This window comes from Curtobacterium oceanosedimentum, from assembly GCF_040545555.1.
GTDB lineage: Bacteria > Actinomycetota > Actinomycetes > Actinomycetales > Microbacteriaceae > Curtobacterium.
Genome location: NZ_JBEPMD010000001.1, coordinates 170061 through 227731, shown reverse-complemented (window position 1 = coordinate 227731; position 57671 = coordinate 170061). Strand labels below are relative to the sequence as shown.

Annotated in this window: 50 protein-coding genes and 1 pseudogene (2 of these 51 cut by a window edge); 5 read left to right on the top strand and 46 right to left on the bottom strand. The window is 71.9% G+C overall.

The annotated features are described in order from the left end of the window. Positions 1-636: the 3' portion of a peptidylprolyl isomerase gene (locus tag ABIC52_RS01060; RefSeq protein WP_209677268.1), read on the top strand. The gene continues 177 nt to the left of window position 1, outside the view; only the last 636 of its 813 coding nucleotides appear in the window; its start codon lies beyond the left edge, outside the window; the stop codon is at positions 634-636. A 149-nt stretch (positions 637-785) separates the two neighbouring features. Continuing rightward, the gene (locus ABIC52_RS01055; RefSeq protein ID WP_354026402.1) at positions 786-2018 is read left to right on the top strand and encodes a DUF349 domain-containing protein; all 1233 of its coding nucleotides are present in this window, start codon (positions 786-788) and stop codon (positions 2016-2018) included. 202 nt (positions 2019-2220) lie between these two features. Here the strand turns inward: ABIC52_RS01055 and ABIC52_RS01050 are convergent, their stop codons facing one another. The 5 genes from ABIC52_RS01050 to ABIC52_RS01030 all read right to left on the bottom strand — a co-directional run bounded on the left by ABIC52_RS01050 (position 2221) and on the right by ABIC52_RS01030 (position 5565). Continuing rightward, positions 2221-3183 carry a bifunctional riboflavin kinase/FAD synthetase gene (locus ABIC52_RS01050; protein ID WP_126892042.1) on the bottom strand — a complete coding sequence of 321 codons (963 nt, stop codon included), beginning with the start codon at positions 3181-3183 and terminating at the stop codon, positions 2221-2223. A gap of 8 nt (positions 3184-3191) precedes the next feature. Next, positions 3192-3632: a hypothetical protein gene (locus tag ABIC52_RS01045; protein ID WP_126892041.1), complete on the bottom strand. Its 441-nt coding sequence runs from the start codon at positions 3630-3632 to the stop codon at positions 3192-3194. A 111-nt stretch (positions 3633-3743) separates the two neighbouring features. Further along, positions 3744-4109 carry a hypothetical protein gene (locus ABIC52_RS01040; RefSeq protein ID WP_126892040.1) on the bottom strand — a complete coding sequence of 122 codons (366 nt, stop codon included), beginning with the start codon at positions 4107-4109 and terminating at the stop codon, positions 3744-3746. After that, positions 4106-5068, bottom strand: coding sequence for a tRNA pseudouridine(55) synthase TruB (gene truB / locus ABIC52_RS01035; protein ID WP_126892039.1), 963 nt, complete (start codon positions 5066-5068; stop codon positions 4106-4108). The genes ABIC52_RS01040 and truB overlap by 4 nt, the downstream gene beginning before the upstream one ends. 50 nt (positions 5069-5118) lie before the next feature. Further along, complete coding sequence (locus tag ABIC52_RS01030) at positions 5119-5565, bottom strand: hypothetical protein (RefSeq protein ID WP_126892038.1); 447 nt, start codon at positions 5563-5565, stop codon at positions 5119-5121. Between the two features lie 85 nt (positions 5566-5650). On the opposite strand from ABIC52_RS01030, the gene ABIC52_RS01025 reads away from it, so the two are divergent. Further along, entirely contained in the window at positions 5651-6517 is an 867-nt protein-coding gene (locus ABIC52_RS01025) for an HhH-GPD family protein (RefSeq protein ID WP_435526054.1), read from the top strand. Between the two features lie 91 nt (positions 6518-6608). Here ABIC52_RS01025 and rbfA read toward each other — a convergent pair whose 3' ends face one another. The 12 genes from rbfA to ABIC52_RS00965 form a co-directional block, all read right to left on the bottom strand. Continuing rightward, entirely contained in the window at positions 6609-7058 is a 450-nt protein-coding gene (gene rbfA / locus ABIC52_RS01020; RefSeq protein ID WP_126892037.1) for a 30S ribosome-binding factor RbfA, read from the bottom strand. An 88-nt stretch (positions 7059-7146) separates the two neighbouring features. Next, positions 7147-10008 (bottom strand): translation initiation factor IF-2, encoded by a 2862-nt coding sequence (infB, locus tag ABIC52_RS01015; protein ID WP_209677270.1) that lies wholly within the window; start codon positions 10006-10008, stop codon positions 7147-7149. A 75-nt stretch (positions 10009-10083) separates the two neighbouring features. Then, positions 10084-10401, bottom strand: a complete 318-nt coding sequence (locus ABIC52_RS01010; RefSeq protein ID WP_082687788.1) for a YlxR family protein — start codon at positions 10399-10401, stop codon at positions 10084-10086. 100 nt (positions 10402-10501) lie between these two features. After that, positions 10502-11497, bottom strand: coding sequence for a transcription termination factor NusA (gene nusA / locus ABIC52_RS01005; protein WP_209677272.1), 996 nt, complete (start codon positions 11495-11497; stop codon positions 10502-10504). Positions 11498-11698: 201 nt separating this feature from the next. Continuing rightward, positions 11699-13453: a proline--tRNA ligase gene (locus ABIC52_RS01000; protein WP_354026401.1), complete on the bottom strand. Its 1755-nt coding sequence runs from the start codon at positions 13451-13453 to the stop codon at positions 11699-11701. A gap of 44 nt (positions 13454-13497) precedes the next feature. Continuing rightward, the gene (gene ispG, locus ABIC52_RS00995; protein WP_126892096.1) at positions 13498-14631 is read right to left on the bottom strand and encodes a flavodoxin-dependent (E)-4-hydroxy-3-methylbut-2-enyl-diphosphate synthase; all 1134 of its coding nucleotides are present in this window, start codon (positions 14629-14631) and stop codon (positions 13498-13500) included. 50 nt (positions 14632-14681) lie between these two features. Next, positions 14682-15257 (bottom strand): cysteine hydrolase family protein, encoded by a 576-nt coding sequence (locus ABIC52_RS00990; protein ID WP_126892092.1) that lies wholly within the window; start codon positions 15255-15257, stop codon positions 14682-14684. Then, a complete protein-coding gene (locus tag ABIC52_RS00985) occupies positions 15254-16702 on the bottom strand; it encodes a purine-cytosine permease family protein (protein ID WP_126892091.1) in 1449 nt (482 codons plus the stop codon). The genes ABIC52_RS00990 and ABIC52_RS00985 overlap by 4 nt, the downstream gene beginning before the upstream one ends. A gap of 47 nt (positions 16703-16749) precedes the next feature. Next, complete coding sequence (locus ABIC52_RS00980) at positions 16750-18084, bottom strand: M50 family metallopeptidase (protein ID WP_238638216.1); 1335 nt, start codon at positions 18082-18084, stop codon at positions 16750-16752. A 145-nt stretch (positions 18085-18229) separates the two neighbouring features. After that, the gene (gene dxr / locus ABIC52_RS00975; protein ID WP_209677276.1) at positions 18230-19315 is read right to left on the bottom strand and encodes a 1-deoxy-D-xylulose-5-phosphate reductoisomerase; all 1086 of its coding nucleotides are present in this window, start codon (positions 19313-19315) and stop codon (positions 18230-18232) included. A 42-nt stretch (positions 19316-19357) separates the two neighbouring features. Further along, positions 19358-20329, bottom strand: a complete 972-nt coding sequence (locus tag ABIC52_RS00970; RefSeq protein ID WP_126892089.1) for an FKBP-type peptidyl-prolyl cis-trans isomerase — start codon at positions 20327-20329, stop codon at positions 19358-19360. Positions 20330-20335: 6 nt separating this feature from the next. Then, positions 20336-20812 (bottom strand): OsmC family protein, encoded by a 477-nt coding sequence (locus ABIC52_RS00965; protein ID WP_238638215.1) that lies wholly within the window; start codon positions 20810-20812, stop codon positions 20336-20338. Positions 20813-20893: 81 nt separating this feature from the next. Between ABIC52_RS00965 and ABIC52_RS00960 the strand changes: the two genes are divergently transcribed. Continuing rightward, positions 20894-21886, top strand: a complete 993-nt coding sequence (locus ABIC52_RS00960) for an asparaginase (protein WP_354026400.1) — start codon at positions 20894-20896, stop codon at positions 21884-21886. A 69-nt stretch (positions 21887-21955) separates the two neighbouring features. Here ABIC52_RS00960 and ABIC52_RS00955 read toward each other — a convergent pair whose 3' ends face one another. The 23 genes and pseudogenes from ABIC52_RS00955 to ABIC52_RS00845 form a co-directional block, all read right to left on the bottom strand. Continuing rightward, positions 21956-22747, bottom strand: coding sequence for a hypothetical protein (locus tag ABIC52_RS00955; RefSeq protein WP_354026399.1), 792 nt, complete (start codon positions 22745-22747; stop codon positions 21956-21958). Positions 22748-22853: 106 nt separating this feature from the next. Then, entirely contained in the window at positions 22854-24254 is a 1401-nt protein-coding gene (locus ABIC52_RS00950; RefSeq protein ID WP_354026471.1) for an FHA domain-containing protein, read from the bottom strand. Positions 24255-24620: 366 nt separating this feature from the next. Further along, a pseudogene (locus tag ABIC52_RS00945) lies at positions 24621-24689 on the bottom strand (zinc-ribbon domain-containing protein); the annotation flags it as partial. After that, positions 24686-27103: a transglutaminaseTgpA domain-containing protein gene (locus ABIC52_RS00940; protein ID WP_354026398.1), complete on the bottom strand. Its 2418-nt coding sequence runs from the start codon at positions 27101-27103 to the stop codon at positions 24686-24688. The pseudogene ABIC52_RS00945 and the gene ABIC52_RS00940, both read right to left, overlap by 4 nt. Positions 27104-27183: 80 nt before the next feature. Next, a complete protein-coding gene (locus tag ABIC52_RS00935; RefSeq protein WP_354026397.1) occupies positions 27184-28596 on the bottom strand; it encodes a DUF58 domain-containing protein in 1413 nt (470 codons plus the stop codon). Further along, a complete protein-coding gene (locus tag ABIC52_RS00930; RefSeq protein ID WP_354026396.1) occupies positions 28593-29564 on the bottom strand; it encodes an AAA family ATPase in 972 nt (323 codons plus the stop codon). The genes ABIC52_RS00935 and ABIC52_RS00930 overlap by 4 nt, the downstream gene beginning before the upstream one ends. 54 nt (positions 29565-29618) lie before the next feature. Then, positions 29619-35480 (bottom strand): Ig-like domain-containing protein, encoded by a 5862-nt coding sequence (locus tag ABIC52_RS00925; RefSeq protein WP_354026395.1) that lies wholly within the window; start codon positions 35478-35480, stop codon positions 29619-29621. Then, the gene (locus tag ABIC52_RS00920; RefSeq protein WP_126891413.1) at positions 35477-36886 is read right to left on the bottom strand and encodes a serine/threonine-protein kinase; all 1410 of its coding nucleotides are present in this window, start codon (positions 36884-36886) and stop codon (positions 35477-35479) included. Before ABIC52_RS00920 ends, ABIC52_RS00925 begins: the two co-directional genes overlap by 4 nt. Positions 36887-37045: 159 nt before the next feature. Further along, positions 37046-37867: a PP2C family protein-serine/threonine phosphatase gene (locus ABIC52_RS00915; protein WP_238638150.1), complete on the bottom strand. Its 822-nt coding sequence runs from the start codon at positions 37865-37867 to the stop codon at positions 37046-37048. Positions 37868-37919: 52 nt separating this feature from the next. Next, a complete protein-coding gene (locus ABIC52_RS00910; RefSeq protein WP_209677298.1) occupies positions 37920-38621 on the bottom strand; it encodes an FHA domain-containing protein in 702 nt (233 codons plus the stop codon). A gap of 2 nt (positions 38622-38623) precedes the next feature. After that, positions 38624-39232: a hypothetical protein gene (locus ABIC52_RS00905; RefSeq protein ID WP_161972625.1), complete on the bottom strand. Its 609-nt coding sequence runs from the start codon at positions 39230-39232 to the stop codon at positions 38624-38626. A gap of 121 nt (positions 39233-39353) precedes the next feature. Beyond that, complete coding sequence (locus tag ABIC52_RS00900) at positions 39354-40115, bottom strand: YaaA family protein (protein WP_126891411.1); 762 nt, start codon at positions 40113-40115, stop codon at positions 39354-39356. 5 nt (positions 40116-40120) lie between these two features. After that, on the bottom strand, positions 40121-40384 hold the full coding sequence (locus tag ABIC52_RS00895; RefSeq protein ID WP_058729238.1) for a F0F1 ATP synthase subunit epsilon: 264 nt from the start codon (positions 40382-40384) through the stop codon (positions 40121-40123). Between the two features lies 1 nt (position 40385). Next, a complete protein-coding gene (gene atpD / locus ABIC52_RS00890; protein WP_126891410.1) occupies positions 40386-41840 on the bottom strand; it encodes a F0F1 ATP synthase subunit beta in 1455 nt (484 codons plus the stop codon). Between the two features lie 48 nt (positions 41841-41888). Continuing rightward, on the bottom strand, positions 41889-42791 hold the full coding sequence (locus ABIC52_RS00885) for a F0F1 ATP synthase subunit gamma (RefSeq protein ID WP_126891409.1): 903 nt from the start codon (positions 42789-42791) through the stop codon (positions 41889-41891). Next, complete coding sequence (gene atpA / locus ABIC52_RS00880) at positions 42792-44420, bottom strand: F0F1 ATP synthase subunit alpha (RefSeq protein ID WP_126891408.1); 1629 nt, start codon at positions 44418-44420, stop codon at positions 42792-42794. A 110-nt stretch (positions 44421-44530) separates the two neighbouring features. Continuing rightward, entirely contained in the window at positions 44531-45325 is a 795-nt protein-coding gene (locus tag ABIC52_RS00875; RefSeq protein ID WP_126891407.1) for a F0F1 ATP synthase subunit delta, read from the bottom strand. A gap of 2 nt (positions 45326-45327) precedes the next feature. Further along, positions 45328-45882 carry a F0F1 ATP synthase subunit B gene (locus tag ABIC52_RS00870; protein ID WP_209677305.1) on the bottom strand — a complete coding sequence of 185 codons (555 nt, stop codon included), beginning with the start codon at positions 45880-45882 and terminating at the stop codon, positions 45328-45330. 9 nt (positions 45883-45891) lie between these two features. Then, positions 45892-46128: an ATP synthase F0 subunit C gene (gene atpE / locus ABIC52_RS00865; RefSeq protein WP_027465781.1), complete on the bottom strand. Its 237-nt coding sequence runs from the start codon at positions 46126-46128 to the stop codon at positions 45892-45894. Between the two features lie 56 nt (positions 46129-46184). Beyond that, positions 46185-46970 carry a F0F1 ATP synthase subunit A gene (atpB, locus tag ABIC52_RS00860; RefSeq protein WP_111226179.1) on the bottom strand — a complete coding sequence of 262 codons (786 nt, stop codon included), beginning with the start codon at positions 46968-46970 and terminating at the stop codon, positions 46185-46187. A gap of 179 nt (positions 46971-47149) precedes the next feature. Continuing rightward, positions 47150-47653, bottom strand: a complete 504-nt coding sequence (locus ABIC52_RS00855; protein WP_354026394.1) for a Cg1360 family ATP-synthase-associated protein — start codon at positions 47651-47653, stop codon at positions 47150-47152. Next, complete coding sequence (locus ABIC52_RS00850) at positions 47650-48876, bottom strand: MraY family glycosyltransferase (protein ID WP_126891404.1); 1227 nt, start codon at positions 48874-48876, stop codon at positions 47650-47652. Before ABIC52_RS00850 ends, ABIC52_RS00855 begins: the two co-directional genes overlap by 4 nt. Continuing rightward, positions 48873-49547, bottom strand: a complete 675-nt coding sequence (locus tag ABIC52_RS00845; protein WP_354026393.1) for an L-threonylcarbamoyladenylate synthase — start codon at positions 49545-49547, stop codon at positions 48873-48875. Before ABIC52_RS00845 ends, ABIC52_RS00850 begins: the two co-directional genes overlap by 4 nt. Before the next feature lie 25 nt (positions 49548-49572). Here ABIC52_RS00845 and ABIC52_RS00840 point away from each other — a divergent pair, with 25 nt between their 5' ends. Then, entirely contained in the window at positions 49573-50232 is a 660-nt protein-coding gene (locus ABIC52_RS00840; protein ID WP_354026392.1) for an HAD family hydrolase, read from the top strand. A 37-nt stretch (positions 50233-50269) separates the two neighbouring features. Here ABIC52_RS00840 and prmC read toward each other — a convergent pair whose 3' ends face one another. From prmC to ABIC52_RS00810, 6 genes are all read right to left on the bottom strand, one after another. Further along, entirely contained in the window at positions 50270-51172 is a 903-nt protein-coding gene (prmC, locus tag ABIC52_RS00835; RefSeq protein WP_435526048.1) for a peptide chain release factor N(5)-glutamine methyltransferase, read from the bottom strand. Continuing rightward, positions 51169-52251 (bottom strand): peptide chain release factor 1, encoded by a 1083-nt coding sequence (gene prfA, locus ABIC52_RS00830; RefSeq protein WP_126891401.1) that lies wholly within the window; start codon positions 52249-52251, stop codon positions 51169-51171. Before prfA ends, prmC begins: the two co-directional genes overlap by 4 nt. A 3-nt stretch (positions 52252-52254) precedes the next feature. Then, a complete protein-coding gene (gene rho, locus ABIC52_RS00825) occupies positions 52255-54474 on the bottom strand; it encodes a transcription termination factor Rho (protein WP_354026391.1) in 2220 nt (739 codons plus the stop codon). 177 nt (positions 54475-54651) lie between these two features. Beyond that, the gene (gene thrB / locus ABIC52_RS00820; RefSeq protein ID WP_126892273.1) at positions 54652-55608 is read right to left on the bottom strand and encodes a homoserine kinase; all 957 of its coding nucleotides are present in this window, start codon (positions 55606-55608) and stop codon (positions 54652-54654) included. A 32-nt stretch (positions 55609-55640) separates the two neighbouring features. Continuing rightward, positions 55641-56720: a threonine synthase gene (gene thrC / locus ABIC52_RS00815; RefSeq protein WP_058749850.1), complete on the bottom strand. Its 1080-nt coding sequence runs from the start codon at positions 56718-56720 to the stop codon at positions 55641-55643. A gap of 49 nt (positions 56721-56769) precedes the next feature. Then, positions 56770-57671, bottom strand: partial view of a homoserine dehydrogenase gene (locus tag ABIC52_RS00810; protein WP_354026390.1) — the 3' portion only. It continues 418 nt past the right edge of the window; 902 of the gene's 1320 nt are visible here — the last part of the coding sequence; its start codon lies beyond the right edge, outside the window — the gene reads right to left on this strand; its stop codon occupies positions 56770-56772.

The window sequence follows — 57671 nt, the reverse complement described above, 5'->3', positions numbered from 1 at the left end:
GCGGGGTCGCAGGCCGGGGACACGCCGGACGCGAGCGCGAGTGCGACGTCCACCCCGACCCCTTCGGCGAGTGCGACGGCCGGCAACACCGGCACGGTGCCGAGCAAGGGCATCGCGGACGGGGCGACCTGGACCGGCTCGCTGACGCTGAACAAGAGCGTCGAGCTCGGCATCGAGCTCGACGGCGAGGACGCTCCGCAGGCGGCGAGCGTCGAGATCGACCTCATCCGCAAGCAGTTCTACGAGGGCACCACCTGCCACCGCCTGGCCGACAGCGCCGACTTCCGCTTCCTGCAGTGCGGGTCCGCGAACGGCGACGGGACGGGCGACGCCGGGTTCCAGTACGGCCCGCTCGAGAACGTCCCGAGCGACGGCAGGTACGCCGAGGGCACCCTCGCGATCGCGCGTGGTGCGTCGCCGTACTCGCAGTCGACGCAGTTCTTCATCGTCTACGGCGACACGACCCTGGACGGCTCGACGGGCGGGTACACCGTCGTCGGCAAGGTCACGAGCGGGCTCGACGACCTGGAGCGCGAGATCACCTCGAAGGGCATCGCGTCGGCGGGCTCGGACGGCACCGGTGCGCCGAAGGTCGCGACGACGATCACCGGCGCGACCATCCGCAAGGCCGACTGACCGGACGGGTCGGCCCCGGCACCGAGTACCCGGTCGTCCACAGCCCGGACGTCGGACTGGCCCCCGGGACCCTCCGGTGCAATAGGCTGACGACCTGACCGTGCCGACGGCGACGTCGGTGATGCACGACCACGATCGAGGCGAGACCTGTGGGACCTGACGAAGCAACGACCTGGGGCCGGGTCGACGAAAACGGGACGGTGTACGTCCGGTACGACGACGGCGAGAAGGCCGTCGGCGAGTACCCGGACGCCACCCCGGACGAGGCCCTCGCGTACTTCGCGCGCAAGTACGCCGACCTCGAGGGGCAGGTGAAGATCGCCGAGCAGCGCGTCCAGCGCGGCGCCTCGGCGACCGACGTCGCCCGGACCGTCGAGCACCTGCGCACGCAGGTCGCCGAGGCCCGTGTGGTCGGCGACCTGAAGTCGCTCGAGAACCGCGTCGCGAGCCTGTCCGAGCAGGTGGGCTCGCTCACCAAGGAGCAGCAGGCACAGGCACAGCAGGCACTCACCGACGCGCTGGCGTACCGCACCTCCCTGGTCGAGGAAGCCGAGTCACTCGCCGCCGTCGACCCGGCGCGCGCGCAGTGGAAGCAGATCACCGCGCAGCTCGACGACGTCTTCGCCCGCTGGCAGCAGCACCAGCACGACGGCCCCCGCCTGCCGAAGAACGAGGCCAACGAGCTCTGGAAGCGCTTCCGAGCCGCCCGTTCGACGGTCGACCAGCACCGCCGCGCCTTCTACTCCGAGCTCGACGCACAGCACCGCGACGCGCGGAACCGCAAGCAGGAGCTCGTGCAGCAGGCCGAGGCGCTCGCGACCCGCGGGTCGGACGGCATCCCCGCGTACCGCGAGCTGCTCGACGACTGGAAGCGTGCCGGTCGCGCCGGGAAGCGCCACGACGACGCGCTCTGGGCACGGTTCAAGGCCGCCGGCGACGTGCTCTTCGAGCAGCGCCACGCCGAGACCGCGGTGGAGAACGAGGAGTTCTCCGCGAACCTCGTCGCGAAGCAGGCCCTGCTGACCGAGGCCGAGCCGCTCCTGCAGCAGACCGACCGTGTCGCCGCCCGCCGCACCCTGACGGACATCCAGCGCCGGTGGGACGAGATCGGCAAGGTCCCGCGTGGCGACGTCCGCCGGATCGAGGACCGACTGCGTGCGGTCGAGGACCACGTGCGGAGCCTCGAGGACCAGCACTGGAAGGCCTCCGACCCCGAGCGCAAGGCACGGCAGACCGGCCTCGCGAGCCAGCTCGAGGACGCCATCGGCAAGCTCCAGGCCGAGCTCGAGGCCGCCCAGGCCTCCGGCGACTCCCGCAAGATCAAGGAGGCGCAGGAGGCCCTGGACGCCCGCAAGATCTGGCTCGACGCACTCGGGAGCTGACGAGCACCACGCAGAGGACGCCCCGCGACCGTCGATCGGTCGCGGGGCGTCGTGCTGCGTGCCGTGTGCTGCGTGCCGTGTGCCGTGTGCCGTGTGCCGTGTGCCCGAGACTCGGGCTGCGCGACGGTCCTCGTGCTCGGACGCGCGAGAGGCGTCGCTCAGGCCGAGACTCGCACGCGGCCGGGCCGCCCCGAGTACGGCGTCAGACCGGTGCGGGCAGCCCGAGCAGCAGACGGATGTCGAGGTCGTCCTGGCGCATCTGGGCCGCGAGCTCGTCCATCGACGAGAACGCGACCATGCCGCGCACGTAGGAGACGAACAGCACCGAGATCGTGTCGCCGTACAGGTCGATGTCGACGTCGAGCAGGTGCGCCTCGATCTGCTTCGCCGGGACGCCCTGGAACGTCGGGTTGTTGCCCACCGACACCGCTGCCGGGTACACGGTGCCCTCGTGCAGCACGCGGGCCGCGTAGACGCCGTCCGCGGGGACGAACCCCTCGCACGCCGGGTCGAGGTTCGCCGTCGGGTACCCCATGGCACGACCACGCTGGTTCCCGTGCACCACGGTGCTCCGGACCGCGTGCTCGCGACCGAGCAGGCGGGCGGCCTCGGCAACGCGACCGTTGCCGAGCAGTTCGCGGATCCAGGTCGAGGAGACGCGGCGTTCGTCGGACGGGCGGACGTCGTCGCGCAGGTCGACGTCGTCGATGAGCTCGACACGGAAGCCGTGCTGCTCCCCCAGTCGACGCAGCAGGTCGACGTCCCCGGCGCCGCGGGCACCGAAGCGGAAGTCGCTGCCGACGAAGACCAGCTCGGCGTGCAGGGTGCCGACCAGGATCTCGGAGACGAACGCCTCGGGCGCCTGCGACTGCAGGTCCTGGTCGAAGCGGAGCAGGAGCATCGCGTCCACCCCGATGTCCTCGAGGAGCTCACGTCGCTGCGCGGTGCTCGTCAGCGCGGGTGGCACGCGGTCGGGGTCGATGACGCTGAGCGGGTGGCGGTCGAAGGTCACCACGGTGGAGACGAGTCCGCGATCGCTGGCGGCACGCTCGAGGTGCGCGATCACCGCGCGGTGTCCGACGTGGACCCCGTCGAACTTGCCGATGGTGACGGCGCTCGGGCCGAAGCCCTGCGCCACGTCCGCGACGTCGTCGTAGTACTGCACGCCGGGCCCTACTCGCCGACCGTCGCGGACGCCGTGGCGGGCTCGGCGACGGCGGTCCGGTGGTGCTTCCGCAGCCACCAGAGTCCGGCGATCGGGAGCACGAGCGGCGCGAAGACGTAGCCGAGGCCGTAGTACGACCACACGGTGTCGTCGGGGAACAGCTGCCGGTCGAGCAGCGACAGGGTGCCGACGATCAGCACACCGGCCATCTCGAAGCCGATGGTCACGCACGCGACGCGGTACCAGGCGCGGCCGGGGGCGATGAGCGCGATCATCGCGACGATGTAGACCACGGCCGCGACGGCACTGAGCGTGTAGGCGAACGGCGCGAACGAGAACTTCTCGATGATCTGGACGACGCTGCGCCCGGTGGCCGCGAGGGCGAGGATGCCGTACACGGCGATGAGGACGCGGCCGACGCCGGTCGCGAGGGAGGATCTGTTCGCCACGGCGACGAGTCTACCGACGACGGGTGACGTGCGCGGACGCCCGGCAGCCGGCACCGGCACCGGCACCGGCACCGGCAGCGCGCAGCAGCCGAGCACGCAGCGCGCCCGAGGTCAGTTCAGCGCGAACCAGATCTGGTACATGCGGTAGACCATCACCGCGACGGTGAAGGCCCCCGCTCCGAGGACGACCGTGCTCCACTTCGTGCGGTCGATCAGCGCCCACAGGATCGCAGCCGGCGGCACGAGCAGCACCGACACGGCGTACACCCCGAACTCGAGCGCGTTGCCCTGCGGCGGACTGCCGACCGCGGGGAGCACGAGCGAGATCACGCCCTGCGCCAGGAGCAGGAGCTCGATCACCGCGAGCGAACCGACCGTGTAGTCGTTCGGCTTCCAGCCGAGGAACCCGACCACCACGGCGAACAGCCCGGCGACGACGGCCAGCGCGAGCTGCACCCACATGAACCACTCGATCACGCGTGCGCTCCGTCCGTCGTGGTGCCGACGGTCGTCGGCGCCGGGAAGTTCGTGATGACCCGCAGGCGACCGCGTCGCACCGACACGAGGCCGACCAGTCGGTCGTCCTCCTGCGCCACCGCGGCGACCGGGCCGTCGTGGTCGGGGTGCTCCAGCGCGACCCGCTTGCCGTCCGTCAGGTCCTTCGCCGCAGCCGCGTCGAGCGTGACGACGTCGAACAGTCGCCGTGCGACGTCCGCCGGACGTGCCAGGGCTGCTGCGACGTCGACGGAGTCGTCCTCGAGGTCCACCGCGTCCGCCACGTCGAACGGTCCGACGGCGGTGCGTCGGAGGGCGGTGAGGTGGGCGCCCGTCCCGAGGGCGGCGCCGACGTCCCGCGCCAGGGCCCGGACGTACGTCCCCGAGGAGCAGTCGACCACGACGTCGACGTCCACCACGGGGACGTCCACGCCGTCGACGGTGACGGTGTGGTCGTCGCGCCCGGTCACGAGGAAGCGGGACACCGTGACCGTGCGGGAGCGCAGGACGACCTCCTCCCCCTTCCGGGCGAGGTCGTAGGCCCGTCGCCCGTCGACCTTGATCGCACTCACCGTCGAGGGCACCTGGTCGATCACCCCGCGCTGGGCGGCGACCGCGTGCTCGATCGCGTCGTCGGAGACGTCCGCGCCGGCGACCCCCACGGCTGACGTCGGCGTGCCGTCCGCGTCGTCCGAGTCCGTCCCGACGCCCAGCCGGATCGTCGCCGTGTAGGTCTTGCCGAGGCCGACCAGGTGTGTCAGGAGCCGCGTGGACGGCCCGGCACCGAGCAGCAGCAGGCCGGTCGCCATCGGGTCGAGGGTGCCCGCGTGGCCGATCTTCTTGAGACCGAGCCGCCGACGTGCGATCGACACCACCCGGTGACTGGAGATGCCCTGCGGCTTGTCGACGAGGAGGATGCCGTCAGGCGGGGTAGCGAGCACCGGACGAGGCTACCAGCGACGTGCGGCTGCCCGACCTCGCACAGCCTCGGTCAGCAGGCGTCGTTCCACTCGCGTCGGGGGTGGTCCGGGTCCGTCACGTCGAGCACGGCCGAGGCGGCGATCTTGACGTCCGCGCGACGCTCGAGTCGGCCGTCCTCCTGCTCCACCCACAGCGACCAGCGCCAGAGGTTCCTGGTGCCCGACGCGAGCAGGCCCTGCCCGTGCACGACGAGCACGCCCTCGCCCGCTCCGGTCGTGCGGAACGGGGTGACGACGTCGGCGCGGAGGACGTCGAGGTCGGTGGAGGGGGCCGCCGCGGCCATCGCGGACACACCGTGCTGCTGGAACGCCGCGACCAGCGCAGCAGCAACCCGCTCGAGGTCGGTGCCGTCCTGACCGTCGATGCCGACGACCGTCCGGTTCGTCCCGACCTGTGCGATCACCTCGCTCGCGATCGCGGCCATCGTGTCGGTCTCCTGCGGTGCCCAGCGTGCCATGCACCCACCGTAGGCTGTCGTGGTGAACGCGAGCGGAGCCTCCCGGCCGTCTGTGGAGAACCCGACGGACCCGAGCCGTCCCGACATCGCCGCCCCGCTCGTGGCCTGGTTCCGCGCCCAGGCGCGCGACCTGCCGTGGCGCCGCCCGGGCTTCCCCGCCTGGGGCACCCTGGTCAGCGAGATCATGCTCCAGCAGACGCAGGTCGCGCGGGTGGTCCCCCGCCTGGAGGCGTGGCTCACCCGGTGGCCGACCCCTGCGGACCTCGCGGCGTCACCGCCCGGCGACGCGGTCCGTGCCTGGGACCGGCTCGGCTACCCGAGACGCGCGCTCGCGCTGCACGCGGCGGCGACCGCGATCGCCGAGCAGCACGACAACGTCGTCCCGCGCGACGTCGACGCGCTCCTCGCCCTGCCCGGCATCGGTGACTACACCGCCAGGGCCGTCGCGGTCTTCGCGTACGGCGACCGGCACCCCGTCGTCGACGTCAACGTCCGGCGTGTGCTCGCCCGGGCGGTCCTCGGCGAGGGCGAGCCCGGTCCCGCGAAGGCGAAGCGGGACCTGCCGCTCATGGAGTCGGTGCTCCCCGAGGACCGCGACGACGCCGCCGCGACGAACGCCGCGGTGATGGAGCTCGGCGCGCTCGTCTGCATCGCCCGCTCCCCCGCGTGCGACGCGTGCCCGATCGCGGACCGCTGTGCCTGGCGGGCGGCCGGCTACCCGGAGCACGACGGGCCGCGGGCGCCGAGGCAGGCACGCTTCGCCGGCAGTGACCGCCAGGTGCGCGGCCTCGTGATGGCCGAGCTGCGGGCGAGCGACGTGCCCGTCAGCCGTGACGAGGTCGACCTGGTCTGGCCGGACGCCGAGCAGCGTGCCCGGGCGCTCGCATCCCTGTTGCGCGACGGGCTCGTGGTCGGCGACGACGCGACCGGGTACCGCCTGCCCGACGCCTGACCGACGCCGAGTGCGACTCCGCCGGGCCGCCCGACGCACGACGACGGCCGCCGGACTCCTCGTCCGACGGCCGTCGTGCTGCTGCAGTGGATCAGGCGCGCTCGTCGCGCTCTTCGTCCTCGTCGTCGTCGTGCTTGTACGGGTCGGCGTCGCCCGCGTACTGCGCTCCGGCCGACGCGGCCCGCACCTGCGCGTCGCGCTGCTGCGCCTGGACGAGCAGGTCCTCCATGTGCGCCGACGTCTCGGGCAGCGCGTCCGCGATGAACTCCAGCGACGGGGTGAGCCGCGCCGTGATGTTCTTGCCGACCTCGCTGCGGAGCATGCCGGTCGCTGCCTTGAGCGCCGCAGCGGAGTCGGCGCGCTCCTCGTCGGTGCCGTACACCGTGTAGAACACCGACGCGTGCTGCAGGTCGCCGGTCACCCTGACGTCGGTGATGGTGACGAAGCCGAGGCGCGGGTCACGCAGCCCCTTGTCGAGCCGCCGAGCGACGACTTCCTTGATGCGGTCCGCCATCTTGCGTGCGCGCTGCGGATCGGCCATGGGTGCCTCCTGGGGCAGGAATCTTCTGGTGGAACGGGACGGACCCCGCCCCTCCCGGAGGAGGAGCGGGGTCCAGGATAGCCAGGCGTCAGTCGCGCGGCTTCTCGACGAGCTCGGTGGTCTCGATCTCGTCACCGATCTGGATGTCGTTGTACTTACCCAGACCGATACCGGCCTCGAAGTCCGTGCGGACCTCGGTGACGTCGTCCTTGAAGCGACGCAGCGACTCGATGGCCAGGCCGTCGGCGAGCACCACACCGTCACGGATGACGCGCGCCTTGGCGTTGCGCGTGATCGTGCCGGAGCGGACGATGACACCGGCGATGTTGCCGAACTTCGAGGAGCGGAACACCTCGCGGATCTCGGCGACACCCGACTGGACCTCTTCGTACTCGGGCTTGAGCATGCCCTTGAGGGACTGCTCGATGTCCTCGAGTGCGTTGTAGATGACCGAGTAGAAGCGCACGTCGATGCCCTCGCGCGCAGCACGCTCGCGGGCCTTGACGTCCGGGCGGACGTTGAAGCCGACGACGATCGCGTTGTCGATCGTGGCCAGGTCGATGTCCGACTCCGTGATCGCACCCACACCGCGGTGCAGGATGCGGAGCTGGACGCTGTCGTCGACCTCGATGTCCAGGAGCGACTGCTCGAGTGCCTCGACGGCACCGGAGACGTCACCCTTGATGATGAGGTTGAGCGAGTCGACCTTGCCCTCCTCGAGAGCACGGGTGAAGTCCTCGAGCGAGATGCGCTTGCGGGCCTTGGCCAGCTGGGCGTTGCGCTCGGCTGCCTCACGCTTCTCGGCGATCTGGCGGGCAGTGCGGTCCTCTTCCGTGACCAGGAAGGTGTCACCGGCGCGCGGCACCGACGACAGACCCTGCACCTGGACCGGGCGGCTCGGCGTCGCGGCCTTGACCGCCACACCGTTCTCGTCGGTCATCGCACGGACGCGGCCGTAGGCCGTCCCCGCGACGATGGCGTCACCGACGTGCAGCGTTCCGGACTGGATGAGCACCGTGGCGACCGAACCGCGACCCTTGTCGAGTCGGGCCTCGATCGCGACACCACGGGCGTCCTTGTCGGGGTTCGCACGCAGGTCGAGACCGGCGTCCGCCGTGAGCAGCACCGCGTCGAGCAGGTCCTGGATGCCGACGTTGTTGCGCGCCGACACGTCGACGAACATGACGTCGCCGCCGTACTCCTCGGCCACCAGGTTGTACTCGGTGAGCTGCTGCCGGACCTTCGCCGGGTTCGCGCCCTCCTTGTCGATCTTGTTCACCGCGACCACGATCGGCACACCGGCCGACTGGGCGTGGTTCAGCGCCTCGATCGTCTGGGGCATGATGCCGTCGTCCGCCGCGACCACGAGGATCGCGATGTCCGTCACCTGCGCACCACGGGCACGCATGGCGGTGAAGGCCTCGTGACCCGGGGTGTCGATGAACGTGATCGGACGCTCGATGCCCTCGTGCTCGGTGACGATCTGGTACGCACCGATGTGCTGCGTGATGCCGCCGGCCTCGCCCTCGACCACCTTCGAGTTGCGGATGGCGTCGAGGAGTCGGGTCTTACCGTGGTCGACGTGACCCATGACGGTGACGACCGGGGGACGCTGCTGCAGGACGGAGTCGTCCTCGTCGGCGTACTCGGCGTCGATGTCGATGTCGAAGCCCTCGAGGAGCTCGCGGTCCTCGTCCTCCGGCGAGACGATCTGGATCTTGTAGCCGAGTTCCTCGCCGAGGACCTCGAACGTCGCCTCGTCCAGCGACTCGGTCGCCGTGGCCATCTCACCGAGGTGGAACAGCACGGTCACCAGGTTGCCGGGCATGGCGTCGATCTTGTCCGCGAAGTCCGAGATGCTCGCACCGCGACGGAGCCGCACGACCGTGTTGCCGTCGCCACGAGGGACCTGCACACCGCCGAGCGACGGCGCCTGCCGCATCTCGTACTCGGCGCGCTTCGTCCGCTTCGACTTGCGGGCACGGCTCTTGCCGCCACCACGACCGAACGCACCTGCGGTACCACCACCGGGGCCACGACCGCGGCCACCGCCACCGGCGGGACGCGGGCCGCTGAAGGCCGGACGGGGGAAGCCGCCACCGGCACCACCGGCACCGCCCGGACGACCACCGGGGCCGCCACGACCGCCACCCTGGCCCGGGCGCTGCCCGAAGCCGGGGGCACGGTTCGCCTGACCGGGGCCACCGGGACGCGGAGCACCCGGGCGCGGCACGCCGGGACGCGGCGGGGCCGGGCGCGGAATGCCGTTGCCGCCACCGGCACCGCCGGCGGGACGCTGACCCATGCCCTGGTTGGACGAGTACGGGTTGTTGCCGGGACGCGGCGGGCGCGAGCCCATGCCCTGGCTCGACGCGTAGGGGTTGTTGCCCGGACGGGCACCCGGCTTGGGGCCACCCGGCTTCGGGCCGGCCGCGGAGCCGGGCTTCGGCGCGCCACCGGGCTTGACGGAGTCGCTCTTCGGAGCGCTCGCGCCGTCATCGGTCTGCTCGCCCGACGCTGCCTTCTCGGCGGCGGCGGCCTTCTCGGCAGCGGCGGCCTTCTGCGCAGCCTCGGCCTCGGCCTGGCGCTGTGCGACGGACTTCGGCGCTGCGGGCGTCGGGGTCTCGTCGACGGGCGCCTGGACCTCGGGCTCGGCCTTCGGCGCGGGAGCCGGACGCGCCGGACCCGGGCGGGGACCGCCGGGCTTCGGGGCGCCGGACCGCGGGGCGGCGGCCTTCGCGGGAGCACTCGGGGTCGCCGAGGCCGCGGGCTTCGACGCCGTCGAGGCGCCGTCCGCCTGCAGCGCAGCACGGAGCTTGCGCGCGACGGGGGGTTCCACACTGGAGCTCGGGCCCTTGACGAACTCGCCGAGTTCCTTGAGCTTCTCCATTGCGGTCTTGCTGTCGACACCGAGTTCGGATGCGATCTCGTGTACGCGTGGTTTTGCCACTGTTCTCCTTCACGGGTCCCACCCCGCGAAGGGGGCAGGACTCACTGGATGACGGGTCTCACTTCGAGCCGCTCATCAGTTGTCCATAAGCCGTTCAGCCTGTTCTGTCGTGTCCCGGTGACGCGCCTGCTCTTCGGCGCTGAGCGCCTCGAGGTAGTCACGTACCGCTGACGTGTCCGGTTCACGGTCGAGCCGGAGCGCGCGGCGGTAGGCCCTGCGCTTGACGGCCTGATCATGTGCTTCGACGGTCGGGGTGAGCCAGGCTCCCCGCCCCGGCATGACTGCCTTCGGGTCCGCCACGACGCGACCGTCGCTCAGGGCGACGACACGGAGGAGGGAGGACCGGGGAGCACGACGACGACTGCCGATGCATGTTCTGACGGGAACCACCATACTCCTTGCCTCCGACCACCGCGATCCGGCGCGCCCGGACGAGCCACGCCACCAGCGAAACGGTGCCGGGCGACAAGGGCCGCCCGACACGATCCGACTCCTACTCGTCGCCGTCCAGGATCGAATCGGGCTGGATGTCGATGCGCGCGCCGGTCAGCTTGGCGGCGAGGCGGGCGTTCTGCCCCTCCTTGCCGATCGCGAGCGACAGCTGGTAGTCCGGCACCAGGGCACGGACGGCCTTCGTCGAGGCGTCGAGCACGAACGCGCTCGTGACCTTCGCCGGCGACAGCGCGCTCGCGACGAACGAGGCCAGGTCGGAGGAGTAGTCGACGATGTCGATCTTCTCGGCACCGAGCTCGGTCGTGACGGCACGGACGCGCGCGCCGAGCTCGCCGATGCAGGCGCCCTTCGCGTTGACGCCCGGCTCGTTCGCCTTCACCGCGAGCTTCGTGCGGTGCCCGGACTCGCGCGCGATCGAGGTGATCTCGACCACGCCCGAGGCGATCTCGGGGACCTCGAGCGCGAAGAGCTTCCGGACCAGGCCCGGGTGCGTGCGCGACACGGTGATCTGCGGGCCCTTCGCGCCGCGGCCGACGCTCGTGACGTACACGCGGATGCGGTTGCCGTGCTTGTACTCCTCGCCCGGCACCTGCTCCTCGGGCGGCAGGATCGCCTCGACGGTGCCGAGGTCGACGTGCACCATCTTCGGGTTCGGACCCTGCTGGATCACGCCCGCGACGATGTCGCCCTCCTTGCCGCGGAACTGGCCGAGGATCTTGTCGTCGCCGATGTCGCGCAGGCGCTGGTTGATGACCTGCTTCGCGGCGAAGGCGGCGATGCGACCGAAGTCGCTCGGCTGGTCGACGGCCTCGCCGACGACGGTGCCGTCCTCGTCGCGCTCCGGCACGTAGACGGAGACCTCGCCGGACTTGCGGTCGAGCTCGACGCGGGACTGCGCGTCGACGGGCTCGTCGTTCTCCGCGCGGTGCTTCTGGTACGCCGTCAGGATGGCGGATTCGATGATGCGGACGAGTTCGTCGAACGGGATCTCCCGCTCGCGCTCCATGAGTCGCAGGACTGCGAGGTCGATCTTCACCGAGGTGCCTCCGTATTCAGCTGAGTCGCTCCCGCGGGTGGATCTGCGCGGAAGTCGGCGACCAGACTACCCCAGGACGAGCGACGGACGGGAGGCACGTGGCGGGCCCGCCACGCCTCCCTCGCAGGCTCGGTCGGCGCGCCCCGCGCAACGCTCCGCGTCGCCGCCGAGCGGGGCGCGCCCGTCCGTGAAGGGTCGCGATCAGATCGCGCGGACCGCCTCGATCAGGTCGGCGACCGGGACGTCCGTGCGCTCGCCCGAACGGCGGTCCCAGAGCTCGACGACACCGTCGGCGGCGTTCCGCCCGGCGACGACGACGACGGGGACACCGAGCAGCTCGGCGTCGCGGAGCTTCACGCCCGGCGAGACCTTCGGACGGTCGTCGTACACGACGTCGTAGCGCTCGCCCTCGAGGGTGTCGACGATCGAGGTCGCCAGGTCGTACGCGACCTGGTCCTTGCCGGTGGCGACGACGTGCACGTCGAACGGCGCGACCTCCTTCGGCCAGGCCAGGCCCTTCTCGTCGTTGTGCGCCTCGGCGAGGATCGCCATGATGCGCGTCACGCCGATGCCGTACGAGCCCATCGTGACCGTGGCGAGCTTGCCGTTCTCGTCCTGCACCTTGAGGCCGAGCGCCTCCGCGTACTTCCGACCGAGCTGGAAGACGTGGCCGATCTCCATGCCGCGCGCGGTCTCGAGCGGGCCGGAGCCGTCCGGGGCGGGGTCACCCGCACGGACGTCCGACACCTCGGCGACGCCGTCGGCGGTGAAGTCGCGGCCCATGACGAGCCCGGAGACGTGGATCCCGCGCTCGTTCGCGCCGGTGATCCAGCTCGTGCCGTCGACCACGCGCGGGTCGACGAGGTAGCGGATGCCCGACGGGCTGTCGGCGCCGAGCACCTGCGGGCCGATGTAGCCCTTCACGAAGACGCCCGGGTGCTTCCGGAAGTCGTCGTCGCCGGCGGCTTCGACCTCGGCCGGCGCGAAGGCGACCTCGGCGCGCTTCAGGTCGACGTCGCGGTCGCCGGGCAGCCCGACGACGACGACCTCGCGGGTGCCGTCGAGGTGCGTCAGTGCCAGGACGACGTTCTTCAGCGTGTCCGCCGCGGTCCACGGGGCGCCGTCACGCGGGGCGACCTCGTTCGCGTGTGTCACCAGCGTGTCGATGGTGGGGGTGTCCGCCGCGGGCAGCAGCACGGGCTCCGGCTGGCCGTCGATCGGCAGGGCGTCGGGGACGGGCGTGACGTACGCCTCGACGTTGGCCGCGTAGCCGCCGGCGCTGCGGACGAAGGTGTCCTCGCCGACGCCGATCGGGTGCAGGAACTCCTCGGACTTCGAGCCGCCCATCGCTCCGGCGTCCGCCGTCACGATCACGTACTCGAGGCCCAGGCGGGCGAAGACCTTCTCGTAGGCGTCGCGCATCACCTGGTAGCTGCGTTCGAGCCCCTCGTCGGTGAGGTCGAACGAGTAGGCGTCCTTCATCGTGAACTCGCGGCCGCGCAGCAGACCCGCGCGCGGACGGGCCTCATCGCGGTACTTGTCCTGGATCTGGAACAGCGTGACGGGGAGGTCCTTGTACGAGCCGTACAGGTCCTTGACGAGGAGCGCGAACATCTCCTCGTGGGTCGGGGCGAGCAGGTAGTCGGCGCCCTTGCGGTCCTGCAGGCGGAACATGCCGTCGCCGTACTCGGTCCAGCGGTTCGTCGCCTCGTAGGGATCACGGGGCAGGAGCGCGGGCAGCAGGACCTCCTGCGCACCGGCGGCCACCATCTCCTCGCGGATGATGTCCTCGATCTTGCGGCGCACCCGCAGCCCGAGCGGCAGCCACGCGAAGATGCCCGGGGACTGGCGACGGACGTACCCTGCGCGCACGAGCAGCTTGTGGCTCGGGACCTCGGCGTCGGAGGGGTCGTCGCGGAGCGTGCGGAGGAAGAGATGGGAGAGCCGTGTGACCACGGACGCAAGCCTAGCGGCGCGCGTCCGGCGGCGACGACGACGGCTCAGGTGGTGGTGACCACCTGCGGGGTGCCGGTGGCGGCGTCCGGACCCATCTCGTCGGCGATGCGGTTCGCCTCCGCGATCAGGGTCTGCACGATCTCGCGCTCCGGCACGGTCTTGACGACCTGCCCCTTCACGAAGATCTGGCCCTTGCCGTTGCCGGAGGCGACGCCGAGGTCCGCCTCACGCGCCTCGCCCGGGCCGTTCACGACGCAGCCCATGACGGCGACGCGCAGGGGCACGGTCATGCCCTCGAGGCCCTTCGTCACGTCGTTCGCCAGCTGGTACACGTCGACCTGGGCACGGCCGCAGCTCGGGCAGGAGACGATCTCGAGCTTGCGTTCGCGGAGGTTGAGCGACTGCAGGATCTGCAGACCCACCTTCACCTCCTGCGCGGGCGGCGCGGAGAGCGAGACGCGGATGGTGTCGCCGATGCCCTCGGCGAGCAGGATGCCGAACGCGGTGGCGCTCTTGATGGTGCCCTGGAACTCCGGCCCGGCCTCGGTGACACCGAGGTGCAGCGGCCAGTCCCCCGCCGCGGCGAGCTGGCGGTAGGCCTTCACCATGACGATCGGGTCGTTGTGCTTGACCGAGATCTTGAAGTCGTGGAAGTCGTGCTCCTCGAACAGCGACGCCTCCCACACCGCCGACTCGACCAGCGCCTCGGGCGTGGCCTTGCCGTACTTCTGCAGCAGGCTGGGCTCGAGCGACCCGGCGTTGACGCCGATGCGGAGCGAGACGCCGGCGTCCTTCGCGGCCCGGGCGATCGCGCCGACCTGGTCGTCGAACTTCCGGATGTTGCCCGGGTTCACGCGGACAGCGGCGCACCCGGCGTCGATGGCCTGGAACACGTACTTCGGCTGGAAGTGGATGTCGGCGATGACCGGGATCTGCGACTTCTTCGCGATGATCGGCAGTGCGTCGGCGTCGTCCTGGCTCGGGACCGCGACGCGGACGATGTCGCAGCCCGACGCCGTGAGCTCGGCGATCTGCTGCAGCGTCGCGTTGATGTTCGTCGTGGGGGTCGTCGTCATCGACTGCACGGAGACCGGGGCGTCGCCGCCCACGAGGACCTTCCCCACCCGGATCTGCCGCGACTTCCGACGCGGGCTCAGGGTTTCGGGGACTTTCGGCAGACCGAGGTTCACTGCTGGCACGGATGCGACTCTACGCGCTCCCCGTGGGCTCACACGTGGTCGACGACCAGGTCGGACCCGCGGTCGACGACCGTGATGAGCGGCCCGTACAGCCGCATGAGCGCGAGGGCACGTTCGTGGTCGTCGTCGCTCGCGCCGGCGCACGCGTCGGCGACCACCGTGACCGTCGCTCCGGCGTCCGCCGCGGCCAGCGCGGTGGACACGACGCAGCAGTCCGTGGAGACCCCGGTGAGGACGAGGTGCGGGTGGTCCCCGACGACGGCCCGGAGGCTCGTCCCCCACTTCCCGAAGGTCGGCTCCGTGATGACGGGGCTCCGTCGCTCCGCCGCCACGGCCGCGAAGGGCGCCGTGAGGTCGTAGAGGGGGTCGGCGTCGGGGACGAGCGCGAACGGCCACTCGCGGTAGTACGGCACCCAGGCACCCTGCGGGTGCTCCGGCGCGACGAACCGCGTGAACACCGTGCGTCCGGCGAACTGCGGCAGCAGCCGTCCCGTCCCGGCGGCGGCATCGGCGTAGCGGGGCGTCGCCCACGGGCTGTCCCCGGTGAAGACCTGCTGCAGGTCGATCGCGACGAGCCAGGCGCCGGCGGGGACCTCGACGCTCACGCGCCGTGCTCCTGGCGGCGGACGGTCCGGCGCGCCGTGAGCAGCGTGCCGGCGAAGCCGACGACCAGCGCGACGAGGACCCCGAGGTTCGCGTACGCCCAGGCACCCTCCCGGCCGCCGAGGCCGAACGGGCCGAGCAGGTACCCCTGCCAGTTCAACCACGCGGGCACACCGTACGTGTTCGTGACGAGCCCCCAGCCGAGCACCGTCCCGAGCACGACGAGTCCGATCGCGGCCCAGCGCACGTCGCCGTAGCGACCGCGCACGTCGTCGAGCTCGGCGTCGGCGTACGCGCGGCGCCGCAGCACCACGTCGGCGACGAACACCCCGGCCCACGCGGCGATCGGGACGCCGAGCGTGACGAGGAACGCCTGGAAGGGCGAGATGAAGTCCTTGGCGAAGAAGACGACGTACACGGCGCCGGCGACCATGAACACGCCGTCGACGCCCGCCGCGACCGGCCGCGGGATCCGTACGCCGGCGCTGAGCAGCGCCAGACCCGACGAGTAGATGTCGAGCACGGCACCGCCGACGAGTCCGAGGATCGCCACGAGGGCGAACGGCACGAGGAACCAGACGGGCAGGATCGTCGTCAGGGCACCGATCGGGTCGGCGCCGATCGCGGCGTTCAGGTCCTTCGACGAGCCGGCGAGCAGGACGCCGACGACGACGAGGACCGCGGGCGCGAGGGCGCCGCCGAAGGTCGTCCACCAGACCACGCCACCCGTCGAGGACGTCCGCGGGAGGTACCGCGAGTAGTCCGCCGCCGCGTTGACCCAGCCGAGGCCGAAGCCCGTCATCACGAGCACCAGGGCACCGATGACGTTCTGCGCGCTGCCCGCCGGCAGGGCACCGAGCGTGCCGAGGTCGATCGACGGCACCGCGAGGACGACGTAGACGACGGTGAGCACGGCGGTGACGACGGTGATGACGGTCTGCAGGCGCATGATCACGTCGAAGCCCGCGATGCCGGCACCGACGACGAGGGCCGCCACGACCACGAGGGCCACGAGCTTCGTCACGACACCGTCGTCCCAGCCGAGCTCGCGGAACACGGTCGAGGTGGCGAGCACGGCGAGCGACGCGAGCGCGGTCTCCCACCCGACCGTCAGCACCCAGCTGAGGAACGACGGCAGCCGGTTCCCCCGCACCCCGAAGGCCGCACGGCTCAGCACCATCGTGGGTGCCGACCCCCGCTTGCCCGCGATCGCGACGATGCCGCACAGCAGGAACGAGAAGGCCACCCCGACGACGGACACGATCGTGGCCTGGGCCAGGGAGATGCCGAAGCCGAGGACGAACGAGCCGTAGCTCAGCCCGAGCACCGACACGTTCGCGGCGAACCACGGCCAGAAGAGCCCGCGCGGGCGCCCCTTGCGGTCGGACTCGGCGATGACGTCGATGCCCTGGCGCTCGACGGCGCGGACCTCTGGCGCGGTGCTCATGCGCTGAGCGTAGTGGGCGCGCGGGCCGGTGCGCGGTACCGGTCGCGCTACCCGAACAGGTTCACGGGTCGCACGATGTCGGCGTAGACGAGCAGGGCGCTCATGCCCGCGAGCAGCACCACGACGACCATCGTCAGCGGCATCGACTTCGCCAGGTCGATCGCGCCGGGGTCCGGCTTGCCGACGAGCACGTACGCGCGGCGCTTCACGGCCTCCCACAGCGCACCGGCGATGTGCCCGCCGTCGAGCGGCAGGAGCGGCACCATGTTCAGCACGAACAGGCCGATGTTGAGCGAGGCGAGCAGCCCGAGGATCGTGTACGCCTTGTCGACCACCGGAACGCCGCTCATCGACGACACCTCACCGATCGCGCGACCGACGCCGACGACCGACACCGGGCTGTCCTGCGACCGCTCCTGCTCGCCGAAGGCCGCGTTCCACACGGCGACCAGACGCTGCGGCAGGTCGATGATCAGGTGCGCGGACGCGGCGATCTGCGCCCCGGTCGCGGGGAGCACGGCGGCGGGCGACTGGCGGACCAGCGACTGCCCGATGCTGACGCCCACGACGCCGACGCGCTGGGTCTTCGTGGAGCCGTCCGCGTTCTTCGCGACCGTGCCCTGTTCGGTGACGACGTCGCGGGTCGCGAGCTGCGGCGTCACCTCGAGCGTCCGGCGCGCACCGTCGCGCTCGACCACGACCGTCACGGCCTCGCCCGCGGAGCGCTGGAACACGCGGGACACCTCGGCGATGGTCGGGTCCTGCCGCCCGTCCACCGCGAGCACGACGTCGCCGTCGCGGATGCCCGCCTGCTTCGCGGGCGACTCGGCGTCCCCGGCGGTGCAGGTCGTCGCGCTGCTCGTCGGCAGCACGCAGTCGACGCTCGACGTGAAGGTCGTCGTCGGCGCGCCGAACCCGCACAGCAGCACGCCGAACAGCACGATGCCGATCACCAGGTTCATCGCGGGACCGGCCACCATCACGATGATCCGCTTCCACGGCGTCAGCCGGTAGAAAGCCCGGGAGTCGTCGCCGCCCGAGTCGGCGATCTGCTCCGCGGACGCCTGGCGGGCGTCCTGCACGAACGCGCCGTACATGCCGGTGTTCGTGATCGCGTTCGGCTTCCCCGACGCACGCGGCTTGAGCATGCCGACCATCGAGATGTACCCGCCGAGCAGGATCGGGCGGATGCCGTACTCGGTCTCCCCCCGTCGGAACGACCAGATCGCCTTGCCGAACCCGAGGGAGTACTGCGTGACCTTCACCCCGAAGAGCTTCGCGAAGGTCAGGTGGCCCAACTCGTGGAGTCCGATCGAGACCAGCAGGCCGACGATGAAGACGACCACGCCGAGGACGAAGAGGAGCACGGATTCGACGGTCACCGGAGAAGGGTACGGGACCCTGCCCATGACGGAGCCGAGCGCGCCCTGAGAGGTCTGCCGTGCCTCCCGGCCGGTCTGGAGGCACGCATCACCGCGGGCGCACCCGTCGCGCGACCGCGTGGCGGGCTCGCGGTGTCCGGCCCGGTCAGCGGGCCAGCAGGCGGTCCGCCGTGGTGCGCGCCCAGCGCTCCGCGGCGAGGACCCCGTCGAGCGACGACTCCCCCGCGGTGTGGTCGTCCACGACGCGGCGGACGGTGTCGACGATGTCGAGGAAGCCGATGGCACCCGCGTGGAACGCGGCGACGGCCTGCTCGTTCGCGGCGTTGAACACCGCCGGGAAGGTCCCGCCGAGCACGCCGACGTGCTTGGCCAGGTCGACCGCGCCGAACGCCTCGGTGTCGAGCGGTTCGAACGTCCAGGTGCTCGCCGTCGTCCAGTCGAGCGGGACACCGACGCCCGGCACGCGGTCCGGCCAGGCGAGGCCCAGCGCGATCGGCAGCCGCATGTCCGGCGGCGACGCCTGGGCGATCGTCGAGCCGTCGACGAACTCGACCATCGAGTGCACGATCGACTGGGCGTGCACGGTGACGTCGATGCGGTCGTAGGGCACGTCGAACAACAGGTGCGCCTCGATGACCTCGAGCCCCTTGTTCACCAACGTGGCGGAGTTCGTCGTCACCACCAGGCCCATGTCCCACGTGGGGTGGGCCAGCGCCTGCGCCGGGGTGACGTCACGCAGGCGCTCCCGCGAGCGTCCGCGGAACGGACCCCCGCTGGCCGTGAGCACCAGGCGGCGGACCTCGGTGTCCGAGCCGGAGCGCAGCGCCTGCGCGATCGCGGAGTGCTCGCTGTCGACGGGCACGATCTGCCCGGGACGCGCGGCGGCCTGCACGAGCGGACCGCCGACGATCAGGCTCTCCTTGTTCGCCAGGGCGAGCGTCGCACCGGTCTCCAGCGCGGCGAGCGTCGGGCCGAGGCCGACGGAGCCGGTGATGCCGTTGAGCACGACGTCAGCGTCGACGTTCCGCACCAACCGCTCGGCGTCCGTCGCGCCGAAGGCGGTGTCGCGGACCCCGAACCGGGCCGCCTGCTCCGCGACGAGGTCACGGTTCGTGCCGGCGGTCAGCCCGACGACCTCGAAGCGGTCGGGGTTCCGCGCGACGACGTCGAGGGCCTGCGTGCCGATCGAGCCCGTGCTGCCGAGGACGACGATGCGACGCCGGGTCGGCACGGTGGCACCGTCGGTCCCTGCTCCCGCGGTCGTCGGCACGGGTCAGCCCTTGGCGAGGACGTCGACGACGAAGACGAGGGAGGCGTCCTTCGGGATGCCCGAGCCCTCCGGCGGGTTCGAGCCGTAGGCGTCCTCGGGTGTGGTCACGATGAGGACCTGGGACCCGACCTTCTGTCCGACGAGTCCGGTCACGAAGCCCTTGATGAGCGAGCCCTCGGAGACGGTGAAGGTGGTCGGCGCGCCCTTCGACCACGAGGAGTCGAACTCCTTGCCGTCCGCCAGGGTCACGCCCTTGTACTGCACGAGCGCGGTGTCACCGTTCTCGATCGTCGCGCCGTCGCCCTGCTTGAGGACCTCGACCTCGGTCTTCGACGGGGCCGTCGCACCGGACGGGATCGTGATCTCCGGCTCGCCGCTCGCCTTGTCCTCGACCGAGGGCAGCGACGGGTCCTGCGTCTGCGGCGCGCCGGTCGCCTTCGTCGGGGTCTGCGCGACGACGTCCGCCACGACGACGATCTCGCCGCCGGTGTTGAAGCCGAGTGCCGACGACTCGCCGACCACCGCGACCCGGTCCCCGACCTTCGTGCAGGCGAGCAGGGCGCCGAAGCCGGTCCCGCCGACGGAGAGCACCTGCGGGTTGCCCTGGTCGAACCCGACCGCGCCGAGCTTCGACGCGTCCGACGCCTTGTACACGGCGTAGGACACCTGGGCGAACTCGCCGTCCTTCAGCGCCTTGCCCGAGCCCTTCACCACCGTGGTGGCCTGCGGTGCTTTCGCGCTGAGGCCCTTGTCGAAGGTGACCTTCGGCGCCTCCGACCCGGCGACCGCGCCGGTGACCTCGATGCTCTTCGACGCCGGACCCGACTCCGGGCACGACGAGATGGGCGTCGCCGTGGCGCTGGACGACGCGCTCGGCGAGGCCGAGGCGTCACCCGAGCCGTTCCCGGAGCAGGCGGCGAGTCCCAGCACGACGGCGGGGACGATGGCGATCGGGAGCAGACGGAGACGCTTCACGGGGACCTATCCTGCCGCACGCACCTTGGTGACCGGCGTGTGGTGGACGGGGAACGCCACCGAACGAGCGATGAAGCACAGCCGGTTCGCCTCGGCGTGGGCGGCCTCGGCATCCGCGACACGGTCGGCCTCGAGCACCGTGACGACGGGGTGGAGGGTGACCTCCGTGACCTCGCCGGTACCGTCGCGGTGCACGTCGAGCGACGCCGTCGCCGTGTCCTCGTAGTCGACCACGGTGAAGCCGCGCTGCACCGCGACGTACAGGTAGCTCATCATGTGGCACTGCGCGAGGGCGCCGAGGAGCATCTCCTCGGGGTTCCACCGGTCGCGGTCACCGCGGAAGGCCGGGTCGGCCGACCCCGCGATGGCGTGCTTGCCCGGCGCGGTGACGTCGTGGTCGCGGCCGTAGTCCCGGTAGCCGCTGGTGCCGGTCCCCCGGTCGCCGGTCCAGCGGACGGAGACCTCGTAGGTGTGGTCGGTCACGGTGCGCTCCTTCGTGCTGGGTGCTCGGTGCGTCGTGCGCCGTGGACGGGGTGCGGCCCGCCCGCTCGCTACGATGACGACATGACGGTGAGCCACGACGTCCGCACAGACCGCCATCCTCTCACCGCCGAGGGCTCCGTCGAGCTCGCGGTGCTCGACCGGAACGGCTTCGACGAGAGCCGCCACGTCGGCGCCGGCGTGGTCGTGGCGGCCGACGGGACCGTGCTCGACGCCGTCGGCGACGTGGGCGCCAGCATCTACCCGCGCTCGACCATGAAACCGTTCCAGGCCCTGGCGATCCGTCGTGCCGGCGCGGTGTTCAGCGACGAGGAACTCGTCCTCACGACGGCCAGCCACGCCGGCACCGCGCCGCACCAGGCCCTGGCGCTGCACATGCTCGAGTCCTTCGACCACGTCGAGTCCGACCTCGGCTGCCCGCCCGACCTGCCCTTCGACCGCGCCACCGCACGCACGATGGACGGGCCGCGTCGCCTCGCGATGAACTGCTCGGGCAAGCACGCCGGGATGCTCGCCGCGTGCCGGGTGAACGGTTGGGACGAGGCGACCTACCTCGACGTGACGCACCCCCTGCAGCAGCGCGTCCGCGAGACGGTCGAGGAGTACACGGGCGAGACCGTCGACGTCGTCGGCACGGACGGCTGCGGGGCGCCCGTCTTCCCGTTGACGCTGCGCGGACTCGCTCGCGGGTTCGCCGGCGTCGTCGCACGGTCGGACGCGGACTCCGCAGCGCTCGTCGACGCGGTGCTCGACCACCCCTGGGCCATCGACGGCGTGGGGCGTGCGAACACCGTGACGATCGAACGGCTGCGGGTGCTCGCGAAGTTCGGGGCCGAGGGCGTCATGGTGATGGGTCTGCCCGGAGGTGCGGCGGTCGCCGTGAAGACGCTCGACGGCTCGCAGCGCGCCGGGACGCTCGCGGCCCTCACGCTGCTGGAGCGGAACGGGCTCGTGGACGCCGCCGGGGTCGAGGACGTGCTGACCGCTACGGGCGAGCAGGTGCTCGGGGGTGGCGTGCCGGTGGGTGCCGTCCGCGCGGGGTCCGGGCTGCGCTGAGGCGAGCCCGCCGCCGACGGGTGCGGCGCCGTCGTCCTGCGACGGGCAGGGCGTCGTCGTCCTCCGCCGTCATCCCGGGATGAGCGCGGCGACGGGGTCCCCGGCCAGCAGCGGCAGGACCGGCTCGACGGGCACAGGGGCTTGGTCGCCGTCCCGCCAGACACGGCAGCCGTGGCGTGTGACCTCGAGCACGTGGTCCCGCCGCCGTGGGAGCATGCGGACCCCGGGTACGAGCACCACCGTCGCCCACACCCGTCCCCGCTCGTCGACGCGCGCTGCGACGGCCGTGCCGGTCGGCGTCGGACGGACGCCGGGAGGCGCACCGGGCGCCGGGCCGTCGTCACCGACGACCCGGACGTCCGAGCCTGCGTCGTGATCCGCACCAGCTGGCCCGGCACTGAGCCCGGTGAGCTGCGCACCGAGCGCGTCGAACACCGCACGCGCGTACGCCCCGGCACCGAGGACGACGACGTGGCAGGGAGCGGACGGCCCGACCTCGACGCGCTCCGGTCGTCCGTCGGGCCGTCGGCCGAGCACCAGGATGCCGCCGGTACCGGTATCCGTCCGGCTGCGCGGGGTCTGCGGAGGGTCGTCGTCCGAGGGCAGCTCGCCAGTCGCGCCTGCCGTCGCGCCGCCCGGGACCCCCGACGTGACGACCGGACCCGTCGGCAGGGTGACGACGACCTGGGGCGGCGCTTGCTTCCCGGGAGCCCGATCCGTCAGCACGTCGAGCACCGCGCACGACGCCGCTGCCGCGAGCAGGACCGCCCTGGCCGGACCGGGGAGGTCGGCGAGGACCCCGACGAGCACGAGCACCACGGCCGACCCGACCAGGCACCAGCGGGCGACGAGCGGAGACATGCCGAGAGCCAAGCAGCCCCTCGCGTCCGGACTCGGACGCGAGGGGCTGCTTGTGGGCACTTCTTGCCGAACGCGTGGTTGTGGAGGAACACGCGCCGGGTGCTCGCTACTGCACGAGGAAGAACTGCTCTCCGATGTCGACCCGCGCGCCGCGCTCCACCCGGTAGCGACGCCCGGGCTCGCAGCGCCGGATGCTCCCGTCGATGTGGCGGATGACCGTCCCGTTGCCCGAGTTCCGGTCGGACACCCAGAGGTCGTCACCGTCACGCCCGAGCTCGAGGTGCGTCTTGGACACCGACTTGCCGGGGTCGTGCACCGTGAGCAGGTCGTCGAAGCGCTCCGCCGGTTGCGGTCGCGGCAGGCGACCGAGCAGGCCCGTGCCGTGCACGGCGGTGCGCTCCCCCGTGCTGAAGTGCAGCACGAAGGGCGCGGTCGACTGGGTCTTCACGACGATGCGCGTCTCCTCGACGTCCTCGTCGGGTTCGGGGTCACCGCTCGACGGCACCTCGGCACCGCCGACCGGTGGGAGGACCGGGCCGGTCGCGCCGGGGATCGGCGGCAGGGGTGCGGCCGTCGGGACCGACGGCAGGTCGGGGGTGGTGGTGGCCTGCGCCGAGGACGGAACGGTCGGGGAGACGGGAGCAGGTGGGATCGCTCCTCGGTCACTCGCCACACCGGATGCGCCGGCGTGGGACGGTGTGGAGCCGACCCGGTCGTCGTCGGCTCGGTCGTCGTCGTCGGCTCGCTCGCCGACGCTGCGGTCGCCGTCGACGCGGCCGTCGTCGGTTCGGTCGTCGTCGGGGGCTGCGGCGGGGAGTTCGTCGTCAGGGTCGGTCTGCACGGCGCCGTCGGCGTCGTCTTCGTTGCCGTCGTCGTCGCCCGAGGGCTCGTCGCCCGGACGGATCTCGTCGTCGGCGGCCCAGTCGGGTCGCGTCATCGGCAGCGGAACGACCGGACCCGTGAAGGCCGCCGTCACGGTCGGCCGGACCGCACCGCACTCCGCGCAGAAGATGTCGTCGGGCTCGAGGGTGTGCCCGCACACCGGGCAGGTCGCCGGTCCGTTGCCCGGTGCGATCAGCGGGGTCGGCGCGGGACGACGGTCGATCAGTGGCTCGACCACCGCGGTGTCACCGGCGCGGGGCTGCTGGTCGGTCGACGGTGCATCGTGCTGGTCGTCGACCGGCGGCTCGGCGGCAGCAGGCCCACGGCCGACCCACCAGGACGGTCGCGACGGGGGCGTCGCCGCCGGCTGCTGCGCGACGGGCGGGGACCACACCGGGGCCGCGGGCGGCTCGGGGGCCACCGGAGGCGTCGCGGCGCTCGGCGCGGTACGGGTGCGTTCGGCGTCGGCGGCGTCGTCACCCGAGGTGGCGTGGTCAGCCGACGTGACGTGCTCGGCCGAGCGGTCCTGGTCAGCCGATGCACTCCGGTCCGGGGACGACGGGTAGGCGTCGGGGTCGAGGGGCGGTTCCGCCTCCGGTGCACCCACACGCAGGTCGGCTGGCACGGACCCCGTCGGCGTGGACCCCGCGGGCCAGGACCCGTGGGTGGCGGTAGCGAGCGGATCACCGGGAGCCGAGGGAGCACCGTGAGCGGACCGGGCACCCGGAGCAGGCTCGGCACCCGGAGCAGGCTGTGCGGCGGGAGCGGGCGGTGCCGCTGGGCGGTCGGACACGGGTCCGGTCGGCCGCTGCCGGTCGTCGCCGGTGAGCCACGCGCGCGTCGCCGGGTCGAGCGTCGCCTCGGGCAGCCAGGCCTCGGCTGCCGGGTCGGGACGCCGACCGTACTGGTCGGGCTGACGGAGCGGCGGCGGCGGAGTGTCGTCCGCGGGCGCCGCCGGGGCGGGCCGGCGGTTCGCGGAGACGTTCACCGACCGCCCGCACTCACCGCAGAAGATCGCGCCGTCGGGCAGCATCGACCCGCAGTGTTCGCATCTGATCACGGTTCGCCTCTGTCCTCACTCGGCCGTCCACGACGCTCGCCGGCCTGCGGACCATCGTAGTCACGGGCCCCGGGACGCCCCTGGCCGTCGCGGTCCCCGACCATCGCGTCCGTCGTGTCGGCAGCGGCCCGCTCCGATCCCGGACGCCCCTTCGGTCGGCGGACACCGGAGCGGAGGGACCGCAACGACACCGCCGCCCGGAGACGCTCACGCCGGGACCGTCCCTCGCCGAGACTCGCGATCGCGTCCTCCGTCGCCGACCACATCCGGTCTGCGGTCCCCGGGTCGACGTCGTCCGGCCCGAAGACGCTGCGGTCCGCCAGCGCCGCCAGTCCGGTCCCGCCGCGACCGGGAGCACCGGCGACCGCCTCGCGACGGGTCGCACCACCGGGCACGGCGTGTCCCCGGTCGAGCAGCGCGTCCCGGTACTCGTCCCAAGCCCCGGTGACCCGGGCGCGCGGGGTCGGGGCCCTGCGTCGGCGTCTCCGCCGCACCCGCTTGCAGAGCAGCACGACCGCGAAGGGCAGGAGCACGAGGGCGACGAAGCCCAGCGTCGCGAGGACCCACGGCAGGGCGGCGAGCAGCAGCTGCAGCCACAGCGGCGGCACCGGCGGTGTCGCGCGGTCGGTCTGGGGCGGCGCCTGCTGGTCCTGGTCCTGCTGTTCGACGGGCGGTGGCGGGACGACCGTCTCCGGACGCGTGACCGGTTGCGGCGTCTGGTCCTGCTCGTCCGGGATCTCCCGGACGACGGGGTTCGGGTTGAGCGTGACCCACCCCCACTGCGCCGTGTCCACCTCGACCCGCGCCGTCACGTCGGACCCGCGCAGGGTCGTCGTCCCGCCGGCGCTCGACGTCGGCCCCGACGATGCGCCGGCGTCGCCGCCCGGTGTGAAGCCCATCACGACGCGGGACGGGAACCCGATCTGCCGCGCCATGAGTGCGGCGGCCACCGCGTACTGCTCCTGGTCGCCGATCATGACCGGCGCGGTGAGGAGCTCCTGGATGCGATCGGCGCCGTGACCGGAGCGGCTGGCACGCTCGTCGCCCACGCCGTGACTGACGTAGCCGGTGCTGGTGAGCCACCGGACGGCGGCGACGAGCTTCGCACCGTCCGTCCGGGCGTCGGCGGTGGTCGACTCGACCCGCTCCCGCACCGCGTCCGGCACCCCGGTTGCCGAGGGGACCTCCGCCGTCCCGGGCCGCGCCGCGGCGAGCTGCTGGTCGTCCGGCTGGTCGGGCAGCACCGCGTCGAGGTCGTAACGGGTCCCCGTCCCGACCCCGCCGACGACCGCACCCGTCGACGTCGCACGGTCGTAGTAGAACGACCGGCGCGCGCGTTCGGCACCGTCGCCGCGGAACGTCACCGACTCCAGGTCGCCGACCGTCGGCAACCAGACGCCGCGGTAGGCGTCGACGTCGACCCCGACCCGGACGTCGCTCCCGTTCACCCCACCGACGTCGACGGTCGTCGGGACCCGTTCGAAGGTGCCGGAGGCCGAGGCCCCGTCGGCACCGCCGACCCGGAAGACCACCCCGTCGTAGGTGTCGAGGGTCGCGATCCGCACGAAGCCGCCCTGTGGGAGGCCGGAGACGCGCAACTGGGCCGTGTCGGCCGCACCGGCCTCCTCGTACGCCCGGAAGGCGCTCAGCGGGCTGACCTCGTCGCGGGGGTCGAACGGCTTCACCACCTCGGTCCGCGCGACGGTGCGGCCGACCGTCGGCGGCGCGACCAGCCCGAGGCCGGTCGCGACGACCGCGGCAGCCAGCACGGTCCCGGTGCCGACGAGCGCGGGACGCGCCACGGAACGCCACACCGGGACGCGGTCGCCGACGGTCGTCGCGACGGCGACGGCCCGGCGGGAGTGGCGGACGACGAGCGCCCAGACGAGGGCGATCCCGCCGAGTGCCACCCCGGTCGCGACCGACACGTCGAGCCGAGCGGGGCCGACGACCACACCGGCCGCGAACAGGACGAGTGCCGGGATGCTCGCGGTCTCCGGCCGGGAGGCACGGGTCGCCACGGTCACGGCCGTCACCGTGGCGACCAGGGTCGTCACGAAGTACGGGACGAGCAGGGACTCGTAGGAGCCGACCGGCAGGCTGACGGTGACCAGCCGCTTCCAGTCGAGCGCGACGCCGGCGAAGAGGTCGACGAGACCCGGCCCGGTCGGCAGCAGCCCCGCGGCCTCTGCGGGCACCGCGACCGGCACCCCGGTCACGGTGAAGACGGCCACGGTCAGGACGCCGACGACCGCCGCCGGCAGCCGTCCGAGGGCGCCGGCCAACGCGACGGCGGTCCCCGCGACGACCGCGGTGACACCGGCGGTGACCATCGAGACGTCACGGTGGACCGGCCACCACGCCGTGCTCGCCATGGCGACGAGGAGCCAGACGACGAGCGTCCCGCCGATCATCCGCGACGGCCCGCGTCGACGTGCTGCCCGACGGGTCGCGCGGCGGCCCCCGGGCCGTCTGACGGGCGGCGTCGCGGCACTCACGCGGCGGCCGCCGATCGGTGCAGGGCCTGGCGGAGGTCCTCGAGGTAGCCGATGGTCAGGACGGTGAGGCCCGCCACGCGCAGCACGCGCGGCTGCGCCTCGGGCTCGCACGTGACGGCCACCACCTCGACCCCGACCGGGAAACGCGTCGCGGCGAGTCGGAGGGCGGGCAGCCCGACCGTCGAGCCCACGACCAGGAAGGCGACCGAGATCCCCGCGGTGTCGTTGCCGACGATCCGCGCGACCTCGGCGACGGGCAGGCAGGCGTCGGACAGTCCCACCGTCGCGAACTCGTCGAGCAGCCTGGTGGGTGTGACGGTGGCGAGTCGGTGCACCGCCCAGACCGGACGCTTCGCGTACTCGGGGGTGCGCTCGGACACCACGACGGAGACGTCGCGGCCGTCCCGGACAGCACGCGCGCCGAGCGAGGCGGCCGCGCTCACGGCGAGCTCGAACTCGTCGTCGTCGGCGAACTCGGCTCGTCGGGTCGCCAGGGCCACCACGAGGTGCGACCGCCGGGTGTCCTCGAACTGGCGGACCATGAGCGCGCCCGACTTCGCGGTCGACTTCCAGTGGATCGTGCGGGGGTCGTCACCGGGGACGTACTCGCGGACGGCGTGGAAGGCGATGTCGGCCGGGGAGAGGTCGGTCGTCGCCTGCCCCTCGAGGTCACGCACGAGCCCGGTGCTCGTCGACGGGATCGCGATCGTGCGCGGGTGCACGATGACCTGCTCCCGTGCGGTCCAGACGACCTCGCGGCGCACGAGCCCGACGGGGTCCGCACGCACGCCCGTGACCGGCCCCACGTCGAGCACGCCGCGCCGGACCGTCGGCACGGGCACCTGCTCCTCGAACACGCCCCCGGGCGCTACGGAGGGCACGGCGACGTCGACCAGACCGGCACCGACCGGCAGCTCGACCGTGGTGGGCACCGACGGCAGTCGCGCCGGGTTCTCGGCGGTCACCACCACGCCGGCGTCGTCGCCGACGGCCACCCGGTGCTGCGGAAGCCCCATGCGGACGACCAGCCGCGTCCGCCCGATGAGTGCGACGGCGGCCACGACGGCGAGCACCGCTCCGGCGAAGCCGACCACGACGACCTCACGCAGCCCGAAGCGGTAGCCCACCACGAAGGCGACGAGCGTGACGGCGGCGACCGTCCATCCGAGGCCGGTGACCACCGAGGCGACCTCGCCCCAGATCCGTCGCACGGTCCTCCAGGCCGTCGCCCAGGCCTTGGCGATCCCGACGACCGCGTCGGCGGCGACGCCCTCGCGGTCACCGACGAGCCGGGTCCGGACGTTCGTGAGCCCGGCGACCGTCGTCGTCCGCTCGGACGCGGCGGAACCGCGACGGGACCGCGTGCTGCCGCGTTGCGTCCTGGTGCTGCCGGGACGGTGGTCGGTCACGACGCCGCTCGGTCGGCGGGCGGCGGGGTCTCGACCAGGAGCTGCGCCACGACGCTCGTGGCGCTGACCCCGTCGAACTCCGCCTCGGCGTCCAGGACGAGTCGGTGCGCCAGCACCGGCACGGCGAGGGCCTTGACGTCGTCCGGGGTGACGTAGTGGCGACCCTGCACGGCGGCGTAGACGCGCGCGGCACGCACCAACCCCATCGCGCCGCGGACACTGACACCGAGTCGGACCTCGCTGGCCGCACGGGTCGCCTCGACGAGGCGCACGACGTAGTCGGCGATCGTCGGGTCGACGTGGACGGTGCGGGCGAGCGCGGCCATCTCGGTGACCGTCGCGGCGGGGACCACGCTCGGCAGCGGCACCGAGGCCGACGGCGCGGACGAGGTCTCGAGGATCCGGACGGTGGCCGCGTGGTCCGGGTAGCCGATCGAGGCCCGGACGAGGAAGCGGTCGAGCTGGGCCTCGGGCAGGCGGTAGGTGCCGGCCTGCTCGACGGGGTTCTGCGTCGCGATCACCATGAACGGTGCCGCCAGGCGGTGGTTCACGCCGTCGACGGTGATCGCCGACTCCTCCATCGCCTCGAGCAGTGCGGACTGCGTCTTCGGGCTGGCCCGGTTGATCTCGTCGGCGAGCACGATGTTGGCGAAGACCGGTCCGCGGTGGAAGTCGAACTCCTGCGTGCGCTGGTCGTAGACGCTGATCCCGGTGATGTCGCCGGGCAGCAGGTCCGGGGTGAACTGGATCCGGTTCGTCGACCCCTGCACGCTCTGCGCCATCGCCCGGGCGAGGCTCGTCTTGCCGGTTCCGGGGACGTCCTCCAGGAGGAGGTGTCCCTCGCTGAGCATGGTCGTCACCGCGAGGCGGATGACGAACGTCTTCCCGAGGAGCACCTGCTCGACGTTGGTCACGATCCGGCCGGCGGCGTCGGCGAACCAGGTGGCCTGCTCGGGGGTCATGCTCATGCGGTGGGGTCCTCGTTCTCAGGGGGGGTGCGGGATCGCTGCCGGGTGGTGACCCTAGCCTGCGGCGGGGTCGCTCGGCTGGGTGCCGGACGGCGGGTCGGTGGTGCCGGTGGCGGGGCTCGTCACGGACCCGCGTGCTCCGGTCGGATCTTGCTCGTCCTTCACGGTCGCCTTCACCCTGATGGACGAGTACCCGCTGGGGACGGCGTCGCGGGTCGTCCACGCAGCGTTGGTGTCCGGGTTGGTGTCCGAGCACCTCTCACCGATACCGAGCGCGCCGGGTCGGCAGTACGAGATCTGGTAGCCACTCGCGGTCAGGCCGCCCGCGTTGTCCGGCTGGTTGATCACCGGACGCTGACCGACGACGGCACTCGTAACGGACGCGCGCGTTGTGAACGGCGTGGACGTTCCGAGGTCGGTCGACGAGCAGTAGTCGTTCGTGTTCGTGGTGCAGGCGAAGAGCACCACGTCACTCGCGACGCCGAAGCCGGCTCCCTGGGTGATCGTCGAGCCGTTCAGCTGGATCGGGGAACCGCCGTTAACCGCGTACGCGTAGTGGTCGACTCCCGGCCTGACGTCAGCGCGCACTGCGACGAGAACGCTCCCGTCCTGGTCGGGACCGACCAACGCGGCGTCGCCCGTCGGAGCCGACGGTGGAGTGAAGCTCGTCACCGGGTTCGAGGCGCCGACGGCGCAGAATCCACCGGCGTTGGCGCTGAACACGACGTACCGGTAGTCGCCAGCGTTGCCGCTCACGCTCCGGTCCGGACTCGACTGCACCGCTTGGAGTCCGCGGGCGTCGCAGGTGGTGGGGACCGCTCCGTTCGTCCGGTACACCGTGTTGGTCAGCTGACCACCCTGTGCGCTGCCTCCGGTCACTGACCAGTCGACGACGGTCTTGCCGTTCTCCGCTCGAGATGACGCGGTGATCTCCGCAGGGGCCGGCTGACCGTAGGCGACGGCATCAGCCGACGTCGATCGGTTCCAGTCGGCATCCGACGCGACGATCGCGCGGTTCTTTGCGTAGACCGTCGCCGAGTACGAGGCGCCTGCCGCCAGCCCGTCGAACGTCGCGGTCGAGGTACCGGCAGCGACGTTCCGCGTCGTCCCCCCACTGCCGTTGAGCACAACGACGTAGCTCGACACGGCACTCCCCGGGCCGGGCTTCGGGACGGGCGTCCACGAGACGACGATCTGGTTCGGGGTGGAGGTGCTTGCTGCGGCCGTCACCGTCTGCGGGGCGCCCGGGATGTAGTCGGCGCTCATGACAGCGCTGGTCGTGGACGGGGAAGAGGTGCCGATCGCGTTCGTCGCCGTGACCCGGAACGTGTACCGCTGTTGAGGATCCAGGTCCGTCAGGGAGCAGACGGTGGCCTGGCCACAGTCGCGGGCGTACGAAGAGCCGCCGTCGCCGCTGCCGGCCACGCGGTAGTTCGTTATCGGAGCGTTGTTCGCCTGCGGCGCCGACCACTGCAGACGGACCACCCCAGGTTCGTACGACCCGGTCTTGGTGGGGGCACCCGGGGCGTCGGGGACGTCCTGCACGGCGATGGTCACGTCGCCCCAGACGTACCGGGACGGGTCGTTCGTCGCGTCGGCGACCTGGTACTGCAGGTGCGCGTCGACGGGCTGAGCACCACCGGCGACGGTGACCTGCAGCCGGGAGCGGTCGGCACTGGGCGTGACGCTCACCCCGGCGGGGAGGCCGCCCGAGAGCCCGCGGATCGCGACCACCCGCAGCCGCTGGTCCGGGAAGGGGTTCGTCGCCTGGTCGTTCGACAGCACGTCGATCGTCGCGCTCGTCCCACGTTCGACGACGGCCCGGTCCGCTCCCGGCTGCACGAGCGGCCTGGTGGAACCGACGATGCCGACCCGGACGACGCCGGCGCGGCCGGGGTTGGCCTCGTCCGACACGCCGATGCCGATGGCCGCCGTCGTGTCCTTCGGCGCGTCCTCGGCCACCGAGACCCGGAGCTGCTGGCCCTGCACGGTCGCGGTGGTGCCGGAGCCCGGGCGGCTGACGACCGACCAACGGAGCTCGCCGAGGTCGTCCGGGTACGGGTAGTCCGTCAGCTTCGTCAGGTCGAGCGTGCGGGTGTCACCCGGCTGCATGTCGATCGAGGACCCGGTGAACGCGGGTGGCTGGTTCGACCGGGGCGTGACCTTGATGGGGAGCACGAGCGTCGCGACACGGCCCTTGCCGCCGTTCGCACTCGAACCGTCGGTGACCTCGAACGAGATCGACGCGTTGCCGTAGTAGAGCTTCGAGGACGTGAACTGCAGCGTCGACCGGTCGACGACGAGGTCCTGTCCGTCGGCGTGCGTCGCCTTCACGGTGCCGCGGTCGGTGATCTGCGCGGTCCGCCCGTTCGCCGTCACCACGTACCGGTCGAGCGGGATGCGCACCGCCGACTCGCTCTTCACCGTCACGGCACCCGCGCTGCGGTCGACCTGCGGCAGGGCGTCGTCGAACCCGGGGACGTGCACGAAGCCGTAGGCGACCACGTCGGGGTGGTCACTCCGGGCGACCGAGAACGGCACCACCTGCGACGCGTCCGTCAGCCGGATCGTGATGCGACGGTCGGCCGTGACCCGTGCGGTGTCGCCGTAGCCGTCGACCACACCGACCTCGAGCCGCGAGGTCGATCCCTCGGCGAAGAAGACGTTCTGCAGCACGTCGACGGTGACGCTCTCGCGGCGCAGGATGTCCTGCAGGTCGAGCGTCGTGTCCTCGACCTCGGGGCGGAGCGGCGGGGCGTCGCGGTCGACCGTCACGGTCAGGAAGGCGGTGCTCGACCCGCCGCTCGCGTTGGCGACCGTGTAGAGCACCGCGAAGTCCCCCTCGGTCGCCGACCGGGGTGGCGTGACCCGCACCTGGCTGCGCTGGAGCACCTTCGCCGTGACGCCCGCCGCGGTCGGCTCGACGGCGGTGACGGTCAGCTGGCCGCCCTCCGGGTCGGAGTCGTTCTGGAGGACCCGGACGGTGACGGACCCACCGGGCCGGATGGTCACGTGGTCGGCCTCGGCCACCGGGTTCGTGGCCTGCTCCGCACGGGGGCTGATGCCGACCCGGACCGTCCCCGTCGCCCGGGCACCGAGCGCGTCGACGACGGTGTAGGTGAACTCGTCGGTACCGGAGGAGTAGTCCCCCGCGTCGTACGTCAGCGCGTCCGCGGTGACGTCGCTCACCGAGCCCTTCTCGGGGTTGTCGGCGACGCCGACGAGCTGCACCGAGTCACCGTCGGGATCGATGCCGTTCAGCGGCACGGTGATGCGGACCGCCTGACCCGCGACGGCGCGCGCGGTCACGGTCTCGGGGACCGGCGGGTTGTTCGTCGCGGCGTCGCGTTCACGTACGGAGATCGACACGGTCGCGTCGGCGTACTGCCCGTCCGGCCCGCGGACCCGGTAGACCGCCGTGTGGTTGCCGGGCGTCTGCGGCGCCAGGTACCGGAGCCGGTCGCCCGACACGAAGAGCAGGCCGCCGTCACCCGGCACGTTCTGCACGAGCTGCGGGTCGAGCGTCAGCGGCTCGCCCTCGGGCTGGGTGTCGTTCGCCAACACGTCGATCTCGGCGACGTCCCCGACCCGCACGGTGGCGGAGTCCGACTGCGCGACGGGCGGTTGGATCCGGTCGGGCCGAGGGATCTCGACGACGGTGATCGTCCCGCTGGCGCTGGCGAGACCGTTCGACTCCGTGTAGCCGAAGGTCACCGGTCCGTCGAGGGGCGCGGTCAGGGTGACCCGGACGACGTGCTGGTCGAGGATGCTGGCGCGCACGCCGCTGCCGCGTTCGGGTCCGTCGAGCGCGGTGACCATGAGGACACCGCCGGCCGGGTCGGTGTCCGTCGCGGTGACGTCGGTGTCCTTCGTCGAGAGCGTGGTGACGAACACCGTCTTGGGCGTCGTGATCGGAGGCGTGGAGGCGTCCGGCGGCGCGAGCACGGTGACGCGCACGACACCGCTCGCGGTCTTCGTCCCGTCGGTGACCGTGTACTCGAGCTGGTGGTCCCCTGCGCCGGCTCCCTGCACGCGGAACGTGCCCGCGTCGTAGGAGGGGGTGACCGTCAGTCCGTTCGACGAGGAGACGCTGGTGAGCGTGACGGTGCCGTTGCCACCCCGGACGTGGTCGAGCGGTTGCACGGTGAACGCCTTGCCGGCGTAGCCCTGCACCGCGAAGGCGTCGGCGCGCAGCGGCACGTTCCCCTGCGCTGCGACACGGACGGTCATCGACCCGCGCCCGCGGTCGCGGCCGTCGCTCACGACGAGCTGCACGGCTCGGTCACCGGTGCGTCCGCTCGCGTTGCGGAAGTCGAGCATGCCGTCCGGCGTGGTCGACACCCGGTCGCCGTCGGCCGAGGCCGACTCCAGGTAGACCGGGTCGCCGTCGGGGTCGACCCAGTCCGACAGCACGTCCGTCACGACGTGCCCGTTCTGCACGACGTCGGCGGAGGTGCTGCGCACCTGCCGCGGTGGCTCGTTCTCCGACTCGGGGCGCACGGTCACGCGCACGGTCGCGGTGGCGGACCCGCCGTTGCCGTCGGTGATCGTGTACGGGAAGGACAGGGACCCGCTCGCAGCCGCGGTGAGCGTGACCTGGAGCCGTTGCCCGTCGCCGACCACGGCGACGCTGCCCTGTCCGTCGGGGATGCTGCCGACCTCGCTGATGACGAGGGGGTCGCCGTTCGGGTCGTAGTCGTTGAGGAGGACCGGCAGGCTCGTCGTCCGGCCGGGACGTGCGCCGAGGTCGTCGTCCACGGCCACCGGCGGCTTCTGGTCCTTGTCCACCTGGGGGTCGTCGTCCGACACCCGTTCCTGCTGCCGCTCGTCGTCCTGGTCGACCAGGTCGGCCCAGTTGTCGATGAGCTGTCCGCTGCGGCCGATCGCCCAGGACCGCCCGCTGCGCGGGTCGTTCGCCACGACGGTGTCGCCGTTGTGCACGATCTGCAGGTCGTCGGCGTCGGCGGTCTGCGCCAGTCGCTGCAGCCCGCTGCCCCGGCAGGAGTCCATGGCCTGCCCGCCCGCCCACGCGGCGTAGGTGCACGAGCCGACCACCGTCGGACGAGCCGCTCGACCGGAGACCGCGAGCGGCGTCCGGTCCACCTGGCCGGACGCCGACACCCGCACCAGGCCCGACGTGCCGGCGACCACGACCGAGGACGACGAGTCGGACGACCGCTGCAGCGCGGGTGCTCCCCCGACACGGTCCCCGAGGTCGACGGTGTCCCCGTCGACGGAGAGGCGGCCGTCGGTCCGGTCGAGGACGGCGACGTGGTCGCCGAAGGACGCCACCTGGAACTCGTGCGAGCGGTCGAAGCGCACGTCCCAGCGCCGCTCGACGGTCAGGTCGGACCCGACGTCGACGAGGGACGCCCGTCCGGTGCGCGGCGAGTAGACGGCGACCCTGCGGTCGGAGGCGTCGAAGACGGCGTCCGCGCCGAGGGTCAGGTCGGGCTCGGTCGAGGCGTCGAGGTCGGACAGCTCGGCCGCCGGGGTCGCCCAGAGCGCACCGGTCTCACCGTTCCCGACCACGGCCGTGTCACCGGCGAAGAACACCTGCGGCGATCCTGCGGGGAGGGTCACCGCGTCACCCACCGTCGCGTCGGCGACGTCGACCTTCGCGACGGTCCCCTTCGTCCCGTCGACGCTGTACACCTCTGCCCCGCGCTGCACGACCGAGAGGTCGTCGCTCGGGGTCTCGACGGCGGTGTTGAGCGCCAGGACGCCGGTGTTCGCGCGTCCGACGGCGCCGTACTGCGCGGACGGCACCCACACCGTGCCGTCGCCGAGGTCGATGCGCTGCGTGTGGTACCCGGTCGACACGACGGCCGCGGTGGCCACCACGGCACCGACGACGACCGACGCGCCGATCGTCACGGCCGCCGACCGGTGCTTGGCCAGGAGCGCCCGGATCACCCGGTGCTCCCGATCGTCCCGCACTGCTCGGGGCTCGCGGCGCCCGTCTTGCCGTCACGGTTCACGGCGACCGTGATGCACTGCTCGGCCCCCGCCCCACCGGAGACGACGAAGGTGGTGCCGGTCTGCTGGCTCGTCGCACCGGACGACGTGATGACGTAGGTGTCACCGGCGCGCAGACCGGGGTCGGCCCAGCTGAACGACACCGAGTCGGCACCGGCGCGCGCAGTCACGTCGCGCACCGTCGGGATCGACGCCGTCCCCGCGCGCGTGACGAGCAGGACGCTCACGACGGCGAGGGCCGCCACCACCAGGACGCCGACCGAGCCGGCCACCAGGACGGTCGAGCGACTCCGGCGGCGCGCCACGGTCGCCGAGCCGGTGCGGTGGACCGTCCCCACGCTCTGGATGCCCGACGAGGCTCCGCCCTGGACGGCACGACGCGTGCGCCGCCGGGCACCGACGCGGGACGGCGGCTGCAGTTCCCGCACGACCGTCCGGTCTGCGTCGGACGACGGGGTCGCCACCGCCCACGACTCGACGGCGACGTCTGCGGGGGTCTGCGGGATCCCGAGCTCCGCCTCGACCTGTTGGAGTCCGCGGACGAACTCCATCACGGTCGCGGGGCGTGCGGACACCCGCCGGGACATCGCCGTCGCGAGCAGGCGCTCGAGCGACGGCGGGACGTCGGGTCGGCCGGTCGGCTTCACCCCGCCCCGGTCGATCCGGTCCATCAGGTCCGCCGCGGAGTTCTTCCCCCCGGGGACCTCGAAGGGGCTGCGCCCCGCGAGCAGTGAGTACACGGTGGCCGCGAGCGAGTAGACCTCGGACTGCACGGTGCCGCGCGACTCGTCGCCCAGCACCTCGGGTGCGGACCACGGGATCGACATGCCCACCGGCTCGTCCGGGTCGGCACTGCCGATCGTGGCGGCGATGCCGAAGTCCGACAGGACGGGTGCGCCGTACGCGGTGCGCAGGATGTTGGAGGGCTTCACGTCGCGGTGGAGAACGCCCTCGCGGTGCGCCGTCTCGAGCGCCGACCCGATGCGGATGCCGACGGCCAGGACCTCGGACACGGGGAGCGGCTCGCGGCGGTAGCGCTGGCTGAGCGACGACGAGCAGAGCTCCATGACCAGGTACGGCCGACCGTCGGACGCGATGCTCGCCTGGAGGACCGTGAGGATGGAGGGGTGCGTGCTGAGCCGCGCCATCAGGTTCGCCTCGGCCTGGAACATCTGACGGACGCGCTCGTCGACGACCTCGTCGAGGAGCACCTTCACCGCGACCTGCCGGCGGGGCATGTCCTGTTCGTAGAGGAACACGTCCGCGAAGCCACCGGAGCCCAGGACGTGGACGGGGCTGAAGCCGGCGATGACGGGCGGGTCGGACGGCAGGCGTCGAGCCATCGGCGTCGTTCCCTTCCCCGGCCCCCCGGCCGGCCCTCGGCGTTCCTCGCGGCCAGGTCATTCTACGAAAGCGGGCTCGCCGCCCGGGACCCGCTGGCACCACTGTGGACGGCACCCGTCCCCCACTTCGGGGGGCACGACGACCGTGGCCGAGCGCGTTCAGAGTCGCGGCAGCGTGTCCTCGACGTCGGGGTCCTCGGGCGCACCGTCGACCTGCACGACCACGACCGTGACGTTGTCGCGCCCGCCGGCGACGACTGCGTCCCCGACCAGCCGCTCGGCCAGCGCCTGTGCCGTCGGCACCCGCGCGGCGATCCGGGCGATGCCGACGTCGCCGAGTTCCTTCGTGAGCCCGTCGGAGCACACCACGTAGCGGTCGCCGGCGCGCAGCGGCAGCGTCCACCAGTCGGGCTCCGGCGGCTCCCCGAAGCCGACCGCCCGGGTGATGACGTTGCTGTCCGGGTGCTGTTCGGCGTCCTCCGCCCGGAGCAGCCCGGCGTCGACCATCTCCTGCACGACCGAGTGGTCCACGGTCACCCGCCGCAGTGCGCCGGACTCGATCCGGTAGGTGCGGGAGTCGCCGACGTTGAACACGAGCGCAGCCGGCTGTCCGTGGGTCGCGACGAGCGCAACGCCGGTCACGGTGGTGCCGGCACCGAGGGCGTTGCCACCGGCCGCCCGCTCGATGTCGGCCGTGGCGAGCAGCAGGGCCCGCTGGATGTCCTGACGGCTGGTGAACTCGCCGGTCGTGACCTGGTCGAGCCGCCGGACGACCGCGTCGCTCGCCCGGTCACCCGCCAGGTGCCCGCCCATGCCGTCGGCGACGACGAAGAAGGGCGCACCGACGAGGTAGCTGTCCTCGTTGTGGTCGCGACGTCGGCCGACGTCGGTCGCTGCTCCCCAGGAGAGCGTCAGGGGGGTGCCGGCTGCGCCGGGGACGTCGATGGCGTGCTCGGTGGCAGCTCGGCCGAGTTCGGTCACGGTTTCAGGATCGCTCTCTGGGAGTGGAGGGGCGTGCCGGACGGTCGGTCCGTCACGGGGCCGGCGGGAACGGTGGGAGGCCGTCGTCCGGACCGACCCGGAGGTGCGGCGACAGGACCTCGATGACGTTGCCGTCACCGATCTCGACGAGCGTACCCGTCAGGACGACGATCGACGCACCCGCGGCCATCCGGAACGGCGCGCCGCCCGGGGGCCTGACGACGGTGCCGTTCGTGGACCGGAGGTCCTCGACCACGGCGGCCTCGCCGGCGGCGTGCAGGAGCACGTGCGACGACGACACCTGACCGCTCGGCGACGGCACGGGCACGAGGACCGGACCGTCGTCGAGGACGACGCGTGGCGCAGCAGGTCGACGGCCCACCACCAGCGGTCGGTCGAGCCGGACGACCCGGCCGCCGATGCGCACGGACGGGGTCCGCCGACGGACCGAGCCGTCGTCCGAACGCGGTGGTGCCGCAGCCGGCGACGCCCGCTCCGGCGCTGCCGCCGGACCCGCGCCGCCGGGACGGACGCGGAGCACCGTGTCGTCCTCGGCAGGTCCGGTGGCCGATCGGACCCCGCGGGCCGGCCGGATCACCGTCGCTCCGTACGGGTCCTCGTCGAGGACCTCGGCCGGATCCGCGGCAGGCCCGCTGCCCGTCGGTCGGACGTCGGACGCGACGACGCCGGTGGGTCCGGTGCCGGGATGCGCACGGGCCACCGTGTCGTCGTCGTGCACCGGTTCCCGCTCCATGGTCATCCCACCGTAGACGATCCGGTCGACCCCGTGGGCGTTCCCCACGCTGGTCCGTGACCGGAGCGGACGGCGCGGAGGACCAACCACCCGAAGGGGTCGTCCGGGCGAGTGTCCAGGGCGTGCCGCGCCCGGACCTCGGCCCGCGCGGACGATCCGAGCGCCCAGGCGCACCATGCACCCATGGCGAGCGCGCCCGCCGCACCGACCGCCACGTCTCCCCCGACCGCGCCGTCGGCACGCCACGTCCGCCAGGCAGCGGCGCACCGATCGCCCGCCAGCCGGAGTCGCGCGCGGTCCGGCTCCGGGCCCGACCCGCCGAGCGCTGGCGGGGTGGGATCGCGGAACGGGTCGAACGGGACGACCGTCCCGGGGTCCGGGCGACCGCGGGCGGCGAGGAAGCCGACCAACGCGAAGCGGGTCGCGAGTGCGCCGCAGGCCGTCACGACGGCGACGGCCTGCGGACGCGCGAGCGCGTCTGCCACGACCGCGTCGCCGTCCGGCGACGGAGCGACGAGGGCTGCGCAGGCGGCGCGCAGGGTGACCGCGGCGGCGATCTCCCGCGGGTAGCGCAGCTGGGTGGGCTGGTGTCGGTGTCTCGTGGAGGTCATGCACGAGATCGTGACGGGAGCAGCGCCTCCAGACCGTCCCATCCGTGCCGCCTGTGGACGGGGCCGCCCTCGACCACCGCTGTGCAGGACCGACCGGCACCGATCAGCGACCGACCGCGACTCAGACCCGCGCGACCTCGAGGCTCTCCGCCACCAGGTCCCAGCCGTCGTCCGTGCGCTCGATCGCCACGCCGTGCGCAGCCGCCCACCGCAGCAGACCCGCGGTGTCGCCGACCTCGGCACCAGTCCGCGCGAGGAGCGCGGTCAGCCGCCCCTTCGCGGTCTTGTTCCAGTGGTTGAGCGCCCGGCGGCGTCCGCCGTCGTCGACGCTCACCACACGGAGCGTGACCGCGTCACGCACCGGCCCGAGGGCACGGTAGCCCTCGGATCGCAGGTCGAGCACGAGACCGTCGGCGCGCTGACCGAGCGCACCGGCCGACGGTCCGGGCCAGTGCTTCGTGAGTCGCAGCGCGCCCAGCTTCGCGTCGTGCGAGAGCCGGTAGGCGGGGATCCGGTCGCCGGCTCCGATCGGGCCGAACATCGCGGACTGCACCACGACGTGGTCCGTCCACCACCGCCGCGTCGCGTCGTCCGCCCCGGGGGCGTCGAGCGGGTCGTAGAGCACGCCCGTGTACCGCTCGATCGCCGGCAGCGTCGGCGCGGTGTCGAGCTCGAGGTTGCGGAGGCGCTCGGCCACCGACCTCGGGCCGAGCTTCAGAGCCGTCCGTGCCGTGGACTCCTCGGAACTGACGGAGCGGGCCGCGGTGATCACCGCGGCCCGCTCGTCGGACAGTTCCGGGAAGGACAGCGCACCCAGGTCGAGGGTGCGTGCCGGGTCCCCGCCCTCCCGCTTCGTCTCGGACGGCGGGAGGAGGACGGTCAGTCCGGTCAGGACGCCAGCGCGGCCTGCCGCGCCACGATCGTGACCGTGTCGTGCTCGACCGACAGGAAGCCGTCCTCGGCGTCCGCCGTCACCGTCGAGCCGTCGGCCCGGGTGATGCGGACCTGGCCCTGCGCGAGGGTGGCGAGCAACGGCTCGTGCCCCGCGAGGATGCCGATCTGGCCCTCCGTCGTCCGTGCGACGACCATGGTGGCGTCGCCCGTCCAGACCTCACGGTCCGCCGAGACGACGCTCACGGTGAGTGCCGCCATGTCAGCGGTTCTCCTTCTGGATCTGCGCCCACTTCTCTTCGACGTCGTTGATGCCACCGACGTTGAAGAAGGCCTGCGTGGCCACGTGGTCGAACTCGCCGTCGGCGATCGCGCGGAAGGACTCGATGGTGTCCTTGAGCGGGACCGTCGAACCCTCGACACCCGTGAACTTCTTGGCCATGTAGGTGTTCTGCGAGAGGAACTGCTGGATACGACGAGCGCGCTCGACCGTGATCTTGTCCTCTTCGGAGAGCTCGTCGACACCGAGGATCGCGATGATCTCCTGCAGCTCCTTGTTCTTCTGCAGGATCTGCTTGACGCGAGTCGCGGTCTCGTAGTGGTCGGCGCCCAGGTACCGGGGGTCCATGATCCGCGACGTGGAGGTCAGCGGGTCGATGGCCGGGTACAGACCCTGCGACGCGATCTCACGGGAGAGCTCGGTCGTGGCGTCGAGGTGCGCGAACGTGGTCGCCGGCGCCGGGTCGGTGTAGTCGTCGGCCGGGACGTAGATCGCCTGCAGCGAGGTGATCGAGTGACCACGCGTCGAGGTGATGCGCTCCTGGAGCACACCCATCTCGTCGGCGAGGTTCGGCTGGTAGCCCACCGCGGACGGCATGCGGCCGAGCAGCGTGGAGACCTCGGAACCGGCCTGCGTGAAGCGGAAGATGTTGTCGATGAAGAGGAGCACGTCCTGCTTCTGGACGTCGCGGAAGTACTCCGCCATCGTCAGCGCCGACAGGGCCACGCGCAGACGCGTTCCCGGCGGCTCGTCCATCTGGCCGAACACAAGGGCGGTCTTGTCGAAGACACCCGCCTCTTCCATCTCGCCGATGAGGTCGTTGCCCTCACGGGTGCGCTCGCCGACACCGGCGAACACCGACACACCACCGTGGTCCTGCGCGACGCGCTGGATCATCTCCTGGATGAGGACCGTCTTGCCGACGCCCGCACCACCGAAGAGGCCGATCTTGCCACCCTGCACGTACGGGGTGAGGAGGTCGATCGACTTGATGCCGGTCTCGAACATGGAGGTCTTCGACTCGAGCTGGTCGAAGGCCGGGGCCTTGCGGTGGATCGGCCAGCGCTCGGTGATCTCGAGCTTCTCGTCGGTGTTCAGCACGTTGCCGAGCACGTCGAAGACCTTGCCCTTGGTGACGTCGCCGACGGGGACCGAGATCGGGGCGCCCGAGTCACGGACCTCCTGACCGCGGACGAGACCGTCGGTCGGCTTCAGCGAGATGGCGCGGACCAGGTCGTCGCCGAGGTGCTGCGCGACCTCGAGGCCGATCTCCTGCGACGAGTCACCGATGGTGATGGTCGTGAACAGCAGGCTGTAGATGTCGGGGATGGCGTCGTGCGGGAACTCGATGTCGACGACGGGACCCGTGACACGGGCGATCCGTCCGACACCGGGCGCCGACGACGTCTCGACCGCGGTGGTGGCGGTGTCGGTCATGGCGTGTGCCTTCCTGAGGGGTGGTGTCTGTCCGCGAACGTTCGCGGACTACTTCTTCTTCGACGAGAGGGCGTCGGCGCCGCCGACGATCTCGGAGATCTGCTGGGTGATCTCGGCCTGACGCGCGTTGTTCGCGAGCCGGGTGAACTCGTTGATGAGCGAGTCGGCGTTGTCGCTCGCGGACTTCATCGCCTTCTGGCGGGCGGCGTGCTCGGAGGCAGCCGACTGCAGCATGGCGTTGAAGATGCGGCTCTCGATGTAGACCGGGAGCAGCGCGTCGAGGACGGCGTCGGCGTCGGGCTCGAACTCGTACAGCGGCAGGGGCTCACCGTCGGACGGCTCCTCCACACCATCGACGACCTCGAGCGGGAGCAGGCGCACGACCTGCGGCTCCTGGGTCGCCAGGCTGATGAACCGGTTGAAGACGATGTGGATCTCGTCCACGCCGCCCTCCGCCGTGTCCTGGAGGAACTTCGAGACGACGGCGTCGCCGATCTCCTTGGCGGTCGAGAACTCCGGCTGGTCGGTCCCACCGATCCACTGCCGCTCGGACGGACGCTCGCGGAACGCGAAGTACCCGACCGACTTGCGGCCGACGAGGTAGAACACGACCTCCTTGCCCTCGCTGCGGAGCAGGGAGGCGAGCTCCTCGCCCTGCTTGAGGACGTTGGTGCTGAACGCGCCGTTCAGACCGCGGTCGGACGTGAACAGCACGACCGCGGCACGCGTCGACGACTCGGGCTCCGTGGTCAGCACGTGGTCGACGTTCGAGAACGTCGCCACGGCCGACACGGCCCGCGTCACGGCCCGCGAGTACGGGCCGGACGCGGCCATGCGAGCCTGCGCCTTCTGGATCCGCGACGCCGAGATCAGCTCCATCGCGCGAGTGACCTTCTTCGTGGTCTTCGCCGACTTGATGCGCTGTCGGTAGACCCGGACCTGTGCCGCCATCTAGCGACGACCCTTGACGATCTGCTCCTGGTCGACGTCCTCGGCGTCCGCCGCGTCGAACTGCTCCGAGCCGAGCGTCTTGCCGTCGCTCGTCTGGAAGCCCTTCTTGAACGCGTCGATCTCGCGGTCCATCGCGGCGACGGTGTCGTCGCTGAGCTGGTTCGTCTCGCGGAGCGTGGTGAGCACGTCGGAGTTGCGGCGCAGGTGCTCGAGCAGCTCGGCCTCGAAGCGGAGCACGTCGGGGACGGGCACCTCGTCGAGCTTGCCGTTCGTGCCGGCCCAGATGGAGACGACCTGCTCCTCGACCGGGTACGGCGAGTACTGCGGCTGCTTGAGGAGCTCGGTCAGGCGGGCACCGCGGTCGAGCTGACGGCGCGACGCCTGGTCGAGGTCGGACGCGAACATCGCGAACGCCTCGAGCGAGCGGTACTGCGCGAGCTCGAGCTTGAGCGTGCCGGAGACCTTCTTGATCGACTTGACCTGTGCGTCACCACCCACGCGGGACACCGAGATGCCCACGTCGACGGCCGGACGCTGGTTCGCGTTGAACAGGTCCGACTGCAGGAAGATCTGGCCGTCGGTGATCGAGATCACGTTGGTCGGGATGTAGGCCGAGACGTCGTTCGCCTTGGTCTCGATGATCGGGAGACCCGTCATCGAACCGGCGCCGAGGTCGTCGGACAGCTTCGCGCAACGCTCCAGCAGACGGGAGTGCAGGTAGAAGACGTCACCCGGGTAGGCCTCGCGGCCCGGCGGACGACGCAGGAGGAGCGACACCGCACGGTAGGCCTCGGCCTGCTTCGACAGGTCGTCGAAGATGATCAGGACGTGCTTGCCGCCGTACATCCAGTGCTGGCCGATGGCCGAACCGGTGTACGGGGCGAGGTACTTGAAGCCGGCCGGGTCGGAGGCCGGGGCGGCGACGATGGTGGTGTACTCCATCGCGCCGGCGTCCTCGAGCGCACCCTTGACGGAGGCGATCGTGGAGCCCTTCTGGCCGATCGCGACGTAGATGCAGCGGACCTGCTTGTCCTCGTCGCCCGACTCCCAGTTGGCCTTCTGGTTGATGATCGTGTCGATCGCGATGGCCGTCTTGCCGGTCTGGCGGTCGCCGATGATCAGCTGACGCTGACCGCGGCCGACGGGGATCATCGCGTCGATGGCCTTGATGCCGGTCTGGAGCGGCTCGTGGACCGACTTGCGGGACATGACGCCCGGAGCCTGGAGCTCGAGGGCGCGGCGGCCCTCGGCCTGGATCTCGCCGAGACCGTCGATCGGGTTGCCGAGCGGGTCGACGACGCGACCGAGGAAGCCGTCGCCGACGGGGGCCGAGAGGACCTCACCGGTGCGGGTGACTTCCTGGCCCTCTTCGACGCCGCCGAACTCGCCGAGCACGATGGCGCCGATCTCGTCCTCGTCGAGGTTCTGCGCGAGACCGAGGGTCCCGTCCTCGAAGCGGATGAGCTCGTTCGCCATGACGCCGGGGAGGCCCTCGACGTGTGCGATGCCGTCACCGGCGTCGGTGACGTGCCCGACCTCGGCCGTGGAGGCCTTCGTCGGCTCGTAGTTCGAGACGAAGTCCTTCAGGGCATCACGGATCTCATCGGGGCTGATGGTGATGTCTGCCATGGGATTTTCCTTGTTGGTTTCCGGGGCCCTTCGGCTCCGAGAGGGTGATGCTGCCCCGGCGAGGGACAGTTCCCGTTGTGGACTTGGAGGAGTCGGCTTCGACCGTACGCTCAGCCGGCCAGCTGGAGCCGGAGCTCCGACAGGCGCGTGGACACGGTGCCGTCGATGACGTCGCCACCGACCTGCACGCGGACCCCGCCGACGACCGCAGGGTCGACGACCTGGTTCACGCTGACGTCCTTGCCGTAGCGCTCCGCGATGCCGCGGGCGACGCGGGCCGCCTGGCCGTCGGAGAGCGGGGAGGCCGTGATGACCGTCGCGACGACCTTGCCGGCCTGGTCGGCCACGATGCGCGAGGCATCGCGGACGATCTCACCGATGCGGCGGCCACGGGGCTGCTGCACGAGGTGCTCCAGGATCGCGGTGGTCTGCGGCGAGACCTTGGCCCCGACGAGACGCTGGACGAGCGCGCCCTTCTCCGACGGGCTGCCGAGCTTGGTGCCCAGCGCCAGCTCGAGCGCGGCGTCCGAACGGACCGCCGTCTCGAAGGAGAACAGCTCGGCCTCGATCGACGTCTCCGACGACGCGGTGCCGGCGACGGCGCGGATGCCCGCGTCCTCGATGCCGGCGAGCAGGTCCTGCTGCGAGGACCAGCGCGAGCCGGCCACCGCGGTCAGGACCGCACGCGTGACATCGGACTGTCCGGCGAAGACCCGGTCGACGACCGACTTTTTGCCGATCACGTCAGCGGTCGGGTCGGCGAGCAGCCCGAGCAGCTGGGGCGCCCCGGCGATCGCACGTCCGGCGGCGAGAATCTCGATGCCCGCAGCGAGGTCGACAGACCCGCCGAGGTCAGCGAGGACCGCTCGCGTGGACGAGAGTGCGGACCGGGTGGCGCTCCGCATGCTCAGCGCTCCCCGGCCGTCTGGCCCTGGGACGCCTCGAGGTCGGCGATGAAGCGGTCGACGACCGCAGCCGACTTCTGGTCGTCCTTGAGGGACTCGCCGATCACACCGGAGGCGAGGTCGAGGGCGAGGGTGCCCACCTCGCTCCGCAGCGACTGGAGCGCGCTCTGCCGCTCGGCCTCGATCTGCGCCTGTGCGTTGGCGGTGATGCGTGCTGCATCGGCCTGCGCCTGCTCGCGGACCTCGTTGCCGATCGCGGTCGCGTCGGCACGGGCCTGCTCACGGATGCGCGAGGCCTCGGCACGCGCGTCCGCGAGCTGCTTGTTGTACTCGTCGAGTGCAGCGGCGGCCTGCTCCTGAGCGGCCTCCGCCTTCTTGATGCCACCCTCGATGGCCTCGGTGCGCTCATCGAGCATCTTCGTGATGCGCGGCGTCACGACGCGCCACATCACGAGGAAGATGATGACGAAGGCCACCGCGGACCACACGATGTCGTACACCGGTGGGATCAGCGGATTGTGGGTCTCCTCCGCCGCGATGATGAGTGCAGTCTGCATCGAGAAGCCTTAGTTGGTGAAGATGAAGTACGTCGCGATACCGATGAAGGCCAGGGCCTCCGTGAAGGCGATACCGATGTACATGAGGGTCGTCAGACGGCCCTGGAGCTCCGGCTGGCGAGCGACGGACTCGATCGTCTTGCCGACGACGATGCCCACGCCGATGGCCGGACCGATCGCGGCGAGGCCGTAGCCAACCGTTGCGATGTTGCCGTTGATCTCCGCGAGAACGGTCGTTGCGTCCACGTGTTTTCCTTTCGAGTGCGGCCCGACGGATGTCGTGCCGTATGGGGGTCAGTAGGTCAGTGCTCGTCAGCCAGCGCGAGCTGGATGTACACAGCGGTCAGCAGCATGAAGACGTACGCCTGCAGCAGCGCGACGAGGATCTCGAAGAAGCTGAACGCGATGCCGAACGCCAGGGTCCCGACACCGAAGAGCTTGAAGAGGCTCTCGGCGTCGAAGAAGAAGAACCAGGTGGCCGAGAAGAAGAGCACCAGGAGGAGGTGACCCACGACCATGTTCATGAGGAGTCGCAGCGTCAGCGTCACCGGACGGAGCACGAACGTCGAGACGAGCTCGATCGGCGTCACGATGATGTAGAGGTACCACGGCACTCCGGGCGGGAAGAGCGCGTTGCGGAGGAACGTGCCCGGGTGCTTGCGCAGACCCGCGTAGATGAACGCGACGTAGGCGACGATCGCGAGGATCATCGGCATCGCGATGCGGCTGGTACCGGCGATGTTCATGAACGGGATCAGACCCGTCAGGTTCATGAAGAGCACACCGAAGAAGATGGTGGCCAGGAGCGGCAGGAAGCGCTTGCCGTCCTTCTCACCGAGGTTGTCGAAGGTGTTGCGACGGACGACGTCGAACGCGTACTCGATGAAGGCCTGTCCGCGGTTCGGGACCAGCTTCAGCGCGCGCGTCCCGACGAACGCGAAGACGAGCAGCACGGCCACCGCGAACAAGCGGATGAGGACGATGCGGTCCATCTCGATCGGGGTCCCGGCGAAGAAGATCGGGTCCGGGAAGAACTCGTTGATCGACGGACCATGGAATTCGGCGGCCTTGCTGCTCCCCGCCGCCACGGTGTTGGCCGCGGCGGTGAGGGACAGGGGAAGAGCGTGGGATAGCAGCGCTGTCTCCTGTGTCGGCGCGCGCACACACGGCACGCGATGGTGGACTTTGTGGAGGCTCGTCCGCTCCGAGCGAGGCTCCGGACGCGGACTTCGAGAAGCCTATCAGGTGCGAGAGGCTTCTCGGGCTCTCAGGGGCGGGGGGTGTCGTTCCCAGCGGTGGCGGAGCCGCCGGACGCGGATCCCCCGTCGTCGCCGGGCAGGGAGACACCGATCGGGATGCGGGCCTTCGCGACCGCGACGACGTCGATCACGAGCGAGCCGACGACACCCACGATGATGACGACGGCCAGCACGGGGAAGTCCAGCCAGGCACGGTCGCGCAGCGCGATGAGGACGACCAGGAAGAGCACGAACTTCAGGATCCAGGTCCCCATCACGATGCCGAAGAAGGCACCGGAGATCATCTGTCCCTTCGACACCCGCAGCGCCACGAGCACGGAGACCGCGGTGAGCCCGAGGAACACCACGCTGAGCACGGCGCCGAGCAGGCCCCCGAGGAGCCCGGGCACCCCCGCGACGACGAGTCCGACGACTCCCCCGACGACGGCCAGGGCGACCGCGAGGACGCCCGCCCAGAGGAGGATCCGGCGGAACACCGGCCGGACGTGGTCGAGGGCGTTCGGTGCGGTCACGAGGGGTCTCCCGGGATGGTTCGGTCGTTGGCGGCGCGGTCGAGCGGATCGAGGCTGGCGTCGACGACGGTGTTCGAGCGGGTGGCCGCCTGCGCGGCGAACTCGGCGCGCTTCCGGCCGAGCGGGGCGAAGGTGGCGATCGCGCAGACCGTGAAGCCCACGGCGACGACGGTGACCACCCAGTACCACTCGACGAACAGGAACAGCAGGCACCCCACGGCGACGGTGGCGGTCCACGCGTAGAAGATGAGCACCGCGTGGAAGTGCGAGTGCCCCATGTCGAGCAGGCGGTGGTGCAGGTGCTTCCGGTCGGCCGAGAACGGCGACTTGCCCGCGCTCAGCCGCCGGGTGACGGCGAGCCCGAAGTCGAGGATCGGCACGATCAGGATCGCGAAGGGCAGCAGGATCGGGATGAACGCCGGCAGCAGGGCCTGGCGTGTCGAGATGACGGCGGGGTCGATGTTGCCGGTGACGGAGACGGCGCTCGTGGCCATCAGGAACCCGACGAGCAGCGCACCCGCGTCGCCCATGAAGAGCTTCGCCGGGTGCCAGTTGAGGACGAGGAAGCCGCAGCAGGCACCGACCAGGACCGCCGTGAGCAACGACGGCAGGTTGAAGAAGAACTCCGTCTGCACGACCACGCGGTTGATGAAGAACGTGTAGAGGAAGAACACCCCGCCGGCGATGATCGCGACGCCGGCGACCAAGCCGTCCAGTCCGTCGATGAAGTTCACCGCGTTCATCACGAGCACCACCGCGAGCACGGTGAAGATCAGGCTCATGTAGGACGAGCCGACCCCGAGCGTGTTGCCGATCGGCAGGGACACGATCGCGACGCCCTGCCAGGCCAGGATGCCCGCGGCGATGATCTGCCCGGCGAGCTTCGTCATCCAGTCGAGGTCCCAGATGTCGTCCGCGACCCCGAGCACCACGATGATCGTGGCGCCCGCGAGCACCGCGATCACGCGCCCGGGCTCCGAGAAGACCAGTCTGAAGTAGTCGGTGCCCGCGATCGACGGGAACAGGAACCACGCCGCCAGCAGCGACACGATCACGCCGAGGTACATCGCGATCCCGCCGAGCCGCGGGGTGGGCGTGCGGTGCACGTCGCGCTCCCGGACCTTCGGGTACCAGCCGTAGCGCAGACCGAGCTTCCACACGGCCCAGCTGCAGACGAAGCTCACCACGGCCGCGATGGCCCCGGCGAGCAGGTAGTACTTCACGTGACGAGGTCGGCTCCGACGACCCGGACGATGTCCTCGTCGGCGATCACCCCGTGCCGGACGATGGTCAGCTTCCCGCCGGTCGACAGGCCGGTCGCGTCGACGATCGTGGACCCGGTCGAGGCGGCGAAGCCCTGGTGCACCGCGAGGGGTCCCCCGTCGAGGTACACGGACACGCTGTCACCGAGCATCGACTCGGCCTGGTCGACGTCCATCGCGGCCGGGTCGCCGGTCGAGTTCGCGGACGACACCGCGAGCGGCCCGACCTCCTGCAGCAGTTCGAGGGCGATGCGCGAGTCGGGCATGCGGAGCGCGACGGTCCCGCGGGTCTCCCCCAGGTCCCAGTCGAGCGACGGCTGCGCGCGCAGGATCACGGTCAGCCCACCGGGCCAGAACTCGTCGACGAGGTCGCGCACCTGCTGCGGGATCTCGGTGGCCAGCGCCTCGAGCGTCGGCGGTCCGGGGATGAGCACCGGGGGCGGCGACTGGCGGGTCCGTCCCTTCGCGTCGAGCAGGCGCTGGACGGCGGTCGCGCTGAAGGCGTCCGCGGCGACGCCGTACACGGTGTCGGTGGGGACGACGACGAGTTCTCCCCGTCCGAGCGCGGCACGTGCGAGCCGCATCCCGGTCAGGAGCCCGTCGGGGTCGGTGCAGTCGTATCGGGAGGCCATGACTCGACGATGATAGTGCGCCACAATGGACGGCATCGTGAACGAGACGCCCGCGCCCCGACTCCTGTTCCTCTTCGACATGGACGACGTGCTCGTCCGGTACGACTGGCGGGTCCGCATGGCGGCCCTGGGCGAGTACACCGGGCACTCCTTCGAGGAGCTCCGCCGACGCTGGTGGGACCGCGGCCACGAGTCCCGCGCCGAGGCGGGACACTTCGCCGACGGGGACGCCTACCTCGCCGCCTTCACCGAGGCGATGGGGTGCGCGGTGCCAGAGGCCGACTGGGCCCGCATCCGCGGCGCGGCGATGACGGAACTGCCCGAGCGCGTCGAGGCGGTCCGGATCGCGTCCGAGCACGGGCGCGTCGGCCTGCTCACGAACAACGGTCCGCTCGCCGGCCGCTGGATCGGCCGCTGGGCGCCGTCGCTGCCCCCGCTCTTCGGCGACCACCTCGACACGACGAGCAACTTCGGGGCGCGCAAGCCCGAGCCCGAGGTGTTCGTCCGGGCCCTCGCCCACCACGGCGTCCCGGCCGCGCGCACCTTCTTCGCCGACGACATGCCGGTCAACGTCGAGGCGGCCCGCGGTGTCGGCATCCACGCGGTCCTGGTCGAGGAGCACACCGACCTGCGCGAGGCGGTGCTCGCCTTCGTCGCGGCCCAGGAGCGGGTCGCCACCGCCTGATCCGGGAGGCCGGCCGGGAGGCGCCGGGCGGCTCCACCTAGCGGGTCGCGGTGGTCGTGCGGTCGCGTCCCGTCAGGTCGACGTGCGTCTCCGGGGACCGGAACCCCCGGCGCGCGAGCACGTCGCGCACACCGGCGCCCTGCTGCTCGGCGTGCTCGACGACGAGCAGCCCGCCCGGCACGAGGAGCCGCCAGGCCGTCTCGGTGAGCGCCCGGACGGCGTCGAGGCCGTCCGCTCCCCCGTACAGCGCGAGCGCCGGGTCGTGGTCGCGGACCTCCGGGTCGACGGGCACCATGTCGTCGGGCACGTACGGCGGGTTGGACACCACGACCGACACCGTGCCGTCGAGCTCGGGGAGCGCGTCGGCGAGGTCACCCTCGACGAGCCGGACCGTGCCGCCGTGGGCATCGACGTTGCGGCGGGTCCAGGGCAGTGCCTCGGGAGACCGCTCCACCGCGTACACGACGGCGTTCGGCACCTCGGTGTCCATCGCGATGGCGATCGCACCACTGCCGGACCCCAGGTCGACCGCGACGGGCGACGGCACCGCGGTGGCCCGGAGCGCGTCGATGCCGAACTGCACGACGCCCTCGGTCTCGGGCCGGGGCACGAACACGCCCGGTCCGACCGCGAGTGTCAGCGCGCGGAAGTGGGCCTGCCCGGTGATGTGCTGCAGCGGTTCGCGCGTGACGCGGCGGGCGACCGCGTGGCGGAAGCGCTCGACGTGTCCCGGGGCGATCGCTCCCCCGGTCATCGCCCGCGCCTGCACCGCGCCCCGGGAGGTGTCCGTCGCCCACGCGAGCAGCAGCTCGGCGTCCACGCGCGGCGTCGGGACGCCGGACGCCACGAGCGCCGCGGTCGCCTGGTCGAGCAGGCGATCCGCGGCGGACGGGACGGGGGCGACCAGGGCCTCCCGTCCGTCCGTGGGTCCGTCGGTCACGCGTCCTGGTCGCCGATGGCGGCCAGGCGTGCCTCTTCGTCCGCCTGGATGGCAGACCGGACGACGGGCTCGAGCGCACCGTTCATCACGCGGTCCAGGTCGTACGCCTTGTACCCGGTGCGGTGGTCCGCGATGCGGTTCTCCGGGAAGTTGTACGTGCGGATGCGCTCCGAGCGGTCCATGCCGCGGATCTGCGACTTGCGCGCGTCCGAGGCGATGGCGTCGAGCTCCTCCTGCTGCCGGGCGAGGATGCGGGCGCGCAGGACGCGCATGCCGGCCTCGCGGTTCTGCAGCTGGGACTTCTCGTTCTGCATCGCCACCGTGATGCCCGTGGGCAGGTGGGTGATGCGGACCGCGGAGTCGGTGGTGTTGACGGACTGACCACCGGGGCCGGACGACCGGTAGACGTCGATCTTGAGGTCGTTCTGGTTGATCTGGACCTCCTCGGGCTCGTCCACCTCGGGGAAGACGAGCACGCCGGTGGTCGACGTGTGGATGCGTCCCTGCGACTCGGTGGCCGGCACGCGCTGCACGCGGTGCACGCCGCCCTCGTACTTCAGGTGCGCCCAGACGCCCTGCGACGGGTCGGTCGCGTTCGACTTGATCGCGACCTGGACGTCCTTGTAGCCGCCCAGGTCGGACTCGGTCCGCTCGAGGAGCTCGACCTTCCAGCCCTTCGCCTCGGCGTAGTGCGAGTACATGCGCAGGAGGTCGGCGGCGAACAGCGCGGACTCCTCGCCGCCCTCGCCGCCCTTGATCTCCATGATGACGTCACGGCCGTCGTCGGGGTCGCGCGGGATGAGCAACCGACGGAGGCGCTCCTGGCGCTCCGTCAGCTGCTCCTCGAGCGCGGGGACCTCGTCGGCGAACGACTCGTCCTCGCGGGCGAGCTCCTGGGCGGCGGCGAGGTCCTCCCCCGCCGCCTGCCAGGACTCGTACGCCGCCTTGATCTGGCTCAGCTCGGCGTACCGCCGGTTCACCTTCTTGGCACGGGCCGCATCGGCGTGGAGCGCGGGGTCCGACAGCTGCTGTGTCAGGTCCTCGTGTTCCGCCAGCAGCCCCGCTACCGACTCGAACACGCGTTACTCCTGGTGGCCGTCGTGGCGACCGCCGGTCGTGGGGACCGACTTCTGCACCTGGACCAGGAACTCGACGTTCGACTGCGTCTCCTTGAGGTTGCGGAGGACGACGTCGAGCGCCTGCTGCGGGTCGAGCCCGGCGAGGGCACGACGCAGCCGCCACGTGATCTTGACCTCGTCGGCGGAGAGCAGCTGCTCCTCGCGGCGCGTGCCCGATGCGTTGATGTCGACGGCCGGGAAGATCCGCTTGTCGGCGAGGTGCCGGTTGAGGCGGAGCTCCATGTTGCCGGTGCCCTTGAACTCCTCGAAGATGACCTCGTCCATCTTGGAGCCGGTCTCGACGAGCGCGGTCGCGAGGATGGTCAGCGAGCCGCCGTCCTCGATGTTGCGCGCGGCGCCGAAGAAGCGCTTCGGCGGGTACAGCGCAGCGGAGTCGACGCCGCCGGACAGCACGCGGCCCGAGGCCGGCGTCGCCAGGTTGTAGGCGCGACCGAGGCGGGTGATCGAGTCGAGGAGCACGACCACGTCGTGGCCCAGCTCGACCAGGCGCTTCGCGCGCTCGATGGCGAGCTCGGCGACCGTGGTGTGGTCCTCGGCCGGACGGTCGAAGGTCGAGGCGATGACCTCGCCCTTCACCGAACGCTGCATGTCGGTGACCTCTTCGGGTCGCTCGTCCACGAGCACGACCATGAGGTGCGCCTCGGGGTTGTTCTTGGCGATCGCGTTGGCGATGGCCTGCAGCACGACGGTCTTGCCGGCCTTGGGCGGCGAGACGATGAGGCCACGCTGACCCTTGCCGATCGGTGCGACGAGGTCGATGATGCGCGTGCTGAGCTTCGCCGGCTCGGTCTCGAGGCGGAGGCGCTCGTTCGGGTACAGCGGGGTCAGGTCGTGGAACTCGACGCGGGCTGCTGCCTCGTCCGCGGTCTGGCCGTTGACCGAGTCCACCTTGACGAGCGCGTTGTACTTCTGGCGCGCCTGCTGCTCGTTGTCACGCGGCTGCTTGATGGCGCCGACGATCGCGTCGCCCTTGCGCAGGTGGTACTTCTTCACCTGGCCGAGGGACACGTAGACGTCGCTCGGGCCCGGCAGGTAACCGGTCGTGCGGACGAAGGCGTAGTTGTCGAGGACGTCGAGGATGCCCGCGATCGGGATGAGGACGTCGTCCTCGGTGATCTCCGGCTCGAACTCGTCGTTCTGGCCACCACGGCCGCGCTTGCGGTCACGCTGGCGACGACCGCGACCGGTCTCGGCCTCGTCGCCGTGCTGGCCGTTCTGCTGCTGGCCGTTCTGCTTCTGCTGGCCGTTCTGCTGCTGGCCGTTCTGCTTCTGCTGACCGTTCTGCTGGCGGTCGTCCTGCTTGGCGTCGCCGGACTTCTGCTCGTCCTGCTTGCCGCCCTGCTTCTGCTGCGAGGCGTCCTGCTGGCCGCCGTTCTGCTGGCCGCCGTTCTGCTGGCCGCCGTTCTGCTGCTCGGCACCCTCGGCGTTCTGCCCGCGACCACGACCGCGACCACGGCTGCGACGACCGCGGCGCGAGCCGCCCTCGCCCTGCTGGTCGGCCTGGTCGTCCTGCTCCGGGGCGGACGTGGGCTGCTCGGTCGAGGCCGCGTGAGCCTCCTGGCTGGCGTCCTGCTGCGTCTCGTCCTGCTGGGCCGGCTGTGCCGTGTCCTGGCCACCGCGACGGCCGCGACGACGGCCGGACTGCGCGGCCTCCTCGGCGTCCTTCTCGGCGCGGACCTGGTCGAGACCCGCGAGCAGGTCCTCGGTGCCGGTGTGGCCGTGGTTGGTGTGCTCGGCAGCCGAGGTCGGCGCGGCGCTCACCGTGCCGGCCGAGGATGCACGACGCGAACGGCGACCGCGGGGCTCGGCGACCTGCTCGGTCGTCTGCTCGGGTGCCTGCTCCGTCGCCTGCTGTCCGGCGGCGGCGTCGGCTGCCGGCGAGGTCGCCGGGGCGGCGAGGGTCGGCTGCTCGGTGGGGGCGTCCTGCTCGGCGGCCGCGGGCTGCGCCGCGGCGGGTGCCTCGGCAGCCGGGGCCTCCGCAGCAGGAGCGGCGTCGTCGGTCGCGGGACGCTTGTCCTCGATCGAGGCGATGAGGTCGCCCTTGCGGAGCTTCGAGAGCCCCGTGATGCCGAGCGAGGAAGCGATGCGCTGGAGCTCCGGCAGGCGGAGCGCGCGCAGGTCGCTGGGGATCTCCACCTGGGTGGAGTCGTTGACGTTCGTCAAGGTCGGTGTTTCCTTTCGAACCGCAGAACGCGGAGAGTTTCCACCGTCCCGGCGCATGGGTGCGCTGCGACCGCCGTTCAGACGACGGACCGGGATTCGGTGATCTGAAAGAGAGTGCCCCCGCGCACCGGACCCTGCGCCAGCGCCGACGGATCCGGTTCGGATCGGCCTGTGCGCCTACGCTGGATCGGCTTCGAGCGCCGAGTGCGGCACCACTGTAGCACCACCGAGGTCGACGGCCAGCATGAGCGCCCGCCAGTCGGACTGCGCGTGTCGCGACACCAGGTCGGCCGCGGTCAGGCGCTGCGACGGGTCGCTGCCCAGCACCAGCATGCTCGGACCCGCTCCGGACACCACCGCGGCGAGACCGTGCTGCCGGAGCAGGCCGATCAGCGCGTCGGTCTCCGGCATCGCACTGGCGCGGTACGACTGGTGCAGCCGGTCCTCGGTCGCGGCGAGCAGGAGTTCCGGGCTCTGGATGAGGGCGGCGACGAGCAGCGCCGAGCGGGACACGTTGAACGCGGCGTCCTCGTGGGGCACGCTCGCGGGCTGCAGGGACCGGGCGAGCTTCGTCGACAGCGTCGAGGCCGGCACGAAGACCACCGGCGAGACACCGCGGTGCACGAGCAGGCGCTTGACCGCTGGACCCTCGGCCGTCATCCACGCGATCGTCAGGCCGCCGAACAGCGCCGGCGCGACGTTGTCGGGGTGGCCCTCCATCTCGGTCGCCAGGGTGAGGAGCGTCGACGCGTCGAGGTCGACGACCCCCTCGAGCAGGCCACGGGCCGCCATCAGTCCGGCGACGATCGCCGCCGCGGACGAGCCCATGCCGCGTCCGTGCGCGATCGCGTTCACGGCGTGCAGCTCGAGCCCGGGCTGTTCCACCCCGGCGTGCTCGAGGCCACGGCGGACGGCCCGCACCACGAGGTTCGACTCGTCGGTGGCGACCTCACCGGCACCGACGCCCTCGACCGTCACGGTCGCGCCGGGCTCCGGGCGGACGCGCACGACGACCTCATCGTAGACCGACAGCGCCAGGCCGAGCGAGTCGAAGCCGGGCCCCAGGTTCGCGGAGGTGGCCGGGACCCGCACACGGACCGCCCGTCCGGCCGGTACAGCACTGCGGGCGGTCACGCCCTCCCCCGGTCCGGACGAGCGGTCGACGCTCACGCGGAGCCGACCAGTCCGAGCACCTCGGCGACCGACTTCGTGTCGACCGGCACGCTCGTCGGGGCGACCTCGCCGCCGTCCTCGGTGCGGAGGGCCCACTGCGGGTCCTTCAGGCCGTGGCCCGTCACCGTGATGACGACCTTCGCGCCCTGCGGGACGACACCGGCGTCCGCACGCTCGAGCAGACCGGCGACACCGATCGCCGACGCGGGCTCGACGAAGACGCCGACCTCGGCGGACAGGATGCGGTGCGCGGCGAGGATCCCCTCGTCGGTGATCGCGCCGAAGTAGCCGTCGGTCTCGTCGCGCGCCTCGAGCGCGTACTGCCACGACGCCGGGTTGCCGATGCGGATGGCGGAGGCGATGGTGTCCGGGTGACGGACGACCTCGCCCGAGACGATGGGTGCGGATCCGGCCGCCTGGAACCCGAACATGCGGGGCATCCTCGTCGAGCGGCCGGCGGCGACGTCCTCGCGGTACCCGCGGGAGTACGCGGTGTAGTTGCCCGCGTTGCCGACCGGCAGGAAGTGGAAGTCCGGGGCGTCGCCGAGCACGTCGACGACCTCGAACGCGGCCGTCTTCTGGCCCTCGATGCGGTCGTTGTTGACCGAGTTGACCAGGTGCACCGGGTAGTTCGCCGCGAGGTCGCGCGCGATGTCGAGGCAGTCGTCGAAGTTGCCCTGCACCTGCAGCAGCTGGGCGTCGTGCGCGACGGCCTGGCTGAGCTTGCCCATCGCGATCTTGCCCTCGGGCACGAGCACCGCGGCGGTGATGCCCGCGTGGGTGGCGTACGCGGCGGCCGAGGCGCTGGTGTTGCCCGTCGAGGCACAGATGACGGCCTTCGCGCCGTGCTCGACGGCCTTCGAGATCGCCATCGTCATGCCGCGGTCCTTGAACGACCCGGTCGGGTTCATGCCCTCGAACTTGACGTACACCTCGGCGCCGGTGCGCTCGGAGAGGCGTCGGGCCGGGATGAGCGGCGTGCCGCCCTCGCCGAGGGTCACGACGGGCGTCGCCTCGGTGACGTCGAGACGGTCGGCGTACTCGCGCAGGACTCCCTGCCACTGGTGGGCCATCAGGCTCTCCTTGTTCGGTGTTGTGCAGTCGGGGACGGACGGTGCGGGGCTAGGCCCCGACCACCCGCAGGACGCTGGTGATCTCGACGACGACGTCCTCGTTCCGGAGGGCGACGACCGTGGCGGCCAGGTCGGACTCGCGGGCGAGGTGCGTGCCGATGACGAGGGTCGCGGTGCCGGCGTTGCCGTCGCCCGGGTCGGTCGCGGCGGACTGCTCGACGGTCTCGACGCTGACGCCGTGCGCCGCGAGCACGCCGGCGACGGTCGACAGCACGCCGGGGGCGTCGGCCACGTGCAGCGTGATCTGGTAACGGGTCCGGACGGTGCCGATCGGGAAGACGGGCAGGGCCGACTGGGTCGACTCCGCGATGCCCGGGCCGCCGATGACGTGCCGACGAGCGGCGGACACCAGGTCGCCGAGCACGGCCGACGCGGTCTCGACGCCACCCGCACCGGCGCCGTAGAACATGAGGTCACCGGCGGCCTCGGCCTCGACGAACACGGCGTTCTTCGCCCCGTGCACGCTCGCGAGCGGGTGCGACTCCGGCACGAGCGCCGGGTAGACCCGCGCGCTGACGCCCTCGACGCCGTCCTCGTCGGTGAGGCGCTCAGCGGTCGCGAGGATCTTCACGACGTAGCCGGCCTTGCGTGCGGCGCGGACCTGCTCGATCGTGACCGAGGTGATCCCCTCACGGTGCACGGCGGCGAGCGGCACCGAGGTGTGGAACGCGAGCGAGGCCAGGATCGCGGCCTTCTGCGCGGCGTCGTAGCCCTCGACGTCGGCGGTCGGGTCGGCCTCGGCGTACCCGAGCTCCGTCGCGGTCGCCAGGGCAGCCTCGAAGGTCGAGCCCTCGCGGTCCATCAGGTCGAGGATGAAGTTCGTCGTGCCGTTGACGATGCCCATGATCCGCTCGATGCGGTCGCCCGCGAGCGAGTCGTGCAGCGGCCGGA

What these genes read in the sequence shown, in the direction of transcription:
- ABIC52_RS01030 (WP_126892038.1), bottom strand. Translation starts at nt 5,565, where the DNA reads ATGGCACGCTGGGCACCGCAGGAGACCGACACGATGGCCGCGATCGCG.
- rbfA (WP_126892037.1), bottom strand. Translation starts at nt 7,058, where the DNA reads ATGGCCGATCCGCAGCGCGCACGCAAGATGGCGGACCGCATCAAGGAA.
- ABIC52_RS01010 (WP_082687788.1), bottom strand. Translation starts at nt 10,401, where the DNA reads ATGGTGGTTCCCGTCAGAACATGCATCGGCAGTCGTCGTCGTGCTCCC.
- ABIC52_RS00985 (WP_126892091.1), bottom strand. Translation starts at nt 16,702, where the DNA reads ATGAGCACCGCGCCAGAGGTCCGCGCCGTCGAGCGCCAGGGCATCGAC.
- ABIC52_RS00960 (WP_354026400.1), top strand. Translation starts at nt 20,894, where the DNA reads ATGACGGTGAGCCACGACGTCCGCACAGACCGCCATCCTCTCACCGCC.
- ABIC52_RS00955 (WP_354026399.1), bottom strand. Translation starts at nt 22,747, where the DNA reads ATGTCTCCGCTCGTCGCCCGCTGGTGCCTGGTCGGGTCGGCCGTGGTG.
- ABIC52_RS00940 (WP_354026398.1), bottom strand. Translation starts at nt 27,103, where the DNA reads ATGATCGGCGGGACGCTCGTCGTCTGGCTCCTCGTCGCCATGGCGAGC.
- ABIC52_RS00930 (WP_354026396.1), bottom strand. Translation starts at nt 29,564, where the DNA reads ATGAGCATGACCCCCGAGCAGGCCACCTGGTTCGCCGACGCCGCCGGC.
- ABIC52_RS00920 (WP_126891413.1), bottom strand. Translation starts at nt 36,886, where the DNA reads ATGGCTCGACGCCTGCCGTCCGACCCGCCCGTCATCGCCGGCTTCAGC.
- ABIC52_RS00910 (WP_209677298.1), bottom strand. Translation starts at nt 38,621, where the DNA reads ATGGAGCGGGAACCGGTGCACGACGACGACACGGTGGCCCGTGCGCAT.
- ABIC52_RS00905 (WP_161972625.1), bottom strand. Translation starts at nt 39,232, where the DNA reads ATGACCTCCACGAGACACCGACACCAGCCCACCCAGCTGCGCTACCCG.
- ABIC52_RS00895 (WP_058729238.1), bottom strand. Translation starts at nt 40,384, where the DNA reads ATGGCGGCACTCACCGTGAGCGTCGTCTCGGCGGACCGTGAGGTCTGG.
- atpD (WP_126891410.1), bottom strand. Translation starts at nt 41,840, where the DNA reads ATGACCGACACCGCCACCACCGCGGTCGAGACGTCGTCGGCGCCCGGT.
- ABIC52_RS00885 (WP_126891409.1), bottom strand. Translation starts at nt 42,791, where the DNA reads ATGGCGGCACAGGTCCGGGTCTACCGACAGCGCATCAAGTCGGCGAAG.
- atpA (WP_126891408.1), bottom strand. Translation starts at nt 44,420, where the DNA reads ATGGCAGACATCACCATCAGCCCCGATGAGATCCGTGATGCCCTGAAG.
- ABIC52_RS00875 (WP_126891407.1), bottom strand. Translation starts at nt 45,325, where the DNA reads ATGCGGAGCGCCACCCGGTCCGCACTCTCGTCCACGCGAGCGGTCCTC.
- ABIC52_RS00870 (WP_209677305.1), bottom strand. Translation starts at nt 45,882, where the DNA reads ATGCAGACTGCACTCATCATCGCGGCGGAGGAGACCCACAATCCGCTG.
- ABIC52_RS00845 (WP_354026393.1), bottom strand. Translation starts at nt 49,547, where the DNA reads ATGGCCTCCCGATACGACTGCACCGACCCCGACGGGCTCCTGACCGGG.
- ABIC52_RS00840 (WP_354026392.1), top strand. Translation starts at nt 49,573, where the DNA reads ATGGACGGCATCGTGAACGAGACGCCCGCGCCCCGACTCCTGTTCCTC.
- thrC (WP_058749850.1), bottom strand. Translation starts at nt 56,720, where the DNA reads ATGGCCCACCAGTGGCAGGGAGTCCTGCGCGAGTACGCCGACCGTCTC.